Here is a 55,330-nt window from a genome sequence, read left to right as displayed (position 1 = left end):
TGGGGGCGGGGCGGAGGGGCTCAGCGCAGCGGCGAGAGGCGGCTGGGCTCGGTGCGCTGGGCCTGCTGCACGGCACGCGCGGCGCGGCGCGACCGCGGGCGGAAGAGGACCGCGCGGATCGCCAGGCCGATCACGAGGCCGATGATCGCGCTGTAGAGCGTGGAGAGCGCGAAGTACGACGGGTACGCGCGCGGATCGATCAGCGAGTTCGCGACGATCACGGTGCCGACGACGGCGAAGACGCAGACCCACCAGCCCTCGCGGTACCGCGACCGCATCGAGACGCCCACCACGAGGGCCGGGAACCCGATGAGGAACTCGTACGGGCGCGGTACGCCGCCGATGTTCTGGCGCAGCCACACGATCGTGTCGTCGAGCAGGTTCGTCAGCGCCGGGGAGCCCGCCGTCCGCACGAAGCTGCCGTAGTAGAACAGGCCCACCGCGACCACGGCCACCACGACGAGCAGCTTGAGGTGGCTGCGGCCGAAGCCGTGCAGGCCCGACCCGAGGCGCCAGACGATCGAGATGGCGAGCGTGACCGAGACGGCCATGACCATGAGGCCGAAGGGGCGCACCTCGACCGGTGCGTTCCATGCCGCGACGCCCACCGCGCCGCTGAGCGCGAGGATCAGCATCACGGCGTACTCGCGCAGGACCTGCACGACCGACGCGGCCGGCCGGGTGAAGACGACGGCGGACACGGCGGAGAGGACCGCCGTCGTCCCGGCGGCCGCGGCGAGCAGCGCGTTGACCCCGCTCAGCAGGGCGGCCGCGGACAGCAGGAGCGACAGGGACACCCAGATGCGCATGTACCCGCCGACGCGGTGCGTCAGCATGACCGCGAACGCCACGAGCAGCACGGCCGCCGACGGCCGCCACAGCCACGACGGAGCGCCGACGTCGGCGATCGCGGACGCGGCCCCGGCGGTGCTGCACGCCCACGCGACGAACGTGGCGATCATGAGCAGGCGCGACCAGCGCGGCGAGTCGACGCGCGGCTCACGAGTCGCGACCTCGTAGGGGGTCGGGACCGACGTGTCGAGGCGGCGTCGGCCCGGCGGGGCAGTCGTCACGGTGTGGACATCCTCCGGTTGGCGAGCGACGGGTTCACGTCGCGGGAAGCGCGAACGGCGTCCACCGCGACCTGCGCAGTGACCAGCTCGTCCCCCCCGGCGGCTTCCTCCACGATAGTTCCCCACGGATCGACGACCAAGGAACGGCCCGTGTAGCGAGAGCCGCCCTGGCCTGCCGCGGCCACCCACACGGTGTTCTCGATGGCGCGGGCACGCAGCAGCGTGCGCCAGTGCTCGGCCTTGTGCTCGCCGGCCACCCACGCCGCCGGGACGACCAACGCGTCCGCGCCGCGGTCGACCAGCGCGCGCGCCAGCTCGGGGAACCGCAGGTCGTAGCAGGTCATCAGACCGACGCTGAGGTCCTCCACGGGCACGACGACGGGCTCGATCGCGCCGGCCCTCAGCCGCTCGGACTCCCGGTAGCCGAACGAGTCGTAGAGGTGGATCTTGCGGTAGGTCGCGGCGAGACCGCCGTCGGGACCGACCACGACGAGCGTGTTGTACGGGAGATCGTCCGTGCGCTCGAACATCCCCGCCACGATCGTGGATCCGAGGCGCCTGGCCTCGCGCGCGATCAGGTCGACGAACGGGCCGTCCAGGGGCTCGGCGACGGCCGCGAGGTCGTGGTCGGCGGGGCCGAAGTCGTGCATCGTCGCCTCGGGCAGCACCACGAGCCCGGAGCCGTCGAGATCACTGAGCCGCGCCTCCACCTGGGCACGGTTGGCGGCCGAGTCGAGGGTGGCGGCCAGCTGGACGAGCGTCACCTGCATGAGGTCCAGTGTGCCGGTCACTACCGTGGAGCACATGCGAGCCGTCATCGTCGAAGAGCCCGGAGGCCCCGACAGCCTCGTCGTCGCCGATCTCCCCGATCCGGAGCCCGGCCCTGGCGAGGTCGCGGTCCGGGTCGCCGCCGCCGGCGTCAATCGCGCCGACCTGCTGCAGCGCCAGGGCCACTACCCGCCGCCGCCCGGCATCACCGACGTCCTCGGGTTGGAGTGCTCCGGCGTCGTCGAGGAGCTCGGTGAGGGCGTCACCGGACTGGCCCCCGGGGACGAGGTCTGCGTCCTGCTGAGCGGTGGCGGCTACGCCGAGCGGGTGGTGGCGCCGGCCGGGCAGGTGGTGCCCGTCCCCGTCGGGACCTCACTGATCACGGCCGCCGCGATCGCCGAGACCTACGCGACCGTCTGGTCCAACGTCTTCATGCTCGCCGGCCTGCGCGAGGGCGATAAGTTGCTCGTCCACGGTGGTGCGAGCGGCATCGGCACCACGGCGATCCAGCTGGCCAAGGCCTTCGGGGCCACCGTGGTCACCACGGTCGGCAGCGAGGAGAAGGCCGAGGTGGTCCGCCGCCTGGGCGCCGACGCGGTGGTGAACTACCGCGAGGACGACTTCGTGGAGACGTGCCAGGACCTCGGCGGGGTCGACGTCGTGCTCGACATCATCGGCGGGAAGTACCTCGCCCAGAACGTCGCCTCGCTCGCCCGCGGCGGGCGCATCGTCGTGATCGGCATGCAGGGCGGCCGCAAGGGCGAGCTGAACCTGGGTGCGCTCCTGGCGAAGCAGGGCAGCATCGCGGCGACGTCCCTGCGATTCCGGCCCGTCGAGGAGAAGGCCGCGATCATGGCCGAGCTCGTGGAGAAGGTCTGGCCGCTCATCGAGGACGGCACCCTCGGGCCCGTGGTGCACGAGACCGTGCCCCTCTCGCGGGTGGCCGACGCGCACCGCATCCTCGAGGAGTCGTCGCACGTGGGCAAGGTCGTCCTCGACGTCAGGGCCTGAGGTCCGGGCCGCGCCCCGTGGTCTCCCGGCCTAGGGTGGGGCGCATGACCGACGACCGGATCATCGACCCCCAGGGCCAGCCCGTCCCCGCTGCCGCGGAGCCGACGCGCACGCCCTTGACCGACCTCGTGGAGCAGCCGGCGAAGGTCATGCGCATCGGCGGCATGATCCGCCAGCTCCTCGAAGAGGTGAAGGCGGCGCCGCTCGACGAGGCCAGCCGCGCCCGCCTCCGCGAGATCCACCACCAGTCGATCGACGAGCTGAAGGACGGCCTGGCCCCCGAGCTGGTGGACGAGCTCGAGCGGCTCAGCCTGCCGTTCGACGCCGAGGCGCCCAGCGACGCCGAGCTGCGTGTCGCCCAGGCCCAGTTGGTGGGCTGGCTCGAGGGCCTCTTCCACGGCATCCAGGCCGCGCTGTACGCCCAGCAGGTGCAGGCCCAGAGCCAGCTGCAGAACATGCGCCTGGCACTGCCGGGAGGTGCCGGCGAGGACGGCGCGACAACCGAACGAGTCACACCTTCCGAAACCGGGGGAATGTACCTCTAGACTGGGGTCACCTGCAGGATCGGAGATGGCAATGAGGCCGACACTCCCACCGTGTGCCGTGTCGCCGGAGATGTACCAGGACGAGATCCTCTTGTCCCCGCCGGCGCGTCGCGACGTCACCGTCGAGCAATGGCGTGACTACCTCGTCAAGCGAGCCGCCGCCCACCGCCGCTGTGCGGGCTGCGACGTTCTCGCCGACTGCCTCTACCGCTCGGTGGTCGAGGTCGACGTCCTGGGGTTCGTCGCGTGCACCAGCGAGGCCGAGCGTCGCACGATGCGCCGCGAGCTCGGCATCGAGGTGCGCTTCGACTCCAGTCCCTACGGCACCGCACGTGTCGGGGGCGGCCCGGTCGACCACGCCGAGGTGATCGGCGCCCGCAAGGCCCATCCCGACGAGACCTGCCGCGAGCTGGCGCAACGCCTGGGCTGCTCCACGTCCACCGTCAAGCGCCACCTGCGCCAGGAGCGCGAGGGCCGGGCGGTCGCGGTGACCACGATCGAGAAGCCCTCGGTCGGCGACGTGCTCGACGCGTTCGACCGCCTCGACACCTCGCGCAGCGTCTGACTCAGAACCGGCGGTCCACCTGCACGCGCTCCGGCGTGTGCAGGCGCACCATCGTGCGGCCGACGTTCGCCGGCACCCGCGCCCGGGTCGCCAGGGAGACGCCCACCATCAGGCCGAAGCCCACCGGCACCGACCAGACCGCCGGCTGGCTCATGAGCGTGCCCCACCAGCCCTCCACGTCGAGCGCGAGCGTCACGAAAGGGGCCGCCCCGGCGCACACGCCACCGCCGATCAGGCCCGCGATGGCGCCCGCGGACGTGAGGCCGCGCCACCAGATCCCCAGCACGAGCAGCGGGCAGAAGGTCGAGGCCGCCAGCGCGAACGCGAACACCACCGAGCTGGCCACCGGGATCGGCTCGGCGACGAACGCCAGCAGCAGGGGCACCGCCACGCAGGCCGCCGCGGCGATCCGCAGGGCGGCGATCGAGGAGAGCCGGCCCCGCCACGGCGCGTGGTTGCTGAGGCCCTGTCCGACCACGCCGGCCATGGCCATCGTCACGCCCGACGACGTGGACAGGAAGGCCGCGAACGCCCCGGCCGTCACCAGGGCCGTCAGCAGCTCGCCCGCCGTGCCCTCGATGAGCCGGCTCGGCAGCTCGAGCGCCACCGTGTCGGCGCGGCCGGAGTCGATGAGGTCGCTCGCGTAGATCCGGCCGAGGACGCCGTAGAAGGTCGGCAGCAGGTAGAAGACCGAGACGAGGCCGAGCACGATGAGGGTGGTCCGGCGCGCCGCGTGCCCGTCCGGGTTGGTGTAGTAGCGCACCACCACGTGGGGCAGGCCCATCGTGCCCAGGAAGGTCGCCACGATCACGGCGTAGGTCGAGTACATGGTCTGGGGGTTGGCGTCGCCGAGCGGGATCCACCAGTCGCTGGGGGCCTGCGCCGCCGGGCGCCCGTCGCGCGACCAGGCCAGCAGCAGGAACATCAGCGGGATCAGCAGGGCGGTCAGCTTCAGCCAGTACTGGAACGCCTGGACGAAGGTGATCGAGCGCATCCCGCCGAGCACGACGTTGAGCGTCACGATGACGGCCACCAGCACGGTGCCGACCCAGCGCGGGGCGGCCAGCACGGCCTCCAGGGTCAGGCCGGCGCCCTGGAACTGCGGCAGCAGGTAGAGCCAGCCGACCGCCACGACGAGGGCGGTCGAGACCCGGCGCACCGCCACCGACTGCAGCCGCACCTGGGCGAAGTCGGGGATCGTGTAGGCCCCCGAGCGGCGCAGGGGAGCCGCCACGAACACCAGCAGGAGCAGGTACCCCGACGTCCAGCCGATGGAGTACCAGAGCATGTCCGCGCCGTTGACCAGGACGAGGCCCGCGATCCCCAGGTACGAGGCCGCCGAGAGGTACTCGCCGCTGATCGCCGAGCCGTTCAGTGCCGGGGAGACCGAGCGGGACGCGACGTAGAAGTCGCTCGTGGTGCGGCTGATCCGCAGCCCGAACGCGCCGATCGCGAGGGTGGCGATCGAGACGAGCGCGACCGCGACGATCCCCCAGGTGGGGCTCATGACAGGGTGTCGCCCGGTTCGACCAGCAGGGCGAAGAGCCGCTCGACGCGCTCGACGTGACGCACGTAAAGCCAGCCGAGCAGGATCAGGCCCGCATGGACGCCGCCGCCGAGCACGAGCCACGGCACCGGGATGCCGAGGACGCGGCTGTCGTTGAGGCCGGGTACCCAGGAGAAGACCAGCGGCAGGCTCACGACGGTGAGCAGCAGCGTGATCGTCACGGTCGCGGCCGCGCGCAGCTGCGACCGGATGAGCGACTGCATGTAGACCTCGCCGACGCCGGTGGCCTCGTCGATCTCCTGGCCCACCGTGCTGCGGACGTGCGCCGGAGCGCTCGAGAGGGGGCTGGTGATCCGGACCCGGCCGGACTCCCGTGGCTCCTCGGTCACGGCGTGTGCTCGCCGATCAGCTCGCGCAGGGCGCGGGTGTGGCGCCGCGCGACCTGCAGCTCGGTGGTGGTGCCGCCGGCCGCCGGGACCACCACGCTGGCCCGGCCGGAGGACATCCGAACCTCGAGGATGTGGGCGCGGTTCACCGCGATGCTGCGGTGGATGCGCAGGAAGCCGGCGTCGGCCCAGTCCTCGGCGAGCGAGGTCAGCGGCGTGCGGATGAGGTGGCTGGCGCCGTCCAGCGTGTGCAGCCGGACGTAGTCGCCCTGGGCCTCGGCGTGGGTGACCTTGGAGCGCGACACGAACCGGGTGACCCCGGCCAGCTCGACCGCGATCGTGTCGTCGGAGTCGGCGCCCCCGGGGTCGGAGTCGGCCACGGCGCGGCGCACGCTCTCGCGCAGGCGCTCCTCGCGGATCGGCTTGAGCAGGTAGTCCACGGCGTTGAGGTCGAAGGCCTCCACGGCGTGGGCGTCGTGCGCCGTGACGAAGATGATCTGCGGGGGCGACTTGAACCGGCCGAGCAGGCGCGCGATGTCGATGCCGGTGAGTCCGGGCATCGCGATGTCGAGGAACAGCAGGTCGATGTCGCCGGCGTCGAGTCGGCGCAGGGCCTCGGTCCCGGACCGAGCCGTGTCGATCGTGCCGATCCGGTCGTCGCGGCCGAGCAGCCAGACCAACTCGTCCAGCACCGGTTGCTCGTCGTCGACCACCAGCGTCCGCAGTGCGCGCGCCATGGGAGTGAGCCTAGTCACTCTGCGGGATGTCGCGCCGGAGGACCGGACGGTCAGTCGAGCACCCCACGGGCATGCAGCGCGTCCCCGGTGTCGCGGGCACGCGCGACCACGCGCAGGACGAGCGGGATCGTGCGGGCCCGGATGCTGCGGTCGAGGCCGCGAGCCCGGGCGGCGTCGCGGGTCTCGGCTGCCAGCTCGATCGTGCCGGGAAGCGCGCGCAGCATGAGGGAGAACGTCAGGCCCACGCGGTCGGGGTCGACGCCGAGGCGGCGGAACGGTCCCAGGGAGCGCACGATCGTGTCCAGCAGGTCGTTCACGGCCGTGGTGGCGGTCAGCACCGTGGCGGCCAGGATCAGGGCCGTCAGGTCGGCGACCACCTCGACGGCGCGCGGCCACCCGTTCTGCCAGGCGTTGAAGGCCAGCAGCAGGACCGCCACGACGAGGAACGGCCGCAGCGCCCGCAGGACGGAGCCCGGCGACAGGCTCCCGAGTGCGGCCAGCGCGATCGTGAGCAGGACGAATCCCACGCCCGTCCACGGCCCCTTGGTGACCAGGACCGCGATGGCGAGCAGGAACAGGCCGACCAGCTTCGGTCCGGGGGACAGCCGGTGCAGCGGGGAGGTCCCCGGCTGGTACAGCCCCAGAGGAGTGCTCACGACACGAGCGCCCGGTAGTGGTCGACCGCCGCCGAGGCCGGCCCGTCGAACGCCACCCGGCCCTCGTGCACGACCAGGGCCCGGTCGCACTGCGCGGCGAGGTCGAGGTCGTGGGTCACCAGGACGAGCTGCTGGGGCAGGCCCAGCAGCACCTCACCGACGCGGCGGGTGTTGGCCAGGTCGAGGAGGGTGGTCGGCTCGTCGGCGACGAGGACGTCGGGATCGGTCGCCAGGACGGTGGCGATCGCGAGCAGCTGGCGCTGGCCGCCCGAGAGCGCGTGCACGCTGCGCAGCGCGAGATCGGCCAGTCCGAAGCGCTCGAGCACCGCCGTGACGGCCCGCTCGCGCTCGGCCTTGTCGCGGTGGCGCTTGCGCAGCGAGAGCGCGACGTCCTCGGCCACCGTCGGCATGACCAGCTGGGCCGACGGGTCGGTGAAGACGAAGCCGACGCGCCTGCGGACCTCACGTCCGTCGCGGCGCGTGTCGAGGCCGTCGAGCGCCACGTGCCCACTCGTCGGCTCGACGAGTCCGTTGACGAGCCGGGCGAGGGTGGACTTGCCCGAGCCGTTCGAGCCGATGATCGCGACCCGTCGCTCGGTGAGCCGGACGGAGGTCGGCGCCAGCCGCCCCTCGACGGCGGCCTCGACGAGCTCGATCACTTACGGCGTGCGGGGAGCAGGTCGGGGAACGCGCGGTGCACGGCGGTGGCGACCGTGGCCATGGCGAGGTTCTTGATGACGTCGCCGGGCCAGAACACGACATCGACCTTGAACGCAGCCTCCAGGCTCATGTCGGCGCGCCAGACCAGGCCCAGGATGCCCAGGGTGTGGATCAGCACGGCGCTGGAGAAGAGGCCGGCGAGGAAGATCAGCGGGATGCTCGTCGCGATCTTGTCGCGCGGCAGGCGCTCGACGATGAACCCGCACAGCGCGGCGGCGAACGGGAAGCCGATGAGGTAGCCCATCGTGGGGCCGGCGAATACGGCGAGCCCGGCGGCTCCGCCCGAGAAGACCGGAAGGCCCGCCGCGCCCATCGCGAGGTAGAGCAGGACCGCCAGGAAGCCGCGCTTGGCGCCCAGCACGGCGCCGGAGAGCAGGACGGCGAAGGTCTGCAGGGTGATCGGCACGATGCCGGCACCCACGTTGATCGCCGGGAGCAGCGCGCACGCGGCGATGAGTGCCGCGAAGGCCGCGATGAGCGCGAGGTCGGTGCCGGTGAGGCGGCGGCGGGTGCTGGTGGTCGTGGTCATGTCGTCTCCTGAACGGTGTTCACCTGAACGGTGTTCAGGCTAGCCGATAAGGTGGCGTCATGGCCAACACCCGTGATGACGTGGTCTCCGGCGCGCTGCGCGTGCTCGATGCGTTCGGCCTCGAGTTCTGCTCGATGCGACGCGTCGCGAGCGAGCTCGGGGTGCAGCCCAGCGCGCTCTATCACCACGTTCCGGACAAGCAGACGCTGCTGGCCCTGATGGCCGACCGGATCGTGGCCGGTGTCGAGGTCGGTGACGACCCCGCGAAGGCGGCCCACGCGTTGCGCGAGGCGATGCTGGCCGTGCGCGACGGGGCCGACGTGGTGGCCACCGCCTCGGCCTTCCGGCTCGGCGACTCGCGCATCGAGAACGAGCTGGCGGAGCTCACGACGCCCGACCTCGCCCGCACCCTGTTGCTCTACGTGTTCGGCCACACCCAGGCCACCCAGATGCACCGCCAGGCCGCGCAGATCGGCATCCTCGCCGAGGATCCCGACCTCGACGCCTCCTTCGCCCGCGGGCTCGACCTCATCCTGCGCTGACTCCCTCTCCCGATGCCCTAGCGGAGTGGGGCCGCGTCGTCGTGTTCTAATGGGAATGACATTCATTCTCAAAAGGAGCTGACGATGACGAGATGGCGACAGGGGCGCCTCGCCCTGGCGGTGCTGGTGGCGGGCTCGGTGCTGGCCGCGTGCGGTGAGGCCGGTTCGGGCAGTCCCGAGGAGGCCGACGAGCACGAGGGCCGTGAGGTCTCCGGGCCCCGGCTCGTGGTGACGACCGAGGACGAGGTGCTCGTGCTGGAGCGCGACACCCTGGAGCCCGTGGGCGCCCTGCCCGCCGCGGGCTTCACACGCGTCAACGCCGCAGGGGACGGCCAGCACGCGTTCGTCTCGACCGAGGACGGGTTCCGCCTGCTCGACACGGGCGTGGAGGCGGAGGCGCACGGCGACCACGCGCACCACCGCGTGACGGGAGATCCGACGTTCGGCGAGACGTTCGAGGCCGCCGAGCCCGGCCACGTCACGGTCAGCGACGGCCGGACGGTGCTCTTCGGGGACGGCGACGGCTCGATCCGGGTGCTCGACTCGCAGGACCCGACGAAGGTGCTCGAGACCACCGAGACGCCCGACCCGCACCACGGCGTGGCGGTGAACCTGGGCGGCGACCTCATGCACACCGAGGGCACCGCGGACAGCCGCTCGACGGTCGTCCTGCGCGAGGGCGTCGACGGCTCGGAGCAGGCGCGCACGGACGACTGCCCCGGCGTCCACGGCGAGGCGACGGCCGCGGACGGCCGCGCCGTGGTCGGCTGCGAGGACGGCGTGGTCGTGGTCGACCACGGCACGATCACGAAGATCTCGAGCCCCGACGCGTACGGCCGGATCGGCAACCAGGCGGGCAGCCCCGCCTCGCCGGTGGTCCTCGGTGACTACAAGGTGGACGCGGACGCCGAGCTCGAGCGTCCCGAGCGGATCAGCCTGATCGACACGGAGACCCGCGAGCTGCGCCTGGTCGACCTCGGCACGAGCTACACGTTCCGGTCGCTCGGCCGCGGCCCGGCGGGGGAGGCGCTCGTGCTGGGCACGGACGGCGCCCTGCACGTGATCGACCCCCAGACGGGGAAGGTCACCGACCGGATCGTCGTCATCGACGCGTGGACCGAGCCGCTCGACTGGCAGCGTCCCCGCCCGACCCTCGCCGTCGACGGCGACACGGCCTGGGTGACCGAGCCCGGGGCTTCGACGGTGCACGAGATCGACCTGGCCGCGGGCCGGGTCGCCCGGAGTGTGGAGCTGCCGGGCGTGCCGAACGAGATCGTCTCGGTCGGCGCGCACTGAGCGGGGCCGCGCCCCTGCATCCTCACCAGGAGGCGTGCAGGGGGCGGCCCTCGTCGTAGCCGGCGCTGGACTGCAGGCCCACGGTGGCGCGGTCGGCGAACTCAGGAAGGGTCCGGGCGCCGGCGTACGTGAACGACGAGCGCACGCCCGCGGTGATCTGGTCGATCAGGTCCTCCACGCCGGGGGCCTCGGGATCGAGGAACATCCGGGACGTCGAGATGCCCTCCTCGAACAGCGCCATCCGGGCGCGCTCGAAGCCGGCGGCGTCGCGCGTGCGGTTCGCCACCGCGCGCGACGAGGCCATGCCGAAGGACTCCTTGTACTCGCGGCCGTCGGGGCCGAACTTCAGGTCGCCGGGACTCTCGTGCGTGCCGGCGAACCACGAGCCGATCATCACGCTGCCCGCCCCGGCGGCGAGCGCCAGCGCGACGTCGCGGGGCCAGCGGACGCCGCCGTCGGCCCACACGTGCGCGCCGAGCTCCCGGACGGCGGCGGCACACTCGAGGACGGCCGAGAACTGGGGCCGGCCGACGCCGGTGGCCATGCGGGTGGTGCACATCGCGCCGGGGCCCACGCCGACCTTGACGATGTCGGCGCCGGCGGCGACGAGGTCGCGAGCGCCCTCGGCCGACACCACGTTGCCGGCGGCGATGGGCACGCGACGCCCCGTGGCGGCCTCGTGGGCGTCGCGGACCTCGCGCACGAGCGGCAGTGCGTCGAACATCTTCGCCTGGTGGCCGTGGGCGGTGTCGACGACGAGCACGTCGACGCCGACCTCGACGAGCGCCTGGGCCTTGCCCCGGACGTCGCCGTTGATGCCGATCGCCCCGCCGGCGACGAGCCGGCCGTCGGGGTCGGTGGCCGGGGTGTAGATCGTGGAGCGCAGCGCGCCCTTGCGGGTGAGCACGCCCACGAGCGCACCGCCGTCGACGACGGGGGCGAAGGGCACGTGCTGCTCGGACAGCAGGTTGAACATCTCGCGCACGTCGCCGTCGGCCTGCAGCACGAACGGGTCGGTCAGCATGACCTCGCGCACCTGGGCGAAGCGGTCGATCTCGTGGGCCAGGTGCGGCGTGAAGACGCCGACGACCTTCAGCTCGGGGCCGCTCAGCGACTCGACCACGACGGCGCCACCGTGGGCGCGCTTCGGCACGAGGCTCAGCGCCTCGCCGACGGTCATGTTCGGCGTCAGCACCACGGGGGTGTCGAAGACGGTGTGGGCCGCCTTCACCCGCGCGACGGTGTCGGCCACGATGTCGAGGGGGATGTCCTGCGGCAGGATCGCGATGCCGCCGCGGCGGGCGACCGTCTCGGCCATGCGGCGCCCCGAGACGGCGGTCATGTTGGACACCACGAGCGGCAGGGTGGCACCGGTGCCGTCGGCGGTGGACAGATCGACGTCGAAGCGCGATGCCACGTCGGATCGACCGGGAACCATGAAGACGTCGTTGTACGTCAGGTCGTGGCTGGGCTGCAGATCGTTGAGAAACCTCACCGGTCAAGTCTACGGATCGTCAGTCGACCGTGGTCGGAGTGAACTTCGGGATCCGCAGCGTGACCTTCGTGCCCATCCCGGGCGCCGTCTCCACGACGAGGCCGTGGTCGTTCCCGTAGACCGTGCGCAGTCGCTCGTCCACGTTCGCCAGGCCCACCGACGGCGAGCTCGTGCGCCCCGCCAGGGCGGCGCGCACGGTCTCGGGGTCCGAGCCCACGCCGTCGTCCTCGATCGAGATGACACACTCCGTGCCGGCGTCCTCGGCGATCACCGTGAGCGTGCCCGGGCCCGGCTTGCGCTCGAGACCGTGGCGCACCGCGTTCTCCACGAGGGGCTGCACCGTGAGGAAGGGGACGGTCAGGCTGAGCACCTCGGGAGCCACCCGGGTGATCACGCGCAGGCGGTCGCCGAACCGCGCCTTCTCCAGCACGAGGTAGCGCTCGATCGACCGCAGCTCCTCGGCGAGGGTCGTGTAGTCGCCGTGCTGGCGGAACGAGTACCGGGTGAAGTCGGCGAACTCGAGCAGGAGCTCGCGGGCCCGCTCGGGGTCGGTGCGCACGAAGGAGGCGATCGCGCCGAGGGAGTTGTAGATGAAGTGGGGCGAGATCTGTGCGCGCAGCGCCCGCAGCTCGGCCTCCATCAGTGCCGTGCGCGACGCGGACAGCTCGGCCAGCTCCAGCTGGCTGGAGACCCAGCCGGCCACCTCGGTCGCGGTGCGCGCGAGGCCCGCCGAGGCGCTCTCGTCGACCACCACGATGCTGCCGACGACCCTGCCCTCCACCGAGAGCGGCGCGACGATGACGCGGTTCGACGCCTGCGTGCGCCCGTGCTTGAGGGCCACGGCGACGAGGTTCGCGGTGCGCTCGGTCTCGTCGCGTCCGGCCCAGCCGAGGGGCCCGTGGGTGTCGGTGATGCCCACCGTCGGCGCGCCGATCAGCTGGCGCAGGTGGGGCAGGGCCCGGCCCACGCTCTCGGCGTCGAGTCCCGAGCGCAGCGCGGGTGCAGCGAGGGCCGCGGTGTGCAGGGTCTCGTAGGTGGCGCGGTCCTCGGCCGAGCCCAGGCTGCGCCGCCGGCTCAGCAGCACCCACCGGGTGAGCAGGGCCAGGCCGGCCAGCACGGCGACGACCGCCACCGCGATCCCGGCGTCGAGAGGGCTCACGTCAGTCCAGGGAGAGCAGGATCGCGTCCGGCGGATCCGGCTCGCCGGCCAGCGCGGACTTGTCCACGACGGCGCGAACGCACCGGGTCTCGTGACGCAGGCGCAGCTTCGCGGCGCCCGACGCGTACTCGCGCCACAGGTCGTGCACCGCACCGAGCGCCGACTCCGGCACGGTCGGGCGCCGGGTCTGCTCGGCGAAGCGCAGCAGGTGGGCGAGGTCGAGCTCCTCCCAGGCGTTGAACACCTCGACCTCGGGGGGACCGAACAGCCCCGACGCCGAGAACGTGTCGACAGCCGGCTCGGGGGCGTCGCGGTCGCCCGTGATCGCCCGCAGGCGACGCATCCAGGGGATGGAGTCGTCGTAGCGCCGGCTCATGCTCGACAGCAGCCCACCGGGGACCAGCACCCGCGCGTACTCGGCCAGCGCGGAGGGCGACTCCTCGAAGAACGGGGTGATCACGACGTCGAAGGTGTTCGAGCGAAGCGGCAGCCGGTCGCCGCCGGAGCGGATGTACGACAGGTCGGGGTTGCGCACCTGCTCGACGTCGTCGCCCAGGACGGTGACGTCGTGGCCCTGCTCGGCGAGCTCGTAGGCCAGGCCGCCGTCCCCGAGGTGCAGCACCGTGGAGAGGCGGTCGCCCACCATCCACTTGGCCGCGCGCGCTGCGGGGATGACGTCCACGCTCCGAGGCTACCGCCGGTCACGCCCGGGGCCCGGAGGCGTGCTGGGTACGCTGCCTGCGTGTCAGATCCCTTCATCGCAGCCGCGTCCCTCGAGGGCGTTCCGTCGGCGTTCCGCGCCGCTCGCGACGGGATGGACGCCGTCCTGCGTGACCGCGGCCTGCGCCGCAGCACGCCCGACGACACCGCGCGATCCCTGCTGATCGGCGCGTGGGCCACGGCCACGCTGGAGGGCAGCGAGTGCGAGCTCGACGAGCTCGCCTCGGGCGGTGGCGACGCCACGGCTCGCGCGGCCGTGCGGCTGTCCACCGAGCTGCTCGGCCTGCTGCCCACGTGGCAGCGCTCGCCGGTGCAGGCGATGGCCCGGATGCACGCACTCGCCGCCGCCGGCTCGGTGCCCGACGACGACCTCGGCCGCCCCGTGAACCCGGCCGGGACGGCGCGGCTGACCCAGCTGGCCTCGCTGCTGGGCGCGAAGACCGAGGCGCCGGCCCTCGTGGTGGCCGCCCTCGTGCATGCCGAGATCGCCTCCGCGGGCGCGTTCGTCTCGCACAACGGCGTCGTGGGGCGGGCCGCCGAGCGGCTCGTGATGCTCGCGCGCGGGGTGGATCCCGCGTCCGTCACGGTGCCGGAGGCCGGTCACGTGGCCGCGGCTCCCGACTACTTCGCGGCACTCGCGGGCTACGGGGCCGAGGAGACGGGCGTCCACCGCTGGCTGCTGTACGCGGCCGAGGCCTTCACGCGCGGTGCCGAGGCCTCTCCGCTCGCCTCGCGCTGAGGCTTCCGGGTCGGGGCACAGGACGACGGCGTCGGGGCGGGCCCGACGCCGTCGTGGAAGTCCGCATCTCGGCTACCAAGCGTGCCTTCGTCAATCATCGCCTCGGGGCCGGCATCGCGCGAACGACGGCGGGTGTCCCGTCTGCGATTGCCCTGTGGAAGGGAGATCGCCGCGTGGGTACCTGGATGCGGACTGCTCTGGAATTCTCTCTCCAGCGTGCCTCACCGTGACCTGAATCACAAGGACTTTGGATCACAGGGCTTCGCGAGGACGGCGACGGATCGCCGCCGTGATCCCCAGGGCCAGCAGCGAGGCGGAGGCCGCGATCCCGCCGAGCGCCATCGCCTTGCCCGTGGTGGTCTCGGGGACGAGGCGCGAGCGCAGCGCCGTGGGCCGCTCGAAGGTCAGGATCGGCCAGCCCTCCTCGACGGCGCGGCGGCGCAGGCCCTTGTCCGGATTGACGGCGAACGGGTGGCCGACCGCCTCCAGCATGGGGATGTCGGTCTCGGAGTCGGAGTAGCCGAAGCTGTGGTCGAGGTCGTACCCCTCGAGCTCGGCCAGCTCGCGCATCGCGGTGACCTTGTTGGGCCCGTACGAGTAGTGCAGGACCTTCCCCGAGTAGCGACCGTCGATCTCCTCGAGCCGGGTGGCGATCGCGTGCGTGGCGCCCAGCATCTCGGCGATCGGCTCGACCATCTCGGACCCGGACGCCGACACGATGATGACGTCGTGACCCGCCTCGCGGTGCTCCTCGATGAGGTCGAGCGCCTCGGAGTAGACCAGCGGCTCGATCACGTCGTGCAGTGCCTCGCGCACGATCTGGCGCACGGTGACGGCGTCCCAGCCGGTGACCATCGCGCTGATCTCGTCGCGCATCCGCTCCAGCATGTCGTGGTCGGCACCGCCGGTGCTGAAGACGAGCTGGGCGTAGGCGCTGCGCAGGACGGCGCGCCGGCTGAGCAGTCCCTCGGCGAACAGGGACTTGCTGAAGGCAAGCGTGCTGGACCTCGCGATGATGGTCTTGTCGAGGTCGAAGAACGCGGCGGGACGTCCCGCGGGAGTCGCCATGTGCTCCAGCGTAGGCGGTGGCACCCGCAGGATGCGGACATTCGTCCACACGCTGCGTCACACTCGTCGCGCCGTCCACAGGCCCCGCGCGACCCCTCCCGCTCCGCCTTCTGGTTCACGAGGGTGGAGCCATGGACGTACGCGAACCTCCCGCCGCACCCCTGGTGGTCACCCACGACGAGTCCTTCGCGGAGAGTGCGCGGCGTTGGTGCGCGGCCGCCGGGCGCGAGCCCGAGACCCTGGCTGTGGCCCAGGACGTCCGCCGCGCGTGGCGGTCGGCCTCGGCCGTGCTGGTCGACGCGCGCAGCCTCGACTCGCTGCTCGCGGTCGACCTGCCGCGGCGGGACGAGGTGGTCGTCGTCGCCGGAGATCCGAGGGAGGCCTGGCGTCCCGCCCTCGACCTGGGCGCGCGCGACGTGCTGGCCGACGACGAGGACGCCGCGATCGTGGGGGCCCTGGTGCGCGCGCTCGACGGCTCCGGGGAGGCGTGCGCGATCGCGGTGGTCGGGGCCTGCGGCGGGGTCGGTGCGTCCACGCTGGCCGCGGCCGCCGCCGGACTGGCGGTCCGGCGCGACCTCAGGCCGGTGCTCGTCGACGGCGACCCGATGGGAGGCGGGCTCGATCTCGTCACGGGTGCCGAGGCCGTCGACGGGTCGCGCTGGAACGACCTCGACGGGGCGGTGGGCCACGTGGGTGCGGCCGAGCTCGTCGAGAACCTGCCCGTGCACCGCGGCCTCGCGCTCGTGTCGTTCGGCCGGGCCGGTCGACCGGTCCACGGCAGCGCACCGGTGATCAGTGCCGCGATGCGGGGGTTCGACGTCGTGGTCGCCGACGTGCCCCGGCACCTCGACGACCTCGGTCGCGAGCTGGTGTCGCGATCCGTGCTCACCGTGGTCGTCGTGCCACGCCGGCTCCGCGGCCTCGTCGCGGCGCGCGCCCTCGTCGACAGGCTCGCGTCATGGTCGGGTGCGGTCGCGATCGTCACCCGCGCCGCCCCGTCGGGGATGCCGGCAGCCGCCGTCGGCAAGGAGCTGGGTCTGCCCGTGCTGGCCGACCTCGGCACCTCGCGTCGGCTGGCGGCCGACCTCGAGCACGGTCTCGGCCCGATCCACGCCCGCACCGTGGTGGGCGCGGCGCGCCGGGTGCTCGACACGGTCGGGCTGCGGTGAGCGGCGTCCGTCCCGAGGTGGTCGAACGGGTCCGCCGACGGCTGGCCGCATCGGGGGCCGAGCCCACGCCGCACTCGGTGGCCGAGGCGTTGCGCGCCGAGGACCAGCTGTGGGGGACCACCACGGTGCTCGGCATCGTCGAGCAGCTCCGCAGCGAGGTGCTCGGTGCCGGCGTGCTGCAGCCGCTGCTCGATCTGCCTGGCGTCACCGACGTCCTCGTCAACGGCGCCGACGGGGTCTACGTCGACGCGGGCGACGGACTGGTGCTGCGGCCCGACGTCACCTTCGCCGACGAGCCCACGGTGCGCCGCCTGGCCCAGCGGCTCGCCGCCACTGCAGGACGGCGGCTGGACGACGCCTCGCCGTGGGTCGACGGCCGGCTCGGTGACGGCACCCGGCTGCACGCCGTGCTCTCGCCGGTGGCCCGCACTGGCACGGTGATCTCGCTGCGCGTGCCGCCACGGCGCGCGATGACGTTGGCCGAGCTCGAGGCGGGCGGCTCCGTCGCACCGCCGATGGCCGCCGCGCTGCGCGAGCTCGTCGCCACCCGCCGCAGCTTCCTCGTCACGGGCGGCACGGGGACCGGGAAGACCACGGTGCTGGCCGCCCTCCTCGGACTCGTGCCGGTCGAGCAGCGGATCGTGGTGGTCGAGGACTCCGACGAGCTGCGCCCGCGACACCCGCATGTGGTCGGGCTCGTCGCCCGACCGCCGAACGTCGAGGGAGCGGGCACGGTCGGCCTGCGCGACCTCGTCCGCCAGGCCCTGCGCATGCGCCCCGACCGGATCGTGGTGGGCGAGGTGCGCGGTGCCGAGGTCGTCGATCTCCTGGCCGCGCTCAACACCGGTCACGAAGGTGGCTGCGGCACGGTGCACGCGAACGCACCCGACGACGTACCGGCCCGGATGGAGGCGCTCGGCATTGCCGCCGGGCTCAGTCGCGACGCGGTCCACGCCCAGGTCGCCGCGGGACTCGACGCCGTCGTCCACGTTGTCCGCCACGGCGACGGGCGGCGTGAGGTCGCCGCGCTGGCCGACCTCGGCACCGACCCACGTGGCCGGTTGATCGTGCGACCGCGGGTGCGGGTCCACCGCGGCAGGGCCGTCGACCCGTGAGGGAGCTCGGGGCGCTGCTGGCGGTGGCCGCGGCGCTGGTCTGGCGGCCGCCGTGGTCCTGGGTGCGCCTGCGCACTGAGCGGAGCGCCCGACGTCGGCCGGGTCCACGCACCTTCGTCGCGCTGGCGGGCCTCGGCTCGGCGCTCAGCCTGGCCATGCTGCCCCCAGCGCCCACGATCCTGGCCTGGACCGGGACGGCGGTGGCCGTGGCCGCCGGCGTCCGGTTCGCCCGGTCGCGGGCCCGTCTCGCCCGCCTCGCCGTCCGGGACGAGTGCCAGGTGGTGATCGATGGTCTGGTCGGCGAGCTCCGCAGCGGGATCCCTCCGGCCCTGGCCGTTCAACGACTCGAGAGTGAGGCGCCGATTCTGCGCCCCGCCGCGATGGCGGCGACGACCGGGGGCGATGTGGCGGCCGCCCTGCTGGAGGTCGGCCGCCGCCCGGGTGCCGGCTCGATCGGGTCGCTCGGCCGGGCCTGGGCGGTGTCGCAGACGTGCGGCGTACCCCTCGCGGACACGCTGGAGCGGGTGCGCGAGGCGGCGCGGGAGGAGCGCGAGCTCGACCGCGAGCTGGCCGCCGGTGTGGCCCCGGCCCGGGCAACCGCACTGCTGGTGGTCGCGATGCCGCCCCTGGGGCTCGGCCTGGGCACCGGGCTCGGGGTCGACCCGTTGCGGGTCGTCACCACCACGGCCGCCGGGGCACTCTGTGTCGCGCTCGGCGTCGCCTTCGCGGTGGCCGGAGTGCTGTGGATCGAGCGGATCGCCGACCTCCTCGAGGCCGGCGGATGACCGCGGGCCTGCTGGTCGCGGGAGCGCTGCTGCTGGTGTGGCCCGGTCCGGCGCGCCGTCGCCGCCGACGGCTCCGTCGTGACGCCACGCCGCGGCGGCTCGACCGCGCCGTGCTCGTCGCGGCCTGCGTCCCGGTGGCCGGCTGGATCCTCTTCGGAGCCGTCGGCCTCCTGGCCGGCGTCGCGGTCGCACCCCTGGTGCGCCGGCACGTGGGGCGCTGGGAGTCCTCGCGCGAGTCGCGGCACAGGGTCCTGCTCGTCCGGGGCGCCCCGCTGGCGCTCGACCTGGTGGCGGCGGTCCTCGCGGCGGGCCGGTCGCCGCACGAGGCCGTCCTGTCGGTCGCGAGGCAGACGCCGGGTCCCGTGGGACACGAGCTCTCGGCCCTCGCCCACCGGGTGCGTCTCGCGGCCGACCCGGCCACGGCGTGGAGGTCCCTCGACGGCGACGTCCTGGAGCCGGTGGGACGGGCCTTCGCGCGGGCGGAGGCGTCCGGAGCAGCCGTCGTCCCGCTGATCCGCGACGCCGCCGAGGACCTCCGGCGTGCCGATCGCGCGCAACGGCGTGAGGCGGTGGGAAGGGTGGGTGTCCGCACCACCCTTCCGATGGGGCTGTGCCTGCTGCCGGCGTTCGTCCTGGTCGGCGTGGCGCCCACCGTGCTGGCGGTCCTGGGGTCGGTCCGGTTCTGACTTGTCCCCATGTGGGCGCCGGCCCGCGCGGGTTGTCCCCAGCCCGCCGCGACCCCCGCACATCCGCGGCGCAGCAGCCCATCTTCGGGTGTCACATCATCCGTTGGAAGGACTCCCATGAAGTTGATCACCGCCCTGCGCCGCCACGCCGACCGAGCCGACGAGCGGGGGATGAGCACGTCGGAGTACGCCGTCGGAACGCTGGGCGCCTGCACGATCGGCGGCGTCCTGGTGAAGGTCGGCCAGTCCGAGTGGTTCGGCGAGCTGGTGCAGGACCTCATCAGCCGGATCCCCGACCTGCTGCCGTTCTGACCCCGTGGCCGCGGCACCCACCCGGGTGCCGCGGCCGCCCGATCCCGGAGGAGGGACATGCATCGTCCTCACCGAACCGCCACGAGCGAGCGGGGCCAGGTCACGGCCGAATACGCCGTGGGCGCCCTCGGCGCCGTCACCATCGCGGGCGTCATCCTCGGGGGCCCCGAGGCGGTCGTCGGTCGATGGGCGCACGACTTCGTCGCCCAGCAGCTCACGCGGGCATTCGCCTCGCCCCTGACCGACCTCGTCCGATGGCCGTGGTGAGGCGCGACGAGCGCGGCATGGTCACCGCCGAGACCGTGGTCGTGCTGCCGTTCGTCGTGCTCGTCGCCTTCGTCCTCGTGTGGGTCGTCTCGCTGGGTGTCACGCAGATGCGGGTGTCCGACGCGTCGCGCGAGGCGGCGCGACTCATCGCTCGCGGTCAGCCGCCGGACGAGGCGCGGCGCGCGGTCGAGCGGGCCGTGCCCGGCGCGCGCTTCCGAGTGTCGCTCGAGGACGGCCGGGCCGGCGTCACGGTGAGGTACCGGGCGCGGCTGCCGCTCGTGCCGCAGGTCCGCCTCGATCTCGAGGGTCGTTCCGTGGCGGTGGTCGAATGAGGTCGGATCGCGGCTCGGCCACGGTGCAGGCCGCCGCCGTCGTCGCGCTGCTGAGCCTGGTGGCGTTCACGTGCCTGCAGGTCGCGCTGGCCGTCTCGTTGCGGCAGCAGGCCGCGGCCGCCGCCGACCTGTCGGCACTCGCCGCGTCGCGTGCCAGCGTCGAGGGGGAGGAGCCCTGTGGCGTCGCCCGCTCGGTGGCGGCCGGGAACGGCGCCCGGCTGCGGGCGTGCCGCATGGACGCCGACGTCGCCACGGTCACCGCACGGGCCGTGGGCCCGCGCTGGTGGATCGGACGCTGGATGTCCGACCAGCGGGCCCGGGCCGCCCCCGCCTGGTACCTCGAGTGAGGACCGGCGGGGGCGGAGCCCCAGGACTACTTCTGAGCGTCCTCGGTGGCGTCGAGCTCGGCCGCGTCGAGCTCGTTCGCGTCGAGCTCGTTCGCGTCGTCCTCGGTGGGGGTCGTCTCCTCGAACACGAGGGCGAAGTCCTCACCGTGCTGCTCGACGCCGGCCAGGACGGCGTCCTCGACGAGGGTCTGGCCCAGGTCCTCGCGCAGGATGATCGGGTCGCGGCGCAGGTCGCGGTAGAGCGACACGCACAGCAGCACCATCACCAGCAGGAACGGCAGCGCCGCCACGATGGTCAGCGCCTGGAGACCCTGCAGGGCCACCGGGTCGCCCGGGTCGGCGATGAGCAGCATGATGGCCGCCACGGCGCCGGTCAGGCCACCCCAGAAGACGACGGTCCACGTCGACGGGTGGATCGAGCCGCGCTGCGACAGGGTGCCCATCACGAGCGAGGCGGCATCGGCGCCCGACACGAAGAAGATGCCCACGAGGATCATCACGAGCACCGTCGTGATCGCCGGGACCGGGTACTGCTGCAGCAGGTCGAACAGGGCGTAGTTCGAGTTCACCGACGACTCGCCGCCGGAGATCGCGTCGGCCTCGCTGATGCCCGCGCCGCCGAAGATGGCGAACCAGATGAGGCTGACGATGCTGGGCACCAGCAGCACGCCGGTGACGAACTGACGGATCGTGCGGCCCCGGCTGATGCGGGCGATGAACATGCCCACGAAGGGGGTCCAGGAGACCCACCAGGCCCAGTAGAAGATCGTCCACGCGCCGAGCCAGTCGGCCAGGTCGTCGCCACCGCTGGCGTTGGTGCGTCCGGCCATCTCGGGCAGGAAGGCCACGTAGTCGGCGATCGACGTGGGGATGAGGTTGAGCATCATCAGCGTGGGGCCGGCAATGAAGACGAAGGCCGCGAGGGCGAGCGCCAGCACCATGTTGATGTTCGAGAGCCACTGGATGCCCTTGGCGACACCGGACACGGCCGAGAGGATGAACAGGATCGTCAGCACCACGATGATCGAGACGACGAGCGTCTCGCCGACGGACTCGACCCACCCGTTGTGCTCGATGCCGGCACCGATCTGCAGGGCGCCCAGGCCCAGCGAGGCGGCCGAGCCGAACAGCGTGGCGAAGATGGCCATGATGTCGATGGCCTTGCCGATCGGGCCCTCGGTCTGGCGGCGGCCCAGCACCCGGGTGAACGCGGCCGAGATGAGCTGCGGGCGACCGAGACGGAACGTGCCGTAGCCGATCGCCAGGCCGACGACCGCGTAGACGGCCCACGGGTGAAGCGTCCAGTGGAACAGGGTCTGCGACATCGCCACCTGGACGGCGGCGTCGGAGCCGGCCGCGGCCGTGTCGGGCGGCGGGGCGAGGTAGAACGTCAGCGGCTCGGCGACGCCCCAGAACATCAGGCCGATGCCCATGCCCGCGCTGAACATCATCGCGATCCACGAGGTGGTCCGGAACTCCGGACGCTCACCGTCCTGGCCCAGCGGGATCTTGCCGTAGCGGCTGGCGGCCAGCCAGATCGCGAACACCACGAATCCGGTGGTCGACATGACGAAGAGCCAACCGGTGTACTCGATCACCCACGACTGGGCCTGCGAGGCACGGTCGCCGAGCGAGGCCTGGTCGATGATGCCCCACAGCACGACGACCAGGGCGAGTGCGGCAGCGACGCCGAAGACGACGCGGTCGAGCGCGGATTCTGGCCGGTGTTCCACCTCCGGTTCGAAGATGTCGGTGGTGGTTCGATCGGTGCCGCTGGGCATCAGTAACTACCTCTCATGGTCGGAAAGGGTGGTGTGCAAACCTGTCAACCCTTGCATCCGAGGCCAAGAAGTGCCAATCGCGGTCGCCGTTCAGGCGGGTGCGGACGACAGCACGGCGTCGAGCAGCAGAACCGCTCCGGCCTTGTCGAGCGGGTGGTTCCCGTTGCCGCACTTGGGCGACACGACGCACGACGGACACCCGTCGCGGCAGGGGCAGTCGGCGATGGTCTGACGGGTCATCCGGAGCCACGCGGCCATCTGCTCGTACCCACGCTCGGCGAACCCGGCGCCGCCGCGATGGCCGTCGTGGACGAACACCGTGAGCCGGCCCGTGTCGGGGTGGTAGGCCGTGGACAGCCCGCCGATGTCCCAGCGGTCGCACGTGGCCAGCAGGGGCAGGATGCCGATCGCGGCGTGCTCCGCGGCGTGCGCCGCACCGGGCAGCAGCTCGGGATCCATCAGCGCGCCGGCGACGTCGGGGTCAAGCGTCCACCAGACGGCCGCGGTGGGCAGGGTCCGCTCGGGCAGCTCGAGGGGCTCCTCGCCGATCACGCGACCCGTGCTGCGGTCGCGGATCTGGTAGCCGACCACCTGGCTGGCCACCTCGACGTCGCCGAAGGCCACGGTGGCCGGGCCCCACTCCACCCGGCGGCGCTCCTCGATGACCGTCACGGCGGTGGAGCTGCGCGCGCTCGTGGTGTGGTGCACGTCGGCGCGCCGGACCACGGCGGCACCCTGCTCGGGGTCGTAGGACTCGACGAGGTGGTCCTCGCCGCGGTGCACGTAGATCGCCCCCTCGTGCACCTCGGCGTCGGCGGACCCGGCGTCGACGGTGCCGACGAGGCGCCCGGTGCTGCCCTCGACGATCTGCACGGGGTGCCCACCGGCGGAGCGGATGTCGGCCAGGTCGGCGGCGCGCTCGCGGCTGGTCCAGAACCATCCGGCAGCGCGGCGACGCAGCATGCCGGCGGCCTCGAGCGCGGCGACCCCCTCGGCGGCACGCGGGCCGAAGGGGCCGAAGTCGGCCTCGGTGAGCGGCAGCTCCTGCGCGGCGGCGGCGAGGTGCGGGCCGAGCACGTAGGGGTTCTCGGGGTCGAACACGGTGGCCTCGACCGGCGCCCCGAGGACCGCCTCGGGATGGTGCACGAGGAACGAGTCGAGCGGGTCGTCGCGGGCGATCATGACACCCACCGAGTCGACGCCGGCGCGTCCCGCACGCCCCCACTGCTGCCAAAGGGCTGCCCGGGTGCCGGGGAAGCCGACGGTCACGACGGCGTCCAGCCCGGCGATGTCGATGCCCAGCTCGAGGGCGTTGGTGCTGGCCAGGCCGAGCAGGTCGCCCGAGCGCAATCGGCCCTCCAGCTCGCGGCGCTCCTCCGGGAGGTAGCCGCCGCGGTAGGTGGCCACCCGCCCGGCGAGCTCGGGCTCCACCTCGGCCAGCGCCCGCGACGTGGCCATGGCCAGCTGCTCGGCACCGCGGCGCGAGCGCACGAACACGAGGGTGCGGGTGCCTCCCACGACGAAGTCGGTCAGCAGGTCGGCGGCCTCCGACCCCGCGGACCGGCGCACCTCCACCCCGTCGTCGCGCGCTGCCTGCAGGGGCGGCTGCCAGAAGGCCACGGTGCGCGCGGCGTGGGGCGAGGCGTCCTCGGTGACGGCGGTGACCGGAGCGCCGATGAGCCGCTCGGCCGACGCCGCCGGCTCGGCCACCGTGGCCGAGGACAGCACGAACAGGGGGTCGGCGCCGTAGTGCCGGCAGATTCGCCGGAGTCGGCGCAGGATCAGGGCGACGTGCGCACCGAAGACCCCGCGGTAGTGGTGGCACTCGTCGATCACGACCACGCGCAGACCGGCCAGCAGGCGGGCCCAGCGGTCGTGCTGGGGGAGGATCGTGCGGTGCAGGATGTCGGGATTGGCCAGCACCCAGTTCGCGTGGTCCCGTGCCCAGCTGCGCTCCTCGCGGCTGTTGTCGCCGTCCACCGTGGCGGGCCGCAGGCCGGGCACTCCGGTGGGAAGTCGGCGCAGCTGGTCGGCCGCGAGTGCCTTGGTGGGCGCGAGGTAGAGCACCGACGGTCGCCGGGCACCCGTGAGCCCCGAGCCGCCACGGCCCTCGCGCAGCGCCTGGAGCGCCGCCGCCTGGTAGACGAGCGACTTGCCCGACGCGGTGCCGGTGGAGACCACGACGTGGCGCCGGTCGTACAGGGCCGCGAGGGCCTCGGCCTGGTGCCCCCACAGGACCTCGGCGCCCTCGGCGGCGAACAGCTCGCGGACCTCGGGGTCGATCCAGGCGGGCCACGGCTCGACGACGGGCTCCACCGCGGGGTGGTGCTGCACGTGCACGAGCCGCTCCGCATGGCGGGCGAGAACGGGGTGCAGGGGCATGGACAGAAGTCTCCCGCACGCACCTGACAGGCCCGGCGCGCGCATTCGACTGGGGAGAAGCGGCCCCGGATGATTGAATTCGGACATGGATCTCACGCTCACCGAACGGGAGTCACCTCCGTTCCACGTGGTCGAGGTCGCGGGGGAGATCGATGTCTACACCGCGCCGCGCCTTCGCGAAGTCGTCGTCGGAGCGATCGACGACGGACACACCCGGTTGGTCATCGACATCGAGAACGTCGCATTCCTCGACTCGACGGGACTGGGCGTGCTCGTCGGGGCCCTGAAGCGCGTGCGCGCCGACAACGGCTCCCTCGACATCATCTGCACCAGCGAGCGACTTTTGCGCATCTTCGCGATCACCGGCCTGGACAAGGTCTTCGGGCTGCACACCTCGATCGACGAGCTGGTCTCCTGACCGTGACGGGCCCGGACGTCGGCAGGCTCCGCGAGGCGATCGCGGGGTTCACCGTCGACGCCGTCTACGGCGTGCTCGGCGAGGCCGCCTGGCGCGCCCTCGCCCGCAACGAGACCACGCCCGGACTCCGCGCGACCACCGACGGCTCGGCTCTCTCGACCCTGGTCCGGCTGTTCCAGCTGCAGGCCGTCGTCCCGCGAGCTCACGCCGAGTCGGCCTTCGGCGCCGCCTGGGAGTCGGCACGCGCGCTCGGCCTCGTCGAGGTCGACGGAGACGACGCCCGCGCCCTGCTCGACCTGCGTCCGTACGGCGACGAGGAGCACGACTGGTGGGTCGTCTGCGACCTGACGCCCGGCCTCGACGGTCGCGAGAACCCGCGCGATCCGTCGTACGTGCTCGGCATCAGCGAGGCCTCCTCCTCCCTCGCGCAGCTGACGGTGCGCCCCGAGGTCGGCCGCGCGCTCGACCTCGGCACCGGGTGCGGGGTCCAGGCGCTGCACCTGGCCACCCACGCCCGCGAGGTCATCGCCACCGACGTGAACGCCCGCGCCGTCGAGCTCACGCGACTCACCGCGGCGCTCAACGGGATCGACGTCGACGTGCGCGACGGCAGCCTCTTCGATCCGGTCGAGGGCGAGCGGTTCGACCTGATCAGCACGAACCCGCCGTTCGTCGTCTCGCCGCCCGAGGGCGACCGGCTGGTCTACCGCGAGACCGGGTTCCCGGGCGACGAGGTCGTGCGGCGCATCGTCACGCAGGCCGACGCCCACCTGAACGACGGCGGCTGGTGCCAGGTGCTCGCGGCGTGGATCCACGAGGACGGCGTCCCGTGGCAGGAGCGGCTCGGCGCTTGGATCGAGCCCACCGGCCTGGACGCCTGGGTCGTGCAGCGCGAGCGCGTCGACCTGCCCGAGTACGCCGAGATGTGGCTGGCCGACGCGGGCCTGCGCCACGGCGACGGCCACCGCGAGCGCTACGACCGGTGGCTCACGTGGTTCGCCGAGCAGCGGATCGAGGCCATGGGCTTCGGCTGGATCACCCTGCGGAAGGCCGGTCGCGCCGTGCCGCAGGTGCGGATCGAGGAGTACACGGGTCCGGTCGCCCAGCCCGTCGGCCCCGAGTTCGCGGCGTGGGCCGGGCGCACCGACGCGCTCGACGCCGGCGACGTGCTCGACCGGCGCTGGCGCGTCGGCGACGACGTGGGGCAGGAGACGGCCGGTCCCGTCGGGGCGCCCGACCCGGCCGTGATCCGCGCCCTGCGGCTGTCGGGGCTGCGCGCCTCGCGTCAGCTCGACACGATCGAGGCCGGCCTGCTGTCGGCCAGCGACGGCGACCTCACGGCGGGGCAGATCCTCGACGCGATCGCCCAGCTGCTCGACCAGGACGCCGCGCAGGTCAGGAGCACGTACGCCCCGGTCGTCGCCGAGCTCGTCGCCGACGGCTTCCTGATCGCCTGAGCGCTCAGGTCTCGCTGACCTCGGCCGGGCGACGCGAGCGCTGGGCCGCCAGGGACCCCAGGGCGATGAGCAGGGCCGCACCGCCGCCGACCGCGAATCCGGCCGCCGCTCCCTCGTGGTCGATGGCCAGGCCGATGAGCGGTGCCGCGACCGCCCCGCCGACCGTGAACGCCGTGGCCTGGTAGCCCATCGCCTCGCCCCGCCACGCCTCGTCGGTGAGCTTGGCGATCCACTCGCTGCACGCAGTCATGATCGGCGCGCAGAGCAGACCAGCCGGGATGCACGCGACGGCCAGGACCCACGGCGTGTGGGCGATGCCGATCGGGATCGTCAGGACGCCCATCGCCAGCAACAGATAGGAAGGACGGATCGACGCGGGCCGGGCGCCGTAGATCAGCCCACCCACGAGGGAGGAGAGTCCCCAGCCGAGGTAGACCACGCCGACCAGCCCGACCGCGTCGAGCTCGCGCAGGACGGCGATGATGCCCAGGTCGGTGGCCATGAGTGCGATCATCGCGCCGCCGGAGATGAGGAAGAGGAACACCAGGTCGGTGGTGAGCCAGCGCGTGCCGGGCTCACGGGCCACGGCCACCGAGTCGGCGCTGCGGGTGGGCGGGTCGAGCCGCCACAGGATGCCGAGGCCGATCGCAACCGTGCCGGCGACCGCCACCAACGCCACCTGCGGGGAGGCGGCCACGACGAGAGCGCCCGCCGCGGCCGGACCGATGATGAAGGAGGCCTCCGCGCACACCGAGTCCAGCGCGAAGGCGCTGCGGTGATGACTCGAGGGCAGCCTCGCGGCGAGCGAGATCCGCACGATCGAGTGCACCGGGGCGATGAACAGCCCGGCGACGAACGCCAGCGGGAGCAGCCACAGATAGGTGGAGACGGCCGCGAGCGGGTAGACGACGAAGAGCACCGCGATCGACGGGAGCAACGCCCGGCGCAGGCCCAGCCGGTCGATCAGGCGACCGCGCCACGGGGCGCCGATCGCGGCTCCCACCGTCTCGGCGGCGGCGATCAGCCCGGCCTGTCCGTAGCTGCCGTCCAGGCCCTCGACGACGAGCAGCGTGAGGACGAGCGGCAGGGCCATCAGCGGGATTCGCGCGAGGAAGGCCGCGATGTAAAGGGGTACCGTTCCGGGCGACCTGAGCACGTCCCCGTAGGTCACCTTCTCCACTCGCGGGATTCTTCCACGGCTGAGGCCGGTGAGAAAAATGGTTGACAGGAAGCGCTACGGTGGGCCTCCCACGGCCCCACATCCCCATTCGGCCTGCTCGGAGGAACCCAACGTGACATCACTGGTGATCGTCGAGTCGCCCAACAAGGTGCGCAGCATCGCCGCGTACCTGGGGGACGGCTACGTCGTCTCCTCCTCGGTCGGCCACATCCGCGACCTGCCTCAGGGAGCCGACCAGATCCCCGCCAAGTACAAGGGTGAGTCCTGGGCACGGCTGGGCGTCGACGTCGACAACCGGTTCGAGCCGGTCTACGTCGTCCCCGCCGACAAGAAGAAGCAGATCACCGAGCTGAAGCGGCTCCTGAAGGACGCCGACGAGCTCGTCCTGGCGACGGATGAGGACCGCGAGGGCGAGGCCATCGCGTGGCACCTCTTCGATGAGCTCAAGCCGAAGGTCCCGGTGAAGCGCATCGCCTTCAACGAGATCACGAAGGAGGCGATCGACCGCGCGATCGCCAACCCTCGCGACATCGACCAGGACCTCGTCGACGCGCAGGAGACCCGCCGCATCCTCGACCGCCTCTACGGCTACGAGATCAGCCCGGTCCTGTGGAAGAAGGTCATGAGCGGCCTGTCCGCCGGCCGCGTGCAGTCCGTCGCCACCCGCCTCGTCGTCGAGCGCGAGCGCGACCGGATGGCGTTCCGCACCGCCTCCTACTGGGACCTCGAGGCCACCTTCGGCTGCGACAAGGAGCCCTCGCGCTTCCCGGCCAAGCTGGCCACGGTCGACGGCAAGCGCGTCGCCTCGGGTTCGAACTTCGACAGCACCGGCACCCTCAAGGGCGACGTCGTCCACCTCGACGAGCCCACGGCCGCCGGCCTCGCCACCGCGCTGGAGGGTCGCGAGTTCGCGGTCCGCTCGGTGGAGTCCAAGCCCTACACGCGCCGGCCCTACGCGCCGTTCCGCACCACCACGCTGCAGCAGGAGGGCTCGCGCAAGCACGGCTTCGGCGCCCAGCGCACGATGTCGATCGCCCAGAAGCTGTACGAGGGCGGCTACATCACCTACATGCGCACCGACTCCGTCACGCTCTCGCAGACGGCGCTCAAGGCCGCGCGCGCCCAGGTCAAGGAGCTCTACGGAGCCGACTACCTCCCCGACCAGCCGCGCGTCTACACCTCCAAGGTCAAGAACGCCCAGGAGGCGCACGAGGCGATCCGCCCCGCCGGCGAGAGCTTCCGCACCCCGAAGCAGACCGGCCTGTCGGGCGACGAGCTCAAGCTGTACGAGCTGATCTGGAAGCGCACGATCGCTTCGCAGATGGCCGACGCGAAGGGCAACTCGGTGTCGATCCGCATCGGCGCGGCCACCGAGGACGGTCGCGACGTCGAGTTCGGCGCGTCCGGCCGCACGATCACCTTCCACGGCTTCCTCAAGGCGTACGTCGAGTCCACCGAGGACCCCGACGCCGAGGGCGACGACCAGCAGACGAAGCTGCCCAACCTCTCCGAGGGCGACCGCGTCACCGCGGTCGAGCTGGCGGCCGCGGGCCACCAGACCAAGCCCCCGGCGCGCTACACCGAGGCCAGCCTCATCAAGGAGCTGGAGGACCGCGAGATCGGCCGTCCCTCCACCTACGCCTCGATCGTCAACACGATCCAGAACCGCGGCTACGTCTACAAGAAGGGCACGGCGCTGGTGCCGGCCTGGGTCGCGTTCAGCGTGATCCGCCTGATGGAGCAGCACTTCCCGCGCCTCGTGCAGTACGAGTTCACCGCCGAGCTCGAGGGCGTGCTCGACGAGATCTCGCACGGCCGCGAGAACCGTGTGTCCGTCCTCGAGGCCTTCTGGGCCGGCGAGAACGAGAACGACACCGGCCTGAAGCGGCTCGTGGACAACCTCCCCGAGATCGACGCGCGTGGCCTGGCCACGTTCGACCTCGGCGAGGACATCGCCGTGCGCGTCGGCCGGTACGGCCCCTACGTCGAGGGCCCGCCGATGGTCGCGGCGAAGGACGGCGGCGAGCAGCCCACCCGCGCCAACGTGCCCGAGGACCTGCCCCCGGACGAGCTCACGCTCGAGAAGGCCAAGGAGCTGCTGGCCACCCCGGCCGGCATGGAGAAGGTGCTGGGCACCCACCCCGAGACCGGCCTGGAGGTCGTGGTCCGGAACGGCCGCTACGGTCCCTACGTCACCGAGGCGCTGCCCGAGGACGCCAAGAAGAGCGCCAAGCCGCGCACGGCGAGCCTGTTCAAGTCGATGGACCTCGACTCGGTCACCCTCGAGGACGCGGTGCGCCTGCTGACGCTGCCGCGCGTGGTCGGCACCGACGCCGAGGGCCAGGAGATCACGGCGCAGAACGGTCGCTACGGGCCCTACCTGAAGAAGGGCACCGACTCGCGCTCGCTGGAGAGCGAGGAGCAGCTGCTCACGATCACCGAGGAGCAGGCGCGGGCCATCTACGCCCAGCCCAAGACCTACGGTCGTCGTGCCGCCGCCGCTCCCCTCAAGGAGCTGGGCGAGGACCCCACGAGCGGCCAGCCGATCGTGGCCAAGGACGGTCGCTTCGGCGCCTACGTCACCGACGGTGAGTACAACGCCACGTTGCGCAAGGACGACGACATCGCCACCCTGACGCACGAGCGTGCGGTGGAGCTGCTCGCCGAGCGTCGCGCGAAGGGGCCCGCCAAGAAGGGCGCCAAGAAGACGACCAAGAAGGCCACGAAGAAGCCGGCCGCGAAGAAGACCACGGCCAAGAAGACCGCCGCGAAGAAGACCACGAAGAAGACGCCGGCGAAGAAGTCCTGACCCGGACGCGGGCCAAGGTCTCGCCCGCGACCTCGATCGTGCCCTACGGTGAAGACAGTCTTCACCGATCGGAGCAGGCCATGATCGAGATCCCGACGTACACGATGGCTCAGCGGCTGGGCGCCGAAGGGCTCGGCACCTTCTGGCTGGTCTTCGGCGGCTGTGGCACGGCGATCTTCGCCGCGACCGCGATCCCCGCCGACGCGCAGATGGCGGTCGGGGTGGGGTGGCTGGGCGTGGCGTTCGCCTTCGGCCTCACCGTCCTCACCGGCGCCTATGCGTTCGGCCACGTCTCCGGCGGGCACTTCAACCCGGCGGTCTCGGTGGGCCTCGCGATGGCCAAGCGCTTCGCGTGGAAGGACCTGCCGGGGTACGTCGTCGCGCAGGTGGCGGGCGCCACCGTGGCCGGCGCCGTGCTGCTGGTGATCGCCCGGGGCATCGACGGCGGGTTCGACGCGGTCGAGTCCGGCTTCGCCACGAACGGCTACGGCGACCGCTCGCCGATGGGCTACAACCTGCTCTCGGTGGCGCTCATCGAGGTCGTGCTGACGGCCGTCTTCCTCTACGTGATCCTCGGCGCCACGGCCAAGCGCGCGGCCGTGGGCTTCGCGGGGCTCTCGATCGGCCTGTCGCTGACCCTGATCCACCTCATCAGCATCCCGGTCTCCAACACCTCGGTGAACCCGGCGCGATCGCTGGGCGTGGCCTGGTTCGCCGGCAGCGACGCGCTCATGCAGGTGTGGATCTTCATCCTCGCGCCGGTGCTCGGCGCGGCGATCGCGGGCTTCACCCACAGCTTCCTGCTCGGTCCCGACCTCGAGACGGTCGAGTAGCGCGGGTCCCGCGCACCATCGGTCCGGGTGTCGGCTGCGCCGACTAGGCTCGCCCCATGCAGCCAACGGACGACCCCCTCGTCACCGAGGTCGGCGTCTTCGTCGCGTTCGAGGGCGGCGAGGGATCGGGCAAGTCCACGCAGTCGCACCTGCTCGCCACGTGGGTCGAGAGTCAGGGAAAGACCGCGCTGCTCACCCGTGAGCCCGGGGGCACCGGGGTCGGCGCGATGCTGCGCTCGATCGTGCTGGATCCGGCCACGGGCGATCTCTCGCCTCGCACCGAGGCCCTGATCTACGCCGCCGACAAGGCCGAGCACGTCGACACCCTGATCCTTCCGGCCCTGGCCGACGGGGCGGTGGTCATCACCGACCGCTACGTCGACTCCACGCTCGCCTACCAGGGCGCCGGACGCGCCCTGCACGTCGGCGAGCTCGAGTCGCTGGCCCGCTGGGCCACCGCCGACCTCCGGCCGCACCTCACGGTCGTGCTCGACGTCGATCCGCGGATCGGCCTCGGCCGGGCCGGCGAGCCCGACCGGATCGAGGGCGAGCCGGTGGAGTTCCACGAGCGCGTGCGCCAGCACTTCCTCGACCTCGCGGCGGCCGATCCCGCGCACTACGTCGTGCTCGACGCGAGCGAGTCGCCCGAGGCGATCCACGACCGGGTCGTCGCCGCCGTCGGGCCGTGGCTGGCCCAGGCCCGAGGAGTCGAGGCGTGACGGCGCCCGTCTGGGCCGAGCTCGTCGGACAGGACGACGTCGTCGCCACCCTGGGCTCCGCCGTGGCCGGGCAGATGACCCACGCCTGGCTGTTCACCGGGCCGCCCGGCTCAGGGCGTTCCAACGCCGCGATCGCGTTCGCCACGGCCCTGCAGTGCGAGAACGGTGGCTGCGGCACGTGCCGCTCGTGCGTCACCGCGGCGGCCGGCAGCCATCCGGACATCGCCGTCATCAACACCGACGGGCTCAGCATCGGCGTCGACGCGGCTCGCGACGCGGTCCGGCGCGCGGCGCTGCACCCGTCGCAGGGGCGCTACCAGATCCTCGTGGTGGAGGATGCCGACCGGCTCACCGACCAGGCCGCCAACGCGCTGCTGAAGGCGATCGAGGAGCCGGCGCCGGGCACGGTGTGGCTGCTGTGCGCGCCCGCCGTGGAGGACGTCATCATGACGATCCGGTCGCGGTGCCGTCCCGTGCTCCTGCGCACCCCTCCCGCCTCGGCGATCGCCCAGCTGCTGCACGAGCGCGACGGCATCGAGCTCGACGTCGCCCGGCGGGCGGCGGCCGCCGCCCAGGGACACATCGGCCGGGCGCGCGGGCTCGCGCGCGATCCCGACGCCCGTCGCCGGCGGGCCGAGATCCTGTCGCTGCCGGTCGGGTTGCGCGGCCTGGGCGACTGCTTCCGCGCCGCCCAGCGGATCGACCAGGAGGCCACGGCCCGGGCCAAGGAGCGCTGCGACGTGCTCGACGCCCGCGAGCTGTCGAACCTCCAGGAGTCGTGGGGCGTCGAGGAGCGGGGCCGTCGTCCCGCCGGGTACGCGGGCGCGCTGTCCTCCCTCACCAAGGAGCAGGAGCGGCGGCGCAAGCGGATGGCGCGCGACGCCATCGACGGCGTGCTCCTCGACCTGCTGTCCTTCCAGCGCGACGTGCTGACGCTGCAGCTCGGCACCGACGCCGAGGCGATCAACGCCGACGTCGCCGACGACATCGCCACGATGGCCGCGCGCACGACGCCCGAGGGCACGCTGGGGTCGATCGACGCGATCGTGGCCTGCCGCGACGCGCTCCAGGCCAACGCGGCGCCCCAGCTGGCGCTCGAGCACATGATGTCGAGGTTCCTCGGATGAGGCGCTTCACCGTGATCGCGCTGGTCTCCGTGCTCGTGGTCGCGCTGGTCGCGGGTGCGGTCAGCGCGCTGTTCCTGATCGATCGACCGGCCCCCGACCCCAAGCCCACGGGCGAGACCGCCCCGGCGGGCCTCGAGCGGTTCTACGCCCAGAAGCCCACGTGGCGCGACTGCCGCGAAGACCGCTGCACCACGATCGAGGTCCCGGTGGACTACGCCCGTCCCGACGGCGAGACGCTCCGCCTGGCCGTGCGCCGCGTCCCGGCCACCGGCGACCGCGAGTCCGCGATCTTCACGAACCCCGGTGGTCCGGGCGGCTCGGCGCTCGACTTCGTCGGCTACCTCGCGAGCGAGCTGCCCGACGACCTGCGGCGCACGAACGACGTCATCGGCGTCGACCCGCGCGGCGTTGGCGAGAGCACGCCCCTGGAGTGCCTGACCGACGAGCGGTTCGACGCCTTCATCGACACCGATCCCGACCCCGACGACGAGGCGGGCATCGCCGCGCTCACGCGGTCGGTCGAGGAGATGGGCGCCGCCTGCCGCGACAACTCCGGCGAGCTCTCCGCCCACGTCTCCACCGACGAGGCCGCCCGCGACCACGACATCGCCCGTGCCGTGCTGGGGCAGGACAAGATGCGCTGGTTCGGCTTCTCCTACGGCACCCAGCTGGGCGCCACGTACGCCGACCTGTTCCCCGAGAAGGTCGACAAGATGGTTCTCGACGGCGCCGTCGACGTCACCCTTGACGCCGCGGGCCAGGGGCTGGGGCAGGCCACCGGGTTCCAGGCGGCGCTCAAGGCCTATCTCGCTTCCTGCCTCGACGAGGACGAGTGCCCGGTCGGCGACTCGGTGAGCGAGGGCATGTCCACGATCACCACGCTCATGGGCCAGCTCAGCAAGGATCCGCTCGAGGCGCCGGGCGGACGGCTGCTGACCGAGGGGCGCGCGTTCTACGGCATCGCCATGGCGCTGTACTCCCAGGACTCCTGGCCGTACCTCACCAGCGCGCTGCGCGGCCTCGTCAAGGGCGACCCCACGGTGATGCTGGTGCTGAGCGACACCTACTTCGACCGCAAGCCCGACGGCTCCTTCGGCTCGAACTCCGGGCAGGTGATCTACGCGATCAACTGCCTCGACTCCGACGACGCGCCGGGCGCCGCCGAGACGAAGGCCCTCATCCCGCAGTTCCGCGATGTGTCCCCGGTGTTCGGCGCCTCGCTGGGCTGGGGCGTCATGGCCTGTCACGACTGGCCGATCAAGGGCGACCACCCGCAGCAGGCAGTCACCGCCGAGGGCGCGCCGCCGATCCTGGTCGTCGGCACCACCCGCGACCCGGCCACCCCGTACGAGTGGTCCGAGGCGATGGCCGACCAGCTCGATTCCGGTGTCCTGCTCACCCGCGAGGGCGACGGCCACACGGCCTACACGTCGGGCAACGCGTGCATCCGCGAGGCGGTCGACGCCTACTTCGGCGGCACCGTCCCGAAGGACGGCACGGTCTGCAAGGAGTGACCCGGCCGCGCCGGTGATCGAGTGGCGGCCAGCGAAGCGAGACGTCGTATCGAGATCACGCGTCGCTCGGCAGCGCTCAGTCCCGGATCGCCTCGTGGTGGCGGATGACCTCGCTGATGATGAAGTTCAGGAACTTCTCCGCGAACGCGGGGTCGAGGTCAGCCTCCAAGGCCTTGGAGCGGAGCCGCTCGATCTGGCGCGACTCGCGCTCGGGATCGGCCGGCGGGAGGTCGTGCTCGGCCTTCAGCCTCCCCACGCGCTTGGTGCACTTGAAGCGCTCCGCCAAGAGGTGCACGAGGGCCGCGTCGATGTTGTCGATGCTGGCACGGATGTCGTCGAGCTCGGCCTGGGTCGGTGCGTCCACGCGGCCGATCATACGGACAGAACCCGGGTTTCCTTCCCGCTGGGCCGAGGCGGTATAGTCCACACTTGGTTCGGCGGGTGATCCTCGCCGGATCGCGCCGCCTTAGCTCAGTCGGTAGAGCATCTCACTCGTAATGAGAAGGTCGTCAGTTCGATTCTGACAGGCGGCTCCACCAGAACCATTGGAATGGCGCGGATTTCTGCACCGGCAGAGTCCGCGCCTTCGTCATTTCCGCGCGGGGTGGGCTCGCCGTCGCCCCGAACGCGCACCCCCCGAACATGAGCCCCGCCTCAGGTTGGTTTGAACGCCGCCTGTAGGTTGATGGCACCGCCCAGGTGCTTCGGCCCGGGTGGTGGCCGGAGCAGCACCGGCCTCTCGCCGCCCCAACCACCATCGGGAGGTTGGGGCGGTCCTCTGTCCTCAGCGTCCTCAGCTGAACGCGCCGAACTCCTTGATCGAGTAGCCGTAGCGGGTCGCGCGCTCGACGCCCTGCATCCGCACGAACCGCGCGGAGCTCGGTGCGAACTTCACGGTGTCGAGCCCTCCGTTCCCGGAGCCGACGACGGCCACGTCGCGCCACTGCTTCCCGTCGAGCGAGGTCTGCACGCGGTACTGGCGCGCGTAGGCGCTCTCCCACTCGATCGTGACCTTGCTGACCGGGCGCACCGACGCGAGCTCCACCTGGAACCAGGCCCCGTCCTGGCCGTACTTGCTGGCCCAGCGCGTCGAGGTCTTGCCGTCGATCGCGCGGCCGGGCTTCAGGTCCGTCAGCAGGTTCCACTCGGTGGAGCTGGCCGAGGCGATCGCCTCCCGCGCGAGGTTCGCGCCCGGCTGGAACCCGGAGGTGGCGCCCCACGTCTGCAGGTAGGACTCCGAACCTGCCGCGAGGTCGTCGACGATCGCGGACCCGGCGAGGGTGCGCAGGCTCTCGATCCAGTCGGGGACGAGACCGTAGTGCGGGACGCCCTCGGCGTTGTAGTCCCACGTGCGCTCGCCCGTGACCTGCCGGTCGAAGACCGTGCCGTCGACCCCGGTGAACGGGTAGGAGATCTTCGCCCCGTCCTCGGGCGGCGCGGCGGTGCCACCGAAGCCGTTCATGTCGGTGCCGTAGCCGTAGGCGACGCCGTACTTGTCGCGCATCGGCTTCGTCTCGCGCCACTGCGTTGCGAACTCGGTGGCCGTGTGCCCGTACTGCGTGGCGAAGCCGCCGAGGCCGTAGAGCCGGTCCATGTAGTCGGTCGACAGCCAGTCATGGGTCGACAGGGCGCCGGGGTAGGCCTCCGCCTCGAGGATGTCGAGGGCGCGGCCGGCGGCCTTGGCGCTCATGTGGTCCAGCTCGACCATCATGTTGCGCTTGATCATCCCGCGCAGGGCGTACTCGCCCAGCTCGGTGAGGCCGCGCGGGTTGCAGTGCGGCCCCTTCGGGTAGATCGGCAGCACCGCGGGCAGGCCCGGGACGCTGGCGATCTCGCTGGGCAGGACGCCGCCGATGACGGTGTTGTCGGCGACCTCGCCCTCGCGGCACGTCGCGGGGTTCCACCACGTGCCGGTCGTGAGGAACTGGCCGGCGTTCACGAGCAGTCCGGCCGTGCTCTCGTCGTAGCGCACGCCGCACAGCGCGTTGTCGAACTTGTGGCACAGGAACATGCTCGAGACGCCCTTGCCCTGCAGTTCGTCGAGGCCCTTGTCGATGTCGGCCTTGGTGCACTGTGGTGCGCCGAGCACCTGCTTGCAGCCGAACGGCTCGGAGACCTCGACGCCGAGGACGACGGCGAGCTTGCCGGCGGCCACGACCTCTCGCGCCTGCTCCGGCGTCTTGACGACGCGGTACCAGCCCTTGCCGGGGCCGCCGAACTGCCGGTCGATGAACGCCTCGAGGTCGTAGGTGGCCTTGATCTGGCGACGAACGGTGTCCATGTCGTCGCAGCTGTACTTGTTGGGGCCGGCGATGACGCCCAGGATCGGGCACAGCCCCGGGTTGGAGACCATGTCGTTGACCATGATCCGCTGGCCGCCGCGCCACGCCCGCTCGACCCACTTGTAGTACATCTGCTGGTGGGTGAAGGAGGAGTAGGTCGGCCAGTCCTTGAACGTGGGCCAGCCGACGGTGTCGTGCGCGTCGAGGGGTCCGCGGCCGGCGCCGGAGTTCGTCAGGTTCTCCAGGATCGAGACGCCGTGACGGTCGCAGTCCTTGAGTGCGTCAGCGATGCCCTTCTCGCTCCAGGTGGAGCCGCAGACCGCGTTCCCGCCCATGCCGAGGTCCATGAACATGTGGGTGTGGGCGTCGATGAAGCCGCTCACCTCGCCGCCCGCGCCCGTGCCGCGCATCGGCTCGCCGGTCGCGTTGACCTCGGACTCCGGGCTGGGGGTGCTCGTCGCGACCCACCATCCCGACTCGGCCGAGGCTCCGGTCCCTCCGGTGACCAGGACCAGGGCGCCGAGCGCCGCCACCAGGAATGCCTTGAGCCGTCGTGACACGAGAGTCCCCCTACGAGATGCCGTTGGCGTGACTCTAGGTGTGAGGTGGGCCACATGCAAACGGGAGTTGCAGGTCGGACTCAGGTCGAGCGCAGAGCGCGCAGGCGCTCGACCGCCTCCTCGAGCACCTCGGTGCGCTTGCAGAACGCCCAGCGGACGAGGGTGCGTCCCGGGTTCGAGCCGTCCGGCCGGTCGTCGTGGAACACCTGGTGCGGCACGGCGACGACGCCGGCGAGACGGGGGAGCGCGCGGCAGAGCTCGAGGCCGTCCGCGAAGCCGAGGGGCGCCACGTCGGTCGTCGCGAAGTACGTCCCCTCCGGGACGAAGACGTCGAAGCCCGCGTCGGACAGCCCGGCGCACAGGAGGTCGCGGCGCTCGCGCAGCCCGTCGCGCAGCCTCGTGAAGAACTCATCGGGCAGGTCGAGTGCCGTGGCGATCGCCGGCTGGAACGGCGTGCCGGAGGTGTAGGTGAGGAACTGCTTCGCGCCCATCAGCGCGTCCACCAGGTCGGCCGGTCCGGTGGCCCAGCCGATCTTCCAACCGGTGAAGGAGAACGTCTTCCCGGCGCTGCTGATGGTCACCGTCCGCTCGGCCATGCCCGGGAGCGTCGCGATGGGCACGTGCGGCCGGGCGAACGCGAGGTGCTCGTAGACCTCGTCGGAGACGACGACCAGGTCGTGCTCGATCGCCACCTCGGCGACGGCGGCCAGCTCCTGCGGCGTCAGCACCGAGCCCGTCGGGTTGTGCGGTGTGTTGAGGACGATCGCGCTGGTGCGAGGCGTGACGGCAGCGCGCAGCTCGTCCACGGGCAGCCGGAAGTCGGGCGCGCGCAGGGTGATCGCGACGTGACGGGCGCCGGCCATCTGGATCACGGCGCGGTAGGAGTCGTAATAGGGCTCCAGCACGAGGACGTCGTCGCCGGGATTCACCAGACCGAGCAGGGCGGCCGCAACGGCCTCGGTCGCGCCGGTCGTCACCACGACCTCGCGCGCCGGGTCGAGCTCGATGCCGTGGAAGCGGCGTTGGTGCCGGGCGATCGCCTCGCGCAGCGGTGCGATGCCGGTGCCGGGTGCGTACTGGTTGCGTCCCGCGGTGATGGCGTCGCGCGCCGCCTGGCGGATCACCTCGGGGCCGTCCTCGTCCGGGAAGCCCTGGCCGAGGTTGATCGCCCCGGTCTGCGCGGCGAGTGCACTCATCTCCGCGAAGATCGTGGTGCCGATGCCGCCGAGTCGAGCGCTGCGCCTGCTCACCGGATCGACGATAGCGGGGCCATCGGACCTTCGGGGCCACTGGAGGCGGACATAGGTCGGCCCGCCGTTCTCGGGGGGTGAAACGGCGGACCGACGGCAGGAACGACGGCTCAAGAGCTGCTCGAACCTGCTGCTCCAGAATACATGGGCCGCTCAAGCGCCGGAGCAAAACCGCGAACTTCTCCGGCGAGATCTCGGAGTCGGTGTCGCACGTGAGGCCGGCCCCGCGACAATGGTGGCGTGTCCTCCGCCCCCGCGCGCTCGCTCGGCTCCCGCCTCGTGCTGGTGCTCGGTGTCGTGCTGGTCCTGGCCGGCGTGGGGATCCTCGGCTGGGTCGGCTGGCAGTACTGGGGTACCAACGTCGTCGCCCAGCGCGACCACGAGCGCATTCGCGGCGAGATCTCGGAGGCCTGGGAGGCGCAGGAGGACCCCATCGCCGGGGTCGGCCTGCTGCGGATCAAGCGGTTCGGCGCCGACTTCGAGGTGCCGATCCTCGACGGTGACGACGACGCCACGCTCGCCAAGGGCGTGGGCCGGCACGAGGAGAGCGCGCAGCCCGGGCGCGTGGGCAACCTCGTGCTCTCGGGTCACCGGGTCACCCACGGCGAGCCGTTCCGCAAGTTCCTCGACCTGCGCGCCGGCGACGAGGTCGTGGTGGAGACCCGCACACACGTCCACACCTACGTCCTGCGCCAGGACGGCGACGAGATCCGCGTGCCGTTCACGACGTCGTGGCCGCTGTGGCCCGTCCCCGACCCTGACGCGGAGGGGGAGCCGGCCACCGAGCGCGTCATCACCCTCGTCACCTGCTCCGAGCTGTTCCACACCGACGACCGCAGCGTCGTCGTCGGCGACCTCGTCTCCTCCGAGCGCAAGCCGGGCACCTAGGCCCCCTACGCTGGCGGGGTGCACGACTACCAGCGCCGCTTCATCGAGTTCGCCCTCGAGCACGAGGTCCTGCGCTTCGGCGAGTTCACGCTGAAGTCGGGGCGCACGTCGCCCTACTTCTTCAACGCGGGCGCGTTCGACACCGGGGCTCGGCTGGCGGCGCTCGGCGGGTTCTACGCCGACGCGATCGCGGGCGCCGGACCGGAGTTCGACGTCCTGCTCGGGCCCGCCTACAAGGGCATCCCGCTCGCGGCGGCCACGGCGGTGCGGCTGGCCGATGCCCACGACCGCGACGTGCCGTGGTGCTTCAACCGCAAGGAGGCCAAGGACCACGGGGAGGGCGGCCTCTTCGTCGGCGCCGCCCCGCGCGGCCGGCTGCTCGTGATCGACGACGTCATCACCGCGGGCACCGCCATCCGCGAGGTCATCGCGCTGGTCGAGCCCCTCGACGCCGAGGTGGCGGGCGTGGTCGTGGCCGTCGACCGCCGCGAGCGCGGCACGGGCGACCTCTCCGCGATCCAGGAGGTCGAGCGCGACCACGGGATCACGGTGACCTCCATCGTCACCTTCGACGACATCATCGAGTACCTCGAGGAGACCGGCCGGTTCGCCGAGCACCTGCCGGCCGTCCGCGCGTACCGCGAGCAGTACGGAGTGTCGTGACCGTCGGCCCGTGGCAGGGCGACTGGCCCGACGACCCGCGCCTGGATCCCGAGCTGCTGCGTGAGGGCGACACCCGCAACGTCGTCGACCGCTACCGCTACTGGACCGTGGAGGCGATCGTCGCCGACCTCGACCTCCAGCGCCATCGCCTGCACGTCGCGATCGAGAACTGGCAGCACGACTTCAACATCGGCTCGATCGTGCGCACCGCGAACGCGTTCAACGTCGGTGGCGTCCACATCATCGGCAAGCGCCGCTGGAACCGCCGCGGCGCGATGGTCACCGACCGCTACGTCCACGTCCAGCACCATGAGGACGTCGCCGCGTTCGCCGCGTGGGCGGCCGACGCGGGGCTCACCGTGGTCGGTGTCGACAACCTGCCGGGCGCCGTCGCTCTCGAGACGACGACCCTGCCCCGCGACGCCGTCCTGGTGTTCGGCCAGGAGGGCCCCGGACTCACGCCCGAGGCCGCCGCGGTGTGCGAGCGCCTCGTCGCGATCGCCCAGTTCGGCTCCACCCGATCGATCAACGCGGGCGCCGCCGCGGCGATCACGATGCACGCCTGGATCCGTGAGCATGCCGACCTCGCGTCGGTGGAATACTGACCCGCAACACGAGTTCCCACAGGAGGACCCATGCCCGTCGCCACTCCCGAGGTCTACGCAGAGATGCTGGACAAGGCGAAGAACAACTCCTTCGCCTACCCCGCGATCAACGTCTCGTCCTCGCAGACGCTGAACGCCGCCCTGGCCGGCTTCGCCGAGGCCGGCAGCGACGGGATCATCCAGGTCTCCACCGGTGGCGCCGACTACTTCTCCGGCCCGACCGTCAAGAACATGGTCTCGGGCTCGCTGGCCTTCGCCGCTTTCGCGCAGGAGGTCGCCAAGAAGTACCCGATCAACGTGGCGCTGCACACCGACCACTGCCCCAAGGACAAGCTCGACGGCTTCGTCCGTCCGCTGCTCGAGGCCTCGGCCGAGCGCGTGAAGGGCGGCGACCTGCCGTACTTCCAGTCGCACATGTGGGACGGCTCGGCGGTGCCGCTGGCCGAGAACCTCGAGATCGCGCAGGAGCTGCTCGCCAAGGCGCACGCCGCGAACATCATCCTCGAGGTCGAGATCGGTGTCGTCGGTGGCGAGGAGGACGGCGTCGAGGCGGAGATCAACGACAAGCTCTACACGTCCCCCGAGGACGCCATCGCGCTGGTCGAGGCGCTCGGCCTGGGCGAGAACGGCCGCTACCTCACCGCGCTGACGTTCGGCAACGTGCACGGCGTCTACAAGCCGGGCAACGTGAAGCTGCGTCCCGAGGTGCTCAAGGCCGCGCAGGACGCCGTCGCCGCGAAGTTCGGCAAGGAGCGCGCGTTCGACTTCGTCTTCCACGGCGGCTCGGGCTCGCTGCCCGAGGAGATCAGCGCCGCGGTCGACTTCGGCGTCGTCAAGATGAACGTGGACACCGACACCCAGTACGCGTTCACGCGCCCGGTCGTGGGCCACATGTTCCAGAACTACGACGGCGTCCTGAAGGTCGACGGCGAGGTCGGCAACAAGAAGGCCTACGACCCCCGCGCGTGGGGCAAGGCCGCCGAGGCCGGCATGGCGGCGCGTGTCGTCGAGGCCTGCCAGAACCTGCGCAGCGCCGGCACGCACTGACGCACTGATCGACGGCGGGGACGGCTTCGTCCCCGCCGTCGTCGCGTCCGGGCCCGGTCTCGGTGACCGGGACCCCCGACCCGAGCCGGGCTGTCACCCCCGGCGGCCCACTAGGATCCGAAGTGGCATCCGGGCGTCCGAGCCCGGCGTGATGAAGGGGAAACCATGGCGAAGATCGTCCTCACCGGCGTCGACAACACCGAGCCCGCGGCCGCCGCGGCGCGCAAGGCGGCCGAGCTCGCCGCCGGGATGGGCGCCCGCCTGCACGTGCTCTCGGCGTACGGGAGCTTCGAGGCCGAGCGGATCGACGTCGGCTCCGAGGAGCTGCTGATCACGAGCGAGCAGGCGGCCCAGGGCGTCGCGAGCGACGTCTTCGCCGGGATCCGCCGGGAGTTCCCCGAGCTCGAGGTCACGTACGGCGCCGCCGAGGGCAATCCCGCCGACGCGCTGGTCCGTGCGGCCGAGGAGCTCGACGTCGACGTCATCGTCGTGGGCAACAAGCGCGTGCAGGGCCTGGCCCGCATCCTGGGCAGCATCGCCCGCGACGTGGCCGCGCACGCACCGTGCGACGTCTACATCGCGCACACGCACCAGCGCTCCTGATGGGGTCGCCCGTCTAGGCTGGCTCACCATGACCAACCTTCTGGGAGAACCGCCCGAGACCCTGCTGCCCGAAGACCCGGGAGCGGCCCTGCTGGCCGAGGGAGCGTCCCCCGAGGAGGTCGCCGAGCGTCACCCCGACTCGGTGGCCGCGTGGGCTCGCCTGGCCGATGCCGCGCTCGCCGAGGATCGGCAGCTCGAGGGCTACGCGTTCGCGCGCACGGCCTACCACCGCTCCCTGGACTCGCTGCGCCGCAACGGCTGGCGCGGGCACGGCCCGGTGCCGTGGTCGCACGAGGCCAACCGCGGCTTCCTGCACGCCCTCGCCGTCCTGGCCACGGCCAGCGAGCGGCTCGGCGACGTCGAGGAGGCGCACCGCTGCCGCGAGTTCCTGCGCGAGTCGAGCCGCGAGGGCTACGACGCGCTCGTCGGCTGACTCAGTCCGGCAGGCGCATCGCGAGGCCGCCGGCGAGCAGCTCCCACCCGTGCTCCGTGCGCGGGTCGGACAGCTCGCCGTCGGTCGTGCAGCGCACGGGCTCGCCCTCCACCCGCACTGACTGCGCGCGCGTGTAGTGCACGAAGTCGGCACCCGGGTGGGTCCCGCGGCGCAGGTGCAGGGCGTACGCGATCCGCTGGGGCAGCCGAGCCGCGAACGCGACCGCCACGTCCATCGCCCCGTCGTCGACCACCGCGTGCGGCAGCAGCTCGCCGCCGCCGCCGACGAAGCGCCCGTTGCCGACGGCGACCTGGGCCACGCGACCACTGAGCGTGCGGTCGTCGATCGTCACGTGCACGTCGGCGCTGCGGCTGAACAGGGTGGAGATCGCCCCGAGCACGTAGGCGATCGGGCCCAGCGCCGGCTTGACGGGCTCGGCCCGCGCGGCGGCCTCGGCGCCGATGCCCACGTGCGCCGCGTTCACCACGACGCGTCCCGTGGAGTCCAGGATCAGGTCGATCGGCCGGACCGAGCCGTTCGCCAGGTCGTGGGCGGCCACCACGGGATCGGTGGAGAGGTCGAGGGTGCGGGCGAAGTCGTTGCCCGTGCCGAGGGGGACGAGCCCCACCGGGGTGCCCGGCAGCCGGTCGGCGTCGTGCAGCGCCTGGACGACCGCGTGGAGGCTGCCGTCCCCGCCCATGGAGATCACCAGATCCACGTCGGGGTGCTTCGCCAGGGCCGCGGCGAGGTCGTCGGGGTCATCGGTCGCCACGTGCTCGACGTCGGCGACCTCGCGCAGGGCCGAGAGTGCCCGGGCGATGACCTCCTCGTCGGAGGTGCCCGCATTCGCGTTGCTGACCGCCAGCCAGGAGTTCACCCCTACGACGTTAGCGGGTGAGCGCACCTCGCAGGACGTCCGAGGCGTACGTGAAGAACGCGTTGACGTTCTCGATGGCCGTGGGCGTCTGCGGGACGCTGCACATCACGTAGAGCTCGGTGGGGGTGCGATTGATCCAGACGTTCACGTTGTCGTCGTACCCCTGGCCGGTCGTCCCGTGGAACCGGTCCTGGGCCCACTTCTCCTGGCCGGGGATCATGCGGCCGTCGAGGTAGGACACGATCGCCGGCCGGTGGGTGTCCTCGAGCGAGAAGCCGAAGACCTCCTGGACGACCTCCATGACCCGCAGCGCCGGCACCGGCTCGCAGACGCGGGCCTCGCGGAACTTCTGGCGCACGCCGCGGGCGACCTCGAAGAGCGTGTCCTCGGGCCCCACCGGGATGTGGATGGGCAGGACGTTGATCATCCAGCCCATCGTCACGAGCGTCTCGGGGGTGTCGCGCGTGGCGACGGGATTGAAGAAGCGGTAGGCGCTCCTGCCGGCCAGGTCACGCGCGGCCAGCGCGAACGCTGCGTAGATCACCGACGGGAACGTGGCCTCCTCCTGCTTGGCGATGGCCTCGAGCCGGTCGCACTCCTCGGCGGTGAGGATGTCGTAGTCCATGGGGATCAGCCAGAACCGCTCGCCCTCGGCGATGCCGAGGTCCATGGGGAATCCGTCCTGCGCGACCACGCCGTCCATCGCGTAGTCGGCCCAGAACTGCATGGACGGGTGGTCGATGTCGTACTGCTGCGCGTCGGCGCGCTCCTCCTGCGCGTACGTCATGTAGCCCTTCACGGCAGGCATCTCGACCGGCTCGGAGCCGATCTCGTTGGTGTACAGCTGTGAGAGCTCCATGTAGCCCAGCAGGACGCTGAAGCCGTCGCCGTAGCAGTGGTCGAAGCCGCAGAAGATCGTGGAACGGTCCTCGCCCGAGACGCCCGCGATCGCGTACCCGAAGTTGTCGATCGGGTCGACGGCGTCGCTGAAGTGCTTGAGCAGGACGTTGTTGACCTCCGGTCCGGCGTGCGAGCCGAGCGGCGTGACGCCGAGCGTCAGCTCCTCGGGGGCGATCGCATGGCGCGTCATCTCGCCGTCGGGGTCGTCGGGGTTGTCGCGGAAGGTGCCCCACATGACCTCGTGCCGGCGGACCCACGCGGTGGCCGCGCGGTGCAGGGCGTCGACGTCGAGGGGTCCGGGCACGTCGAAGCACAGGCCGAGCCAGTTGGCGTCGGCGGAACCGACCCGCTCCATCGCCCGGCGCAGCCGCAGGTGCTGGTCCTGCATGTAGGAGGGCCGGTGCTCGTTCGCGGGCGCGGCCGCCAGTGCGGCGTAGGCCTCCTCGGACGGGCGGAGCAGGAACACGTCGCCGTCGATCGTGTCGAGCTCTTCGATGCGGGTCATCCTCATGCCAGTGCCTCCGTCGGATCGTTGACCTCACGCGTGACCGCCACCATCTGGTCCCGCATCCGGTTCATCACGCGGTCGAGCCATTCGATGCAGGGCGGGGTGTCGGGGGTGCGGTGGACCAGCTCGGTGCCGTACGGCATCGAGTTGACCCACAGGTGCATCTCGTCGCTGGGCTCGACCTCGCCCAGGAAGACGGTCGAGTCCATCTCCTCCCAGCCCTCGCGACCGGGGCAGTGGCGCGAGTCCAGGAACGACACGACCGCCGCGGGGCGCATCGTGGTGCCGAGCAGCTGGTTGGCCAGCGGCAGCGGGATCGTCTCGGCGGTCCGGGCGAACTGCCACGCTTCGGCCGTGCGCCGAGCGAGCTCGGTGAGGGGGAGGTCGCGCCCCATCTCGACCGTCATCGGCACGACACCGGAGAACCAGCCGATCGCCTGGTGCCACTCCTGCCGGTGGCGGTTGTGCGTCGACATGAGCACGGTGAGGCGATCCTCGGCCTCCTCGGCGACCATGGCGCGCAGCAGCACTGCCGTGAAGGCCAGCGCCGGCGGGACGTCGTTCTGCTCGCACCACCGGTGGAAGGCCCTGCTCAGCCGGGGACCGGCGAAGGTCGGGTAGCGCATCCGGTGCTGGAGCTGGTCGCCTCGGCGGACGCCCGTGCCCCGGGGCAGGCCCGGCAGGTTGCCGGTGGGGTCGGCGGCGCGCCGCCACGGCTCGAGGGCGGGGCTGTCGACCGTGATGGCGTCCTGGATCGAGCGCTGCTCGACGGCGAAGTCCACGTAGCTGCCCACGGGGGTCGGCAGCGGCGCGTGGTTCAGCTCGGACTCGAGGTGCAGCTTGAGCTCGCCCATCGTGAGGTAGGCGCTGTAGCCGTCGAAGGTCACGTGGTCGAAGGCGGCGAAGACGGTGATGTCGCCGTTCTCGTCGGTGACGGTGAGCACCGTGGCGGCAGGCCATGACAGCGGCCCGGTGAGGTCGTCCAGCTCGGCCATGACCGCGTCGAACGCCTCGCCCGGATCGGCGAAGTGCCCCACGTGGCGCGGCTGGAAGCCGATCAGCTCGGCGTCGACGATGCGACGCTCGTAGCTGCCGTCGTCGCGGCGGACGAACATGCACCGCAGGCTCTCGTGGCGGGCGCAGAACCGGCGCAGCGTGCCGGCAAGGGAGACGAAGTCGGCGCCGTGCAGCGTGGCACGCAGGCCGATCCACGGGTTGACCTCGTCGTCGACGTGGCGCGGGAGGCTCGCGATGTCGAGGCGGCGCTGCTGGTCGGGGGTGACGGGCCGCGGGTCCGGGGGAGCGGTCGCGAAGGCGCGCAGTGTCGAGGAGCGGGGCACCCACAGGTGGATGTCTCCCGCCGGGACGAGAGTCAGGCGATGGGGATGCAAGGGAGTCCTCCTTCGAGTGCCGTTGGGCCCGGGGGGAGTCCCACTGCAACTCACCGTTACACGAGCAGTTACAGGAAGGCTACTGCAGGATTCCGTGACGTCCATCACTCAGAGCGAACTCGTGCGGATGTCTCATTTGGGCGGCCCCAGTGGCCCCATCGGTCGCGGGCCCGTGGCCCCCTGACGCCGACTTCTCGGTAGGATCGACGAGTACGAGCCCCCGTAGCGGGGCTTTCCGTCTGGTGGAGGGGTGGCATCGCATGCCCGCAGTCGTGATCGTCGGAGCCCAGTGGGGTGACGAGGGCAAGGGCAAGGCGACCGACCTGCTGGGCAGCCGCGTCGACTACGTCGTGAAGTTCAACGGCGGCAACAACGCCGGCCACACCGTCGTCATCGGCGACGAGAAGTACGCCCTGCACCTGCTCCCGAGCGGCATCCTCACGCCGGGCTGCGTGCCGGTGATCGGCAACGGCGTCGTGATCGACCTCGACGTGCTCTTCCAGGAGATCGACGGCCTGAACGCGCGCGGGATCGACACCTCCCGACTGCTCGTCAGCGCCAACGCGCACATCATCGCCGACTACAACCGCACGCTGGACAAGGTCAACGAGCGCTTCCTCGGCAGCCGCAAGATCGGCACCACGGGCCGCGGCATCGGACCGACCTACGCGGACAAGATGAACCGCCTCGGCATCCGCGTCCAGGACCTCTTCGACGAGAAGATCCTGCGCGCCAAGGTGGAGGCCGCGCTCGACCTCAAGAACCAGATCCTCACCAAGGTCTACAACCGTCGCGCGGTGGCGGCCGAGGAGATCGTGGAGTCCCTGCTCGGCCACGTCGAGCGCCTGCGGCCGTTCGTCGCCGACACCGCGCTCGTGCTGCACGACGCCCTGCGCGAGGACAAGACGGTGCTGCTCGAGGCCGGCCAGGCCACGCTGCTCGACGTCGACCACGGCACGTACCCGTTCGTCACCAGCTCGTCGGCCACCACCGGCGGCGCGTGCACGGGCTCGGGCATCGCGCCCACCGAGATCACCCGCGTGATCGGCATCGTGAAGGCCTACGCCACCCGCGTCGGCGAGGGCCCGTTCCCCACCGAGCTGTTCGACGCCGACGGCGACCGCCTGCGCGAGAACGGCGGCGAGTTCGGCACCACCACGGGCCGCCCGCGCCGCTGCGGCTGGTACGACGCGCCCGCGGCCCGCTACGCCTCGCGCATCAACGGCGTCACGGACTTCGTGATGACCAAGCTCGACGTCCTGACCGGGTTCGAGCAGATCCCGGTGTGCGTCGCGTACGACGTCGACGGCGAGCGCGTCGACGAGATGCCGATGACCCAGACCGGCTTCCACCACGCGAAGCCGATCTACGAGTACTTCCCGGGCTGGTCCGAGGACATCAGCGGCGCCCGGGAGCTCTCCGACCTGCCCGCGAACGCGCAGTCGTACGTGCGCGAGATCGAGGCGATCAGCGGATCGCGGATCAGCGCCGTCGGCGTCGGTCCCGACCGCGAGGAGACGGTCGTCCTGCACGACCTGCTCTGACCTGAACACCAGGCACATACGGGGGACACGTGTGAACGAGGAGAAGCGGTTCGAGTGGCGGGCGTTCCGCCGGGCCCGGTGGGGTCCGCTGCGCGTCGTGGTGCGCGACGGCCTGATCGAGGCCAAGGTCGGCGACGCGGTCGTCGAGCTCGACGTGACGGACCGACGTCCCGCGGCCGAGCGCGAGGCGAACCAGTGGCGCAGCGTCTTCGACGACGGCGTCCCGGTGAGCCTCAACGGCACGCGCGTCGCCACGGTGACCACGAAGCAGGGGAGCCCCGGCGGCCTGGTCCGGCGCAAGCGGCACACCATCACCGGCGAGGCCGGCTTCGTCCTGCCCGGGATGGAGTACACCGGTCGCTCCCTGCCCGACCTGGTCACGTTGCGCTGCGACGCCGGCGTCCTCGTGGCGTCGCGCCGGTGGGCGTCGCCGATCAACGTGGCGGTGACCGAGTGGTCGATCGTCCGTGAGTACGACCTCATCGCGCCGCGCGTGACGAAGCTCGCCCGGCCCGAGCACATCGCCCTGTGGGCTGCACTGAAGGAGAGTCAGCGCTCATGACCGTGGAGATGGACTACGACCAGCTGACGCTCTCGGCCACGCGCGCCGAGGAGCTCGCCAGCAAGATCCGCACGAACGCCGCCTCGGCGAGGTCGGCGAGCCCCGTGGCGCTGCCGAGCCTGGAGAACATCGAGGCCAAGGCCACGTTCCTGGACGACGCCGCCGAGAAGCTCAACGGCCTCGCCGACATCGCCCTGCTGCTCGACGAGTCGGGCGAGGGCAAGGTGTCGATGTCGCTCGGCGCGATCAACGACACCCTCAACGACCTGCTGGGGGAGTACCTCGGCGCCGAGTTCGGCAACATCTTCGGCAACGACGACGACTTCCCGCTGATCTCGATCGCCGCGGCGCTGGGCAAGATGAAGAAGATGGCCACGGGCGTCGCGCCGATCTTCCAGACCGGCCTCGTCGGCCGCCAGATGCTCACCCGCATGGCCAACGCGGGCGGACGCACCGGCGAGTGGGCCCGCTGGATGCTGTCCGGCGGCGGTCGGCACGCAGCGCCGCCCACAGGGCTGCTCAACAAGCTGCCGAAGTGGGCCGGTCCGGGTACCCGGTTCCCCACCGCGGGCTGGGCCGATCCGCTCGCGCGCAACCCCGGCGGACTGGGCCTCATGCGCGGCCTGGGCATCGCCGGCGGTGTCTACAGCACCGCCGTCGGGGTCAACAACCTCATCCAGCAGGGCAACCCGATCGACGCCTTCGAGCGCGAGGGCGCGGGCTACGTCGCCGACGTCGCCGAGACCGCCTTCAGCGCCTCCACCACGGCGTTCCTGATCGCGCCGAACCCGGTCACCGGTGCCATCGCCGTGACCACCGGGCTGGTCTGGGCCGGGGCCGAGGTCGTCGACCACTGGGACGAGATCAGCGAGACGGCCTCGAATGCCTGGGACACCGTCACCGACGGCGACACGTGGTCCGACGTCGGCGACAAGCTCACCTTCTGGGACTGATCCACGACATGAACGACACCCCTGCGAACGCTGGAGCCACCGTGCCGAAACTCGACGAGACCTTCCTGCAGCTGACCGTCGGCTACGACGACCTGATCAAGCTCGCCGAGGTCCATGCGGGCCGGATCAGCCCGGCCGACGCGCCCACGCGCCTGCGCCAGGAGGGACTCGTGACCTCCACCGGCGTCCATCCCACGGCCGCCAGCCTCGTGGAGGTCGCGGTCGGCCCGGCGCGCAGCATCGTCGTCGAGCGCTTCGACGGCGCCACCCTCAAGCCCTTGTTCATCGGCTGGATGCCCGACGGCCGGGCCACCACCAGCACGCCCGACGCCGAGGGCGCCGTCGTCGTGACGGCCACCGAGCTCGGCCTGCTGCGCGACCAGCTGCGCCAGTGGCTGGCGATCTTCGACCGCGAGGTCGTCGCCGACCGCGCCACGGTCGGCACGAACACCACCGTCATCGACGCGGCCATGACGCTCGACGGCGTCGACCCGAGCGGCGACCCGGCGCTCGATCCCATCCTCGAGGGCTGGCGCCTGGCCTGGCGGGCCACGGGCAACTGGGCCGAGCGCGACGTCGACGCCTCCGTCACCGTCGTCGACGCGGGCGCCCAGGGCTGGTACCTCGTCGAGCACGCGCCCCGCACCCGCGACGAGGAGGTCGAGGTCTCGCTCGTCCCGCTCACGCTCGAGGAGGTCGTCGCCGCGCTGGGCGACGTCGTCACGGGCCGCAGGTCCCAGGTGGCCGATGACTGACGTCCTCCCGCCCTCCGATCTAGTCTCGCGGCAGCAGGCGGCGCGCTTCACCCGCCTCATGCGGGTCCTGGAGCGGCAGCACCGGCGCCCCGAGGCGATGGCGGGCTTCTTCGCGGCCATCGGGGCCCACGGCGTCGTCGCGGCGCTGGCCACGATCGCGTTCGGACCGCTCCGCGAGGACCTCACCGACTGGGACCGGCTTCCCGACCTGCTGCGCGACGGGCTGCACGCGGCCGCGTCGTGGCCCGAGTTCGACGCCGAGGGATTCGGTGCCGACCTCGCCGAGCTGCTGCGCGAGGACGACGAGGACCGTCGCGGCACCGTCTCGGCGGTCACCTCGTTCCTGCTCGCGTCGGGCCGCTACGACGAGCGGCTGCTGGCCGGCTGGACCCGCGCCTTCGACGAGCTCACCCTCCCGTCCGAGCAGCCCCTCACGTGGGCCTCGTTCCTGACCGGCACCGACGGGCCGCGCCCGTGGGACGGCCTCGTGGCCCTGGCCCGCGAGGTCGCGGCCGGCTCCGCCGACGCCCCGTCGTGATCGGTGCCGGCGCCGGGCGCCGCTAGGCTCGACGGGTGAAGGTTCTCGTCATCGGCACCGGCGGCCGCGAGCACGCCCTGTCCCTGGCCCTCTCCCGTGACTCGCAGGTCACCGAGGTCCACGCCGCCCCGGGCAACCCGGGCATGGCGGCCGTCGCCACGCTGCACCCCGTCGACCCACTCGACGGCGCGGCCGTGGCCGACCTCGCCACGCGGATCGGCGCCGACCTGGTCGTCGTCGGCCCCGAGGCGCCTCTGGTGGCCGGCGTGGCCGATGCCGTCCGCGAGGTCGGCATCGCCTCCTTCGGCCCCACCGCCGAGGCGGCCCAGCTCGAGGGCTCGAAGGCGTTCGCGAAGCAGGTCATGGCCGCCGCCGACGTCCCCACCGCGATGGCGCGCGTGTGCGAGACCCCCGAGCAGGTGGCCGATGCGCTCGACACCTTCGGCCCGCCCTACGTCGTCAAGGACGACGCGCTCGCCGCGGGCAAGGGCGTCGTCGTCACCGAGGACCGGCAGGCAGCGTACGACCACGGCGTCTCCTGCGCACGCGTCGTGATCGAGGAGTTCCTCGACGGCCCGGAGGTCTCGCTGTTCGCGATCACCGACGGCTCGACGGTGCTGCCGCTGCAGCCGGCCCAGGACTTCAAGCGGGCCCTCGACGGCGACGCAGGACCCAACACGGGTGGCATGGGTGCGTACACCCCGCTGGCGTGGGCGCCCGAGAACCTCGTCAGTGACGTGACCCAGCGCGTCCTGCTGCCCACCGTCAAGGAGATGGCCGCGCGCGGCACCCCGTTCCAGGGCCTGCTCTACGCGGGCCTGGCCCTCACGAGCCGCGGCACCCGGGTGGTGGAGTTCAACGCCCGGTTCGGCGACCCCGAGACCCAGGCCCTGCTGTCGCTGCTCAAGACCCCCTTGTCGGCGCTGCTGCACGGCGCGGCGACGGGCACGCTGGCGCAGGTCGGCCTGCCGCAGTGGCACGAGGGCTCGGCCGTCACCGTGGTCGTCGCCTCGGAGCACTACCCGGAGTCGCCGGTCACCGGCGACCGGATCGAGGGCGTCGACGAGGCCGACGCGCTCGAGGGCGTCGACGTGATCCACGCGGGGACGAAGATCGACGAGGACGGCAACCTCGTCACCGCGGGTGGACGCGTCCTGTCGGTCACCGCGGTGGGCGCCGACCTGGACGAGGCGCGCCGCCGCGCGTATGCCGGGGTCGACCTCGTCCGGATCCGTGGAGCCCACCACCGGCGTGACATCGCGGCGAATCTCCCGGAATGACAGGCGGCGTGATTTGGTCCGTTCCGTCAGCGTGATGTTGGCCATGGCGCCGATCCGCCAGTCAGATGCGGTCTGAAGCCGTCAACCCGTATCCTGCTTCCATGTACGCGTCGTGGCAGGCCCTTCCCGAGTTGCCCGAGATCGACCTCGCCCTGGTTCATGCCCTCCAGGTGGCGCCGCGCGCGCCCTGGAGCGCGATCGGTCGCACGATCGGGGTCGACCCGGCCACGGCGGCGCGCCGCTGGGACCGCCTGGTCGCTGACCGGCTGGCCTGGTTCGTGGTCCGCCCGAGCGCCGAGCAGCTGGCCGCCGACCGCGACGCCGTCGTCCTGAAGCTGAAGGTCCGCCCCGGCTCGGAGGTGCGCATCGCCGAGCGGATCGCCGTCGAGGAGGAGGTCTACTCGGTCGACCTGGTGGCCGGCGAGGACGACATCGCCGTCGTGCTGGTCGGTCGCGGCCTGGGTGCGATGCGTGAGCGCATCGACGCACTCGTGGACTCCGACCCCGACGTCTTCATGACGCGCGTCTTCTTCATCGCCGCGGTCCATCGCGAGGATGCGCAGTGGCGCCTCGGAGCACTGACGCACGATCAGGAGCTCGCGCTCGACCGGCGCGCGGACGGCCCCGTGACCGCTCCCGACGACGAGGTCCTCCAGCAGCTCACCGAGGCCCTGATCGAGGATCCGCGGATGAGCGTCGCGGACATCGCGCGTCGCCTCGACCGGCCCGAGCCGACGGCGCGCCGCCTGCTCGACCGGGCTCTGCGCTCCCGCGCGATCCGCCTCGGCTGCGACGTGGTCGCCTCGGCCGGCGGCGCCGGGCGCGCCGTGATGCTCGAGGCCCGCGCCGACGACCCGCGGGCCGTCGGCTCCGTGATCAGCGAGTACCCGTGCGTCGTGCGCTGTGCCGCGGTGGTCGCTCCGGCCAACCTCGCGATCGTCGTGCGGTTCAACGCCCTCGGCGACGTGTTCGACTTCGAAGCCGCCGCCAGCGAGCAGGTGCCGGGGTGGCACGTGGCCGATCGGGCCACGGTGGTCCGCAGCGTGAAGCGTCAGGGGCGCGTCCTGGACGACGACGGCCGCGTCCTGCTCTCGGGCGCCGCAGGCTGAACTGCGACAATGGGCGGGTGACCACTCCGAACGTCCTCGCCTCCCGTTACGCGTCCGCCGAGCTGGCACGCATCTGGTCGCCCGAGCACAAGATCGTGCTCGAGCGGCAGCTGTGGATCGCGGTCCTGAAGGCCCAGCGCGACCTCGGCGTCGAGACCCCCGACGGCGTCATCGAGGCGCACGAGGCGGTCATCGACCAGGTCGACCTCGAGTCGATCGCCGCTCGCGAGCGCGTGACCCGCCACGACGTGAAGGCGCGGATCGAGGAGTTCGCCGCCCTCGCCGGCAGCGAGCACATCCACAAGGGCATGACCTCGCGCGACCTCACCGAGAACGTCGAGCAGCTGCAGGTCCGCGCCTCGCTGGCGCTGGTCCGCGACCGTGCCGTCGCCGCGCTGGCGCGACTGGGCCGCCTCGCCGGCGAGCACGCCGAGCTGGTCATGGCCGGACGCAGCCACAACGTCGCCGCGCAGGCCACCACCCTGGGCAAGCGCTTCGCGACCACGGCCGACGAGCTGCTGGTCGGCATCGAGCGCATCGAGCAGCTGATCGCCCGGTACCCGCTGCGCGGGATCAAGGGCCCCGTCGGCACCGGCCAGGACATGCTCGACCTCCTCGGCGGCGACGAGGCGAAGCTGGCCGACCTCGAGCAGCGCGTCGCGGCCCACCTGGGCTTCGAGCGCACGCTCACCAGCGTCGGCCAGGTCTACCCGCGGTCGCTCGACTTCGACGCCGTCAGCGCGCTGGTGCAGCTGGTCGCCGCGCCGTCGAGCCTGGCGCTCACGGTGCGCCTCATGGCGGGCAACGAGCTCGTCACCGAGGGCTTCAAGCCGGGCCAGGTCGGCTCGTCGGCGATGCCCCACAAGATGAACACCCGCTCGTGCGAGCGCGTCAACGGCCTCGCGGTGGTGCTGCGCGGCTACGCGTCGATGGTGGGCGAGCTCTCGGGCGACCAGTGGAACGAGGGCGACGTGTCGTGCTCGGTCGTGCGCCGGGTGGCGCTCCCGGACGCGTTCTACGCCGCCGACGGACTGTTCGAGACGTTCCTGACCGTGCTGGACGAGTTCGGCGTCTTCCCGGCGGTGGTCCAGCGCGAGCTCGACCGCTACCTGCCGTTCCTGGCCACCACGAAGGTGCTCATGGCCGCGGTGCGTCACGGCGTCGGGCGCGAGACCGCCCACGAGGCCATCAAGGAGCACGCCGTCGCGGTCGCGCTCGAGATGCGCGAGCAGGGCACCGCCGACAACGACCTCCTCGACCGGCTGGCCGCGGACGATCGCCTCGGCCTCACCGCCGACGACCTCCAGCGCCTCGTGGCCGAGCCGCTCGCCTTCACGGGCGCCGCCGTCTCCCAGGTCTCCGCCGTGCTGTCGCAGGTCGAGGCCGTCCTGCAGCGCCATCCCGAGGCCGCCGCGTACGCCCCGGACGCGATCCTTTGAGCACCCCCGGACCCCGCTGGCCGTCGGCCGTCGACGGAGCGTGTGACGGTCTGCTGGTCGCCTTCGCAGGATGGACGATCTACTACCAGGCGGCCATGGCGGCGCAGTGGTCGATGCTGTGGAGCGGGTGGCCGTGGATCATCGTGGCGGCCGCCCTGGCCGTCGTGGGCGCGCGGTTGGGGCAGCGCAAGCCATCACGTGACGTGGAGGTGTCGCTTCGCCGGGCCGGCTCGATGCCCCTGTGGGTGCCGTTGGCCGGACTCGTGGCTGTGTCTGTCCTCGCTCTCGGACGGGAACGTTGGGACATCTGGCCTGTCGCTGTCGGGGTGATCCTGCTGGTGGGGGTCCAACTGGTCCCCTGGACGCGCGGTCGGCCCCCGGCCGAGGTGGCGAC

General features: G+C 72.1%; 57 protein-coding genes and 1 tRNA gene (1 of these 58 only partly in view). 37 read left to right on the top strand and 21 right to left on the bottom strand.

The window, feature by feature from the left end:
- Nucleotides 1-20 precede the first annotated feature (20 nt).
- Nucleotides 21-1,073: a hypothetical protein gene (locus B5D60_RS06945; RefSeq protein ID WP_078699484.1), complete on the bottom strand. Its 1,053-nt coding sequence runs from the start codon at nucleotides 1,071-1,073 to the stop codon at nucleotides 21-23.
- A complete protein-coding gene (locus B5D60_RS06940) occupies nucleotides 1,070-1,843 on the bottom strand; it encodes a carbon-nitrogen hydrolase family protein (protein WP_078701321.1) in 774 nt (257 codons plus the stop codon). The genes B5D60_RS06945 and B5D60_RS06940 overlap by 4 nt, the downstream gene beginning before the upstream one ends.
- Nucleotides 1,844-1,877: 34 nt before the next feature.
- Between B5D60_RS06940 and B5D60_RS06935 the strand changes: the two genes are divergently transcribed.
- Genes B5D60_RS06935 through B5D60_RS06925 form a run of 3 tightly spaced genes read left to right on the top strand, consistent with a single transcriptional unit; the run spans nucleotide 1,878 to nucleotide 3,962 of the window.
- Nucleotides 1,878-2,852, top strand: coding sequence for an NAD(P)H-quinone oxidoreductase (locus B5D60_RS06935; RefSeq protein ID WP_078701320.1), 975 nt, complete (start codon nucleotides 1,878-1,880; stop codon nucleotides 2,850-2,852).
- A 44-nt stretch (nucleotides 2,853-2,896) separates the two neighbouring features.
- Nucleotides 2,897-3,397 (top strand): bacterial proteasome activator family protein, encoded by a 501-nt coding sequence (locus B5D60_RS06930; RefSeq protein WP_078699483.1) that lies wholly within the window; start codon nucleotides 2,897-2,899, stop codon nucleotides 3,395-3,397.
- A 58-nt stretch (nucleotides 3,398-3,455) separates the two neighbouring features.
- The gene (locus B5D60_RS06925; protein ID WP_078699482.1) at nucleotides 3,456-3,962 is read left to right on the top strand and encodes a winged helix-turn-helix domain-containing protein; all 507 of its coding nucleotides are present in this window, start codon (nucleotides 3,456-3,458) and stop codon (nucleotides 3,960-3,962) included.
- Between the two features lies 1 nt (nucleotide 3,963).
- Here the strand turns inward: B5D60_RS06925 and B5D60_RS06920 are convergent, their stop codons facing one another.
- The 6 genes from B5D60_RS06920 to B5D60_RS06895 are packed head-to-tail and all read right to left on the bottom strand — an operon-like array spanning nucleotide 3,964 to nucleotide 8,497.
- Complete coding sequence (locus tag B5D60_RS06920; protein WP_078699481.1) at nucleotides 3,964-5,469, bottom strand: sodium/solute symporter; 1,506 nt, start codon at nucleotides 5,467-5,469, stop codon at nucleotides 3,964-3,966.
- Nucleotides 5,466-5,858, bottom strand: a complete 393-nt coding sequence (locus tag B5D60_RS06915) for a DUF485 domain-containing protein (RefSeq protein ID WP_078699480.1) — start codon at nucleotides 5,856-5,858, stop codon at nucleotides 5,466-5,468. The genes B5D60_RS06920 and B5D60_RS06915 overlap by 4 nt, the downstream gene beginning before the upstream one ends.
- Nucleotides 5,855-6,592: a LytR/AlgR family response regulator transcription factor gene (locus B5D60_RS06910; RefSeq protein ID WP_078699479.1), complete on the bottom strand. Its 738-nt coding sequence runs from the start codon at nucleotides 6,590-6,592 to the stop codon at nucleotides 5,855-5,857. The genes B5D60_RS06915 and B5D60_RS06910 overlap by 4 nt, the downstream gene beginning before the upstream one ends.
- A 50-nt stretch (nucleotides 6,593-6,642) precedes the next feature.
- Entirely contained in the window at nucleotides 6,643-7,248 is a 606-nt protein-coding gene (locus B5D60_RS06905) for an energy-coupling factor transporter transmembrane component T family protein (RefSeq protein WP_078699478.1), read from the bottom strand.
- Nucleotides 7,245-7,907, bottom strand: coding sequence for an energy-coupling factor ABC transporter ATP-binding protein (locus B5D60_RS06900; RefSeq protein WP_078699477.1), 663 nt, complete (start codon nucleotides 7,905-7,907; stop codon nucleotides 7,245-7,247). Before B5D60_RS06900 ends, B5D60_RS06905 begins: the two co-directional genes overlap by 4 nt.
- Nucleotides 7,904-8,497: a biotin transporter BioY gene (locus B5D60_RS06895; protein ID WP_078699476.1), complete on the bottom strand. Its 594-nt coding sequence runs from the start codon at nucleotides 8,495-8,497 to the stop codon at nucleotides 7,904-7,906. Before B5D60_RS06895 ends, B5D60_RS06900 begins: the two co-directional genes overlap by 4 nt.
- Before the next feature lie 59 nt (nucleotides 8,498-8,556).
- Between B5D60_RS06895 and B5D60_RS06890 the strand changes: the two genes are divergently transcribed.
- Both B5D60_RS06890 and B5D60_RS06885 read left to right on the top strand, forming a co-directional pair.
- Nucleotides 8,557-9,039, top strand: coding sequence for a TetR/AcrR family transcriptional regulator (locus B5D60_RS06890; protein ID WP_078699475.1), 483 nt, complete (start codon nucleotides 8,557-8,559; stop codon nucleotides 9,037-9,039).
- Between the two features lie 84 nt (nucleotides 9,040-9,123).
- Nucleotides 9,124-10,335 carry a hypothetical protein gene (locus B5D60_RS06885; RefSeq protein WP_078699474.1) on the top strand — a complete coding sequence of 404 codons (1,212 nt, stop codon included), beginning with the start codon at nucleotides 9,124-9,126 and terminating at the stop codon, nucleotides 10,333-10,335.
- A gap of 22 nt (nucleotides 10,336-10,357) precedes the next feature.
- Here the strand turns inward: B5D60_RS06885 and B5D60_RS06880 are convergent, their stop codons facing one another.
- From B5D60_RS06880 to B5D60_RS06870, 3 genes are read right to left on the bottom strand one after another with little or no spacing between them, the layout of a single operon-like run.
- Entirely contained in the window at nucleotides 10,358-11,830 is a 1,473-nt protein-coding gene (locus B5D60_RS06880) for a GuaB1 family IMP dehydrogenase-related protein (protein ID WP_078699473.1), read from the bottom strand.
- A gap of 19 nt (nucleotides 11,831-11,849) precedes the next feature.
- Nucleotides 11,850-12,989, bottom strand: a complete 1,140-nt coding sequence (locus B5D60_RS06875; protein WP_078699472.1) for a sensor histidine kinase — start codon at nucleotides 12,987-12,989, stop codon at nucleotides 11,850-11,852.
- 1 nt (nucleotide 12,990) lies between these two features.
- Nucleotides 12,991-13,671, bottom strand: a complete 681-nt coding sequence (locus B5D60_RS06870; protein ID WP_078699471.1) for a methyltransferase domain-containing protein — start codon at nucleotides 13,669-13,671, stop codon at nucleotides 12,991-12,993.
- A 60-nt stretch (nucleotides 13,672-13,731) separates the two neighbouring features.
- Here B5D60_RS06870 and B5D60_RS06865 point away from each other — a divergent pair, with 60 nt between their 5' ends.
- Nucleotides 13,732-14,448, top strand: a complete 717-nt coding sequence (locus B5D60_RS06865; RefSeq protein ID WP_078699470.1) for a Fic family protein — start codon at nucleotides 13,732-13,734, stop codon at nucleotides 14,446-14,448.
- Between the two features lie 252 nt (nucleotides 14,449-14,700).
- Here the strand turns inward: B5D60_RS06865 and B5D60_RS06860 are convergent, their stop codons facing one another.
- Nucleotides 14,701-15,516: an HAD family hydrolase gene (locus B5D60_RS06860; protein WP_078699469.1), complete on the bottom strand. Its 816-nt coding sequence runs from the start codon at nucleotides 15,514-15,516 to the stop codon at nucleotides 14,701-14,703.
- Between the two features lie 131 nt (nucleotides 15,517-15,647).
- Between B5D60_RS06860 and ssd the strand changes: the two genes are divergently transcribed.
- From ssd to B5D60_RS06825, 8 genes are all read left to right on the top strand, one after another.
- Nucleotides 15,648-16,685, top strand: coding sequence for a septum site-determining protein Ssd (gene ssd, locus B5D60_RS17035; RefSeq protein ID WP_197684421.1), 1,038 nt, complete (start codon nucleotides 15,648-15,650; stop codon nucleotides 16,683-16,685).
- Nucleotides 16,682-17,800, top strand: a complete 1,119-nt coding sequence (locus B5D60_RS06855; protein ID WP_197684420.1) for a TadA family conjugal transfer-associated ATPase — start codon at nucleotides 16,682-16,684, stop codon at nucleotides 17,798-17,800. The genes ssd and B5D60_RS06855 overlap by 4 nt, the downstream gene beginning before the upstream one ends.
- Nucleotides 17,797-18,585, top strand: coding sequence for a type II secretion system F family protein (locus B5D60_RS06850; RefSeq protein WP_078699467.1), 789 nt, complete (start codon nucleotides 17,797-17,799; stop codon nucleotides 18,583-18,585). Before B5D60_RS06855 ends, B5D60_RS06850 begins: the two co-directional genes overlap by 4 nt.
- The gene (locus tag B5D60_RS06845) at nucleotides 18,582-19,271 is read left to right on the top strand and encodes a type II secretion system F family protein (RefSeq protein ID WP_078699466.1); all 690 of its coding nucleotides are present in this window, start codon (nucleotides 18,582-18,584) and stop codon (nucleotides 19,269-19,271) included. Before B5D60_RS06850 ends, B5D60_RS06845 begins: the two co-directional genes overlap by 4 nt.
- A 117-nt stretch (nucleotides 19,272-19,388) precedes the next feature.
- Complete coding sequence (locus B5D60_RS16925; RefSeq protein WP_172806287.1) at nucleotides 19,389-19,583, top strand: DUF4244 domain-containing protein; 195 nt, start codon at nucleotides 19,389-19,391, stop codon at nucleotides 19,581-19,583.
- 57 nt (nucleotides 19,584-19,640) lie between these two features.
- A complete protein-coding gene (locus B5D60_RS06835) occupies nucleotides 19,641-19,850 on the top strand; it encodes a DUF4244 domain-containing protein (protein WP_078699464.1) in 210 nt (69 codons plus the stop codon).
- Nucleotides 19,847-20,182, top strand: a complete 336-nt coding sequence (locus B5D60_RS06830; RefSeq protein ID WP_231948987.1) for a TadE family type IV pilus minor pilin — start codon at nucleotides 19,847-19,849, stop codon at nucleotides 20,180-20,182. Before B5D60_RS06835 ends, B5D60_RS06830 begins: the two co-directional genes overlap by 4 nt.
- Nucleotides 20,179-20,529: an Rv3654c family TadE-like protein gene (locus tag B5D60_RS06825; protein WP_078699462.1), complete on the top strand. Its 351-nt coding sequence runs from the start codon at nucleotides 20,179-20,181 to the stop codon at nucleotides 20,527-20,529. Before B5D60_RS06830 ends, B5D60_RS06825 begins: the two co-directional genes overlap by 4 nt.
- A gap of 26 nt (nucleotides 20,530-20,555) precedes the next feature.
- Here the strand turns inward: B5D60_RS06825 and B5D60_RS06820 are convergent, their stop codons facing one another.
- Both B5D60_RS06820 and B5D60_RS06815 read right to left on the bottom strand, forming a co-directional pair.
- Nucleotides 20,556-22,310, bottom strand: coding sequence for a BCCT family transporter (locus B5D60_RS06820; protein ID WP_078699461.1), 1,755 nt, complete (start codon nucleotides 22,308-22,310; stop codon nucleotides 20,556-20,558).
- A 90-nt stretch (nucleotides 22,311-22,400) separates the two neighbouring features.
- Nucleotides 22,401-24,692, bottom strand: coding sequence for a DEAD/DEAH box helicase (locus B5D60_RS06815; protein ID WP_078699460.1), 2,292 nt, complete (start codon nucleotides 24,690-24,692; stop codon nucleotides 22,401-22,403).
- Nucleotides 24,693-24,777: 85 nt separating this feature from the next.
- On the opposite strand from B5D60_RS06815, the gene B5D60_RS06810 reads away from it, so the two are divergent.
- Together B5D60_RS06810 and B5D60_RS06805 are read left to right on the top strand one after the other, a co-directional pair.
- On the top strand, nucleotides 24,778-25,110 hold the full coding sequence (locus B5D60_RS06810) for an STAS domain-containing protein (RefSeq protein WP_078699459.1): 333 nt from the start codon (nucleotides 24,778-24,780) through the stop codon (nucleotides 25,108-25,110).
- Nucleotides 25,111-25,112: 2 nt separating this feature from the next.
- Nucleotides 25,113-26,567, top strand: a complete 1,455-nt coding sequence (locus B5D60_RS06805) for a DUF7059 domain-containing protein (RefSeq protein WP_078699458.1) — start codon at nucleotides 25,113-25,115, stop codon at nucleotides 26,565-26,567.
- Between the two features lie 4 nt (nucleotides 26,568-26,571).
- On the opposite strand, the gene B5D60_RS06800 is transcribed toward B5D60_RS06805, so the two are convergent.
- Nucleotides 26,572-27,723 carry an MFS transporter gene (locus B5D60_RS06800; RefSeq protein ID WP_269456879.1) on the bottom strand — a complete coding sequence of 384 codons (1,152 nt, stop codon included), beginning with the start codon at nucleotides 27,721-27,723 and terminating at the stop codon, nucleotides 26,572-26,574.
- Between the two features lie 136 nt (nucleotides 27,724-27,859).
- Between B5D60_RS06800 and topA the strand changes: the two genes are divergently transcribed.
- From topA to B5D60_RS06775, 5 genes are all read left to right on the top strand, one after another.
- The gene (topA, locus tag B5D60_RS06795; protein ID WP_231948986.1) at nucleotides 27,860-30,556 is read left to right on the top strand and encodes a type I DNA topoisomerase; all 2,697 of its coding nucleotides are present in this window, start codon (nucleotides 27,860-27,862) and stop codon (nucleotides 30,554-30,556) included.
- Between the two features lie 80 nt (nucleotides 30,557-30,636).
- Nucleotides 30,637-31,389, top strand: coding sequence for an aquaporin Z (gene aqpZ, locus B5D60_RS06790; RefSeq protein WP_078699455.1), 753 nt, complete (start codon nucleotides 30,637-30,639; stop codon nucleotides 31,387-31,389).
- Nucleotides 31,390-31,445: 56 nt separating this feature from the next.
- Nucleotides 31,446-32,108 carry a dTMP kinase gene (gene tmk / locus B5D60_RS06785; protein WP_078699454.1) on the top strand — a complete coding sequence of 221 codons (663 nt, stop codon included), beginning with the start codon at nucleotides 31,446-31,448 and terminating at the stop codon, nucleotides 32,106-32,108.
- The gene (locus B5D60_RS06780) at nucleotides 32,105-33,235 is read left to right on the top strand and encodes a DNA polymerase III subunit delta' (RefSeq protein WP_078699453.1); all 1,131 of its coding nucleotides are present in this window, start codon (nucleotides 32,105-32,107) and stop codon (nucleotides 33,233-33,235) included. The genes tmk and B5D60_RS06780 overlap by 4 nt, the downstream gene beginning before the upstream one ends.
- Nucleotides 33,232-34,749 (top strand): alpha/beta hydrolase, encoded by a 1,518-nt coding sequence (locus B5D60_RS06775; protein ID WP_078699452.1) that lies wholly within the window; start codon nucleotides 33,232-33,234, stop codon nucleotides 34,747-34,749. Before B5D60_RS06780 ends, B5D60_RS06775 begins: the two co-directional genes overlap by 4 nt.
- Before the next feature lie 76 nt (nucleotides 34,750-34,825).
- Here the strand turns inward: B5D60_RS06775 and B5D60_RS06770 are convergent, their stop codons facing one another.
- The gene (locus B5D60_RS06770; protein WP_078699451.1) at nucleotides 34,826-35,125 is read right to left on the bottom strand and encodes a chorismate mutase; all 300 of its coding nucleotides are present in this window, start codon (nucleotides 35,123-35,125) and stop codon (nucleotides 34,826-34,828) included.
- Between the two features lie 84 nt (nucleotides 35,126-35,209).
- On the opposite strand from B5D60_RS06770, the gene B5D60_RS06765 reads away from it, so the two are divergent.
- A tRNA-Thr gene (locus tag B5D60_RS06765) sits at nucleotides 35,210-35,285 on the top strand.
- A gap of 257 nt (nucleotides 35,286-35,542) precedes the next feature.
- On the opposite strand, the gene B5D60_RS06760 is transcribed toward B5D60_RS06765, so the two are convergent.
- A complete protein-coding gene (locus tag B5D60_RS06760; RefSeq protein WP_078699450.1) occupies nucleotides 35,543-37,591 on the bottom strand; it encodes a discoidin domain-containing protein in 2,049 nt (682 codons plus the stop codon).
- Nucleotides 37,592-37,671: 80 nt separating this feature from the next.
- The gene (locus B5D60_RS06755) at nucleotides 37,672-38,841 is read right to left on the bottom strand and encodes a pyridoxal phosphate-dependent aminotransferase (protein WP_078699449.1); all 1,170 of its coding nucleotides are present in this window, start codon (nucleotides 38,839-38,841) and stop codon (nucleotides 37,672-37,674) included.
- 240 nt (nucleotides 38,842-39,081) lie between these two features.
- On the opposite strand from B5D60_RS06755, the gene B5D60_RS06750 reads away from it, so the two are divergent.
- From B5D60_RS06750 to B5D60_RS06725, 6 genes are all read left to right on the top strand, one after another.
- Nucleotides 39,082-39,729 (top strand): sortase domain-containing protein, encoded by a 648-nt coding sequence (locus B5D60_RS06750; RefSeq protein ID WP_078699447.1) that lies wholly within the window; start codon nucleotides 39,082-39,084, stop codon nucleotides 39,727-39,729.
- Between the two features lie 18 nt (nucleotides 39,730-39,747).
- Nucleotides 39,748-40,392, top strand: a complete 645-nt coding sequence (pyrE, locus tag B5D60_RS06745; protein ID WP_078699446.1) for an orotate phosphoribosyltransferase — start codon at nucleotides 39,748-39,750, stop codon at nucleotides 40,390-40,392.
- Entirely contained in the window at nucleotides 40,389-40,997 is a 609-nt protein-coding gene (locus B5D60_RS06740) for a TrmH family RNA methyltransferase (protein ID WP_078699445.1), read from the top strand. The genes pyrE and B5D60_RS06740 overlap by 4 nt, the downstream gene beginning before the upstream one ends.
- A gap of 30 nt (nucleotides 40,998-41,027) precedes the next feature.
- Nucleotides 41,028-42,044, top strand: coding sequence for a class II fructose-bisphosphate aldolase (gene fbaA, locus B5D60_RS06735; RefSeq protein ID WP_078699444.1), 1,017 nt, complete (start codon nucleotides 41,028-41,030; stop codon nucleotides 42,042-42,044).
- Nucleotides 42,045-42,209: 165 nt separating this feature from the next.
- Nucleotides 42,210-42,647, top strand: coding sequence for a universal stress protein (locus tag B5D60_RS06730; RefSeq protein WP_078699442.1), 438 nt, complete (start codon nucleotides 42,210-42,212; stop codon nucleotides 42,645-42,647).
- Nucleotides 42,648-42,675: 28 nt separating this feature from the next.
- Nucleotides 42,676-43,080 (top strand): DUF3151 domain-containing protein, encoded by a 405-nt coding sequence (locus tag B5D60_RS06725; protein WP_078699440.1) that lies wholly within the window; start codon nucleotides 42,676-42,678, stop codon nucleotides 43,078-43,080.
- Between the two features lies 1 nt (nucleotide 43,081).
- On the opposite strand, the gene B5D60_RS06720 is transcribed toward B5D60_RS06725, so the two are convergent.
- Genes B5D60_RS06720 through B5D60_RS06710 form a run of 3 tightly spaced genes read right to left on the bottom strand, consistent with a single transcriptional unit; the run spans nucleotide 43,082 to nucleotide 46,756 of the window.
- A complete protein-coding gene (locus tag B5D60_RS06720; protein ID WP_172806286.1) occupies nucleotides 43,082-43,957 on the bottom strand; it encodes a diacylglycerol/lipid kinase family protein in 876 nt (291 codons plus the stop codon).
- Between the two features lie 10 nt (nucleotides 43,958-43,967).
- Entirely contained in the window at nucleotides 43,968-45,368 is a 1,401-nt protein-coding gene (locus B5D60_RS06715) for a condensation domain-containing protein (RefSeq protein WP_078699437.1), read from the bottom strand.
- On the bottom strand, nucleotides 45,365-46,756 hold the full coding sequence (locus B5D60_RS06710) for a condensation domain-containing protein (protein WP_172806284.1): 1,392 nt from the start codon (nucleotides 46,754-46,756) through the stop codon (nucleotides 45,365-45,367). The genes B5D60_RS06715 and B5D60_RS06710 overlap by 4 nt, the downstream gene beginning before the upstream one ends.
- Nucleotides 46,757-47,016: 260 nt before the next feature.
- On the opposite strand from B5D60_RS06710, the gene B5D60_RS06705 reads away from it, so the two are divergent.
- From B5D60_RS06705 to B5D60_RS06665, 9 genes are all read left to right on the top strand, one after another.
- Nucleotides 47,017-48,300 carry an adenylosuccinate synthase gene (locus B5D60_RS06705; RefSeq protein WP_078699435.1) on the top strand — a complete coding sequence of 428 codons (1,284 nt, stop codon included), beginning with the start codon at nucleotides 47,017-47,019 and terminating at the stop codon, nucleotides 48,298-48,300.
- Nucleotides 48,301-48,331: 31 nt separating this feature from the next.
- The gene (locus B5D60_RS06700) at nucleotides 48,332-48,862 is read left to right on the top strand and encodes a hypothetical protein (protein WP_078699434.1); all 531 of its coding nucleotides are present in this window, start codon (nucleotides 48,332-48,334) and stop codon (nucleotides 48,860-48,862) included.
- The gene (locus tag B5D60_RS06695; protein WP_078699432.1) at nucleotides 48,859-49,815 is read left to right on the top strand and encodes a hypothetical protein; all 957 of its coding nucleotides are present in this window, start codon (nucleotides 48,859-48,861) and stop codon (nucleotides 49,813-49,815) included. Before B5D60_RS06700 ends, B5D60_RS06695 begins: the two co-directional genes overlap by 4 nt.
- 8 nt (nucleotides 49,816-49,823) lie before the next feature.
- Complete coding sequence (locus B5D60_RS06690) at nucleotides 49,824-50,570, top strand: hypothetical protein (RefSeq protein WP_078699431.1); 747 nt, start codon at nucleotides 49,824-49,826, stop codon at nucleotides 50,568-50,570.
- Nucleotides 50,563-51,108, top strand: coding sequence for a hypothetical protein (locus tag B5D60_RS06685; RefSeq protein ID WP_078699430.1), 546 nt, complete (start codon nucleotides 50,563-50,565; stop codon nucleotides 51,106-51,108). The genes B5D60_RS06690 and B5D60_RS06685 overlap by 8 nt, the downstream gene beginning before the upstream one ends.
- A gap of 35 nt (nucleotides 51,109-51,143) precedes the next feature.
- Nucleotides 51,144-52,388 (top strand): phosphoribosylamine--glycine ligase, encoded by a 1,245-nt coding sequence (gene purD, locus B5D60_RS06680; protein WP_078699428.1) that lies wholly within the window; start codon nucleotides 51,144-51,146, stop codon nucleotides 52,386-52,388.
- Nucleotides 52,389-52,489: 101 nt separating this feature from the next.
- The gene (locus B5D60_RS06675; RefSeq protein ID WP_172806283.1) at nucleotides 52,490-53,497 is read left to right on the top strand and encodes an AsnC family transcriptional regulator; all 1,008 of its coding nucleotides are present in this window, start codon (nucleotides 52,490-52,492) and stop codon (nucleotides 53,495-53,497) included.
- Nucleotides 53,498-53,514: 17 nt separating this feature from the next.
- Nucleotides 53,515-54,936 (top strand): adenylosuccinate lyase, encoded by a 1,422-nt coding sequence (gene purB, locus B5D60_RS06670; protein WP_078699426.1) that lies wholly within the window; start codon nucleotides 53,515-53,517, stop codon nucleotides 54,934-54,936.
- Nucleotides 54,933-55,330, top strand: partial view of a DUF6077 domain-containing protein gene (locus B5D60_RS06665; protein WP_153302893.1) — the 5' portion only. Its footprint extends 1,540 nt past the window's final position; 398 of the gene's 1,938 nt are visible here — the first part of the coding sequence; it begins with the start codon at nucleotides 54,933-54,935; its stop codon lies beyond the right edge, outside the window. The genes purB and B5D60_RS06665 overlap by 4 nt, the downstream gene beginning before the upstream one ends.

This window comes from Aeromicrobium choanae (assembly GCF_900167475.1).
GTDB lineage: Bacteria > Actinomycetota > Actinomycetes > Propionibacteriales > Nocardioidaceae > Aeromicrobium > Aeromicrobium choanae.
The sequence above is the reverse complement of the archived record's forward strand: the minus strand, read 5'-3'. Positions and strand labels throughout refer to the sequence as shown.

Excerpts from the sequence above, each read along its gene's own strand:
- B5D60_RS06940 (WP_078701321.1), bottom strand. The coding sequence starts at position 1,843 with ATGCAGGTGACGCTCGTCCAGCTGGCCGCCACCCTCGACTCGGCCGCC.
- B5D60_RS06935 (WP_078701320.1), top strand. The coding sequence starts at position 1,878 with ATGCGAGCCGTCATCGTCGAAGAGCCCGGAGGCCCCGACAGCCTCGTC.
- B5D60_RS06930 (WP_078699483.1), top strand. The coding sequence starts at position 2,897 with ATGACCGACGACCGGATCATCGACCCCCAGGGCCAGCCCGTCCCCGCT.
- B5D60_RS06920 (WP_078699481.1), bottom strand. The coding sequence starts at position 5,469 with ATGAGCCCCACCTGGGGGATCGTCGCGGTCGCGCTCGTCTCGATCGCC.
- B5D60_RS06910 (WP_078699479.1), bottom strand. The coding sequence starts at position 6,592 with ATGGCGCGCGCACTGCGGACGCTGGTGGTCGACGACGAGCAACCGGTG.
- B5D60_RS06895 (WP_078699476.1), bottom strand. The coding sequence starts at position 8,497 with ATGACCACGACCACCAGCACCCGCCGCCGCCTCACCGGCACCGACCTC.
- B5D60_RS06890 (WP_078699475.1), top strand. The coding sequence starts at position 8,557 with ATGGCCAACACCCGTGATGACGTGGTCTCCGGCGCGCTGCGCGTGCTC.
- B5D60_RS06885 (WP_078699474.1), top strand. The coding sequence starts at position 9,124 with ATGACGAGATGGCGACAGGGGCGCCTCGCCCTGGCGGTGCTGGTGGCG.
- B5D60_RS06860 (WP_078699469.1), bottom strand. The coding sequence starts at position 15,516 with ATGGCGACTCCCGCGGGACGTCCCGCCGCGTTCTTCGACCTCGACAAG.
- ssd (WP_197684421.1), top strand. The coding sequence starts at position 15,648 with ATGGACGTACGCGAACCTCCCGCCGCACCCCTGGTGGTCACCCACGAC.
- B5D60_RS06845 (WP_078699466.1), top strand. The coding sequence starts at position 18,582 with ATGACCGCGGGCCTGCTGGTCGCGGGAGCGCTGCTGCTGGTGTGGCCC.
- B5D60_RS16925 (WP_172806287.1), top strand. The coding sequence starts at position 19,389 with ATGAAGTTGATCACCGCCCTGCGCCGCCACGCCGACCGAGCCGACGAG.
- B5D60_RS06835 (WP_078699464.1), top strand. The coding sequence starts at position 19,641 with ATGCATCGTCCTCACCGAACCGCCACGAGCGAGCGGGGCCAGGTCACG.
- B5D60_RS06825 (WP_078699462.1), top strand. The coding sequence starts at position 20,179 with ATGAGGTCGGATCGCGGCTCGGCCACGGTGCAGGCCGCCGCCGTCGTC.
- B5D60_RS06820 (WP_078699461.1), bottom strand. The coding sequence starts at position 22,310 with ATGCCCAGCGGCACCGATCGAACCACCACCGACATCTTCGAACCGGAG.
- B5D60_RS06815 (WP_078699460.1), bottom strand. The coding sequence starts at position 24,692 with ATGCCCCTGCACCCCGTTCTCGCCCGCCATGCGGAGCGGCTCGTGCAC.
- B5D60_RS06810 (WP_078699459.1), top strand. The coding sequence starts at position 24,778 with ATGGATCTCACGCTCACCGAACGGGAGTCACCTCCGTTCCACGTGGTC.
- aqpZ (WP_078699455.1), top strand. The coding sequence starts at position 30,637 with ATGATCGAGATCCCGACGTACACGATGGCTCAGCGGCTGGGCGCCGAA.
- tmk (WP_078699454.1), top strand. The coding sequence starts at position 31,446 with ATGCAGCCAACGGACGACCCCCTCGTCACCGAGGTCGGCGTCTTCGTC.
- B5D60_RS06775 (WP_078699452.1), top strand. The coding sequence starts at position 33,232 with ATGAGGCGCTTCACCGTGATCGCGCTGGTCTCCGTGCTCGTGGTCGCG.
- B5D60_RS06770 (WP_078699451.1), bottom strand. The coding sequence starts at position 35,125 with ATGATCGGCCGCGTGGACGCACCGACCCAGGCCGAGCTCGACGACATC.
- fbaA (WP_078699444.1), top strand. The coding sequence starts at position 41,028 with ATGCCCGTCGCCACTCCCGAGGTCTACGCAGAGATGCTGGACAAGGCG.
- B5D60_RS06730 (WP_078699442.1), top strand. The coding sequence starts at position 42,210 with ATGGCGAAGATCGTCCTCACCGGCGTCGACAACACCGAGCCCGCGGCC.
- B5D60_RS06725 (WP_078699440.1), top strand. The coding sequence starts at position 42,676 with ATGACCAACCTTCTGGGAGAACCGCCCGAGACCCTGCTGCCCGAAGAC.
- B5D60_RS06715 (WP_078699437.1), bottom strand. The coding sequence starts at position 45,368 with ATGAGGATGACCCGCATCGAAGAGCTCGACACGATCGACGGCGACGTG.
- B5D60_RS06705 (WP_078699435.1), top strand. The coding sequence starts at position 47,017 with ATGCCCGCAGTCGTGATCGTCGGAGCCCAGTGGGGTGACGAGGGCAAG.
- B5D60_RS06695 (WP_078699432.1), top strand. The coding sequence starts at position 48,859 with ATGACCGTGGAGATGGACTACGACCAGCTGACGCTCTCGGCCACGCGC.
- B5D60_RS06690 (WP_078699431.1), top strand. The coding sequence starts at position 49,824 with ATGAACGACACCCCTGCGAACGCTGGAGCCACCGTGCCGAAACTCGAC.
- B5D60_RS06685 (WP_078699430.1), top strand. The coding sequence starts at position 50,563 with ATGACTGACGTCCTCCCGCCCTCCGATCTAGTCTCGCGGCAGCAGGCG.
- B5D60_RS06675 (WP_172806283.1), top strand. The coding sequence starts at position 52,490 with ATGTACGCGTCGTGGCAGGCCCTTCCCGAGTTGCCCGAGATCGACCTC.